38 protein-coding genes (1 of these 38 cut by a window edge) are annotated in these 45,269 nt (G+C 63.3%); 19 read left to right on the forward strand and 19 right to left on the reverse strand.

The genetic code is table 11. The annotated features are described in order from the left end of the window. The 4 genes from AC07XM_RS04435 to pgm all read right to left on the reverse strand — a co-directional run. Window positions 1–1,978: the 5' portion of a TonB-dependent receptor gene (locus AC07XM_RS04435; protein ID WP_102688772.1), read on the reverse strand. The gene continues 428 nt to the left of window position 1, outside the view; the window shows 1,978 of its 2,406 coding nt (coding positions 1–1,978); it begins with the start codon at window positions 1,976–1,978; its stop codon lies beyond the left edge, outside the window. A gap of 65 nt (window positions 1,979–2,043) precedes the next feature. Continuing rightward, the gene (locus AC07XM_RS04440) at window positions 2,044–2,988 is read right to left on the reverse strand and encodes a FecR domain-containing protein (protein ID WP_102667578.1); all 945 of its coding nucleotides are present in this window, start codon (window positions 2,986–2,988) and stop codon (window positions 2,044–2,046) included. Next, window positions 2,985–3,497 carry a sigma-70 family RNA polymerase sigma factor gene (locus tag AC07XM_RS04445; RefSeq protein WP_016487445.1) on the reverse strand — a complete coding sequence of 171 codons (513 nt, stop codon included), beginning with the start codon at window positions 3,495–3,497 and terminating at the stop codon, window positions 2,985–2,987. The genes AC07XM_RS04440 and AC07XM_RS04445 overlap by 4 nt, the downstream gene beginning before the upstream one ends. Window positions 3,498–3,575: 78 nt before the next feature. Then, window positions 3,576–5,213, reverse strand: coding sequence for a phosphoglucomutase (alpha-D-glucose-1,6-bisphosphate-dependent) (pgm, locus tag AC07XM_RS04450; RefSeq protein WP_016487446.1), 1,638 nt, complete (start codon window positions 5,211–5,213; stop codon window positions 3,576–3,578). A gap of 182 nt (window positions 5,214–5,395) precedes the next feature. Between pgm and AC07XM_RS04455 the strand changes: the two genes are divergently transcribed. Both AC07XM_RS04455 and AC07XM_RS04460 read left to right on the forward strand, forming a co-directional pair. After that, window positions 5,396–6,043 (forward strand): DUF1345 domain-containing protein, encoded by a 648-nt coding sequence (locus AC07XM_RS04455; protein WP_016487447.1) that lies wholly within the window; start codon window positions 5,396–5,398, stop codon window positions 6,041–6,043. A 273-nt stretch (window positions 6,044–6,316) separates the two neighbouring features. Further along, complete coding sequence (locus AC07XM_RS04460; RefSeq protein WP_016487448.1) at window positions 6,317–6,577, forward strand: DUF1652 domain-containing protein; 261 nt, start codon at window positions 6,317–6,319, stop codon at window positions 6,575–6,577. On the opposite strand, the gene AC07XM_RS04465 is transcribed toward AC07XM_RS04460, so the two are convergent. From AC07XM_RS04465 to AC07XM_RS04505, 9 genes are all read right to left on the reverse strand, one after another. Beyond that, window positions 6,574–8,661: a putative bifunctional diguanylate cyclase/phosphodiesterase gene (locus AC07XM_RS04465; RefSeq protein WP_016487449.1), complete on the reverse strand. Its 2,088-nt coding sequence runs from the start codon at window positions 8,659–8,661 to the stop codon at window positions 6,574–6,576. The two genes, AC07XM_RS04460 and AC07XM_RS04465, sit on opposite strands and share 4 nt — an antisense overlap. Before the next feature lie 302 nt (window positions 8,662–8,963). Continuing rightward, a complete protein-coding gene (locus tag AC07XM_RS04470) occupies window positions 8,964–10,454 on the reverse strand; it encodes an efflux transporter outer membrane subunit (RefSeq protein ID WP_016487450.1) in 1,491 nt (496 codons plus the stop codon). Next, complete coding sequence (locus AC07XM_RS04475) at window positions 10,451–13,558, reverse strand: efflux RND transporter permease subunit (RefSeq protein ID WP_023047930.1); 3,108 nt, start codon at window positions 13,556–13,558, stop codon at window positions 10,451–10,453. Before AC07XM_RS04475 ends, AC07XM_RS04470 begins: the two co-directional genes overlap by 4 nt. Beyond that, entirely contained in the window at window positions 13,555–16,653 is a 3,099-nt protein-coding gene (locus tag AC07XM_RS04480) for an MdtB/MuxB family multidrug efflux RND transporter permease subunit (protein ID WP_016487452.1), read from the reverse strand. The genes AC07XM_RS04475 and AC07XM_RS04480 overlap by 4 nt, the downstream gene beginning before the upstream one ends. Further along, the gene (locus AC07XM_RS04485; protein ID WP_023047931.1) at window positions 16,650–17,960 is read right to left on the reverse strand and encodes an MdtA/MuxA family multidrug efflux RND transporter periplasmic adaptor subunit; all 1,311 of its coding nucleotides are present in this window, start codon (window positions 17,958–17,960) and stop codon (window positions 16,650–16,652) included. The genes AC07XM_RS04480 and AC07XM_RS04485 overlap by 4 nt, the downstream gene beginning before the upstream one ends. A gap of 341 nt (window positions 17,961–18,301) precedes the next feature. Continuing rightward, entirely contained in the window at window positions 18,302–18,802 is a 501-nt protein-coding gene (gene tpx / locus AC07XM_RS04490) for a thiol peroxidase (RefSeq protein WP_016487454.1), read from the reverse strand. Window positions 18,803–18,969: 167 nt separating this feature from the next. After that, window positions 18,970–20,250 carry a serine/threonine transporter gene (locus AC07XM_RS04495; protein WP_016487456.1) on the reverse strand — a complete coding sequence of 427 codons (1,281 nt, stop codon included), beginning with the start codon at window positions 20,248–20,250 and terminating at the stop codon, window positions 18,970–18,972. A 242-nt stretch (window positions 20,251–20,492) separates the two neighbouring features. Next, window positions 20,493–21,689: an amino acid aminotransferase gene (locus tag AC07XM_RS04500; protein WP_016487457.1), complete on the reverse strand. Its 1,197-nt coding sequence runs from the start codon at window positions 21,687–21,689 to the stop codon at window positions 20,493–20,495. A gap of 160 nt (window positions 21,690–21,849) precedes the next feature. Continuing rightward, on the reverse strand, window positions 21,850–22,875 hold the full coding sequence (locus AC07XM_RS04505; RefSeq protein WP_016487458.1) for an Ldh family oxidoreductase: 1,026 nt from the start codon (window positions 22,873–22,875) through the stop codon (window positions 21,850–21,852). Between the two features lie 143 nt (window positions 22,876–23,018). Here AC07XM_RS04505 and AC07XM_RS04510 point away from each other — a divergent pair, with 143 nt between their 5' ends. From AC07XM_RS04510 to AC07XM_RS04560, 11 genes are all read left to right on the forward strand, one after another. Then, window positions 23,019–23,891 carry a MurR/RpiR family transcriptional regulator gene (locus tag AC07XM_RS04510; protein WP_102689896.1) on the forward strand — a complete coding sequence of 291 codons (873 nt, stop codon included), beginning with the start codon at window positions 23,019–23,021 and terminating at the stop codon, window positions 23,889–23,891. A gap of 22 nt (window positions 23,892–23,913) precedes the next feature. Then, a complete protein-coding gene (locus AC07XM_RS04515) occupies window positions 23,914–24,666 on the forward strand; it encodes a transporter substrate-binding domain-containing protein (RefSeq protein ID WP_016487460.1) in 753 nt (250 codons plus the stop codon). A gap of 144 nt (window positions 24,667–24,810) precedes the next feature. Next, window positions 24,811–25,530, forward strand: a complete 720-nt coding sequence (locus AC07XM_RS04520) for an ABC transporter permease (RefSeq protein WP_016487461.1) — start codon at window positions 24,811–24,813, stop codon at window positions 25,528–25,530. Next, complete coding sequence (locus AC07XM_RS04525) at window positions 25,527–26,237, forward strand: ABC transporter permease (protein WP_016487462.1); 711 nt, start codon at window positions 25,527–25,529, stop codon at window positions 26,235–26,237. Before AC07XM_RS04520 ends, AC07XM_RS04525 begins: the two co-directional genes overlap by 4 nt. A 16-nt stretch (window positions 26,238–26,253) precedes the next feature. Beyond that, window positions 26,254–27,498: an NAD(P)/FAD-dependent oxidoreductase gene (locus AC07XM_RS04530; protein WP_016487463.1), complete on the forward strand. Its 1,245-nt coding sequence runs from the start codon at window positions 26,254–26,256 to the stop codon at window positions 27,496–27,498. 22 nt (window positions 27,499–27,520) lie between these two features. After that, window positions 27,521–28,303 (forward strand): amino acid ABC transporter ATP-binding protein, encoded by a 783-nt coding sequence (locus tag AC07XM_RS04535; protein ID WP_016487464.1) that lies wholly within the window; start codon window positions 27,521–27,523, stop codon window positions 28,301–28,303. Window positions 28,304–28,743: 440 nt separating this feature from the next. Next, a complete protein-coding gene (locus AC07XM_RS04540; RefSeq protein WP_016487465.1) occupies window positions 28,744–29,553 on the forward strand; it encodes a gamma-glutamyl-gamma-aminobutyrate hydrolase family protein in 810 nt (269 codons plus the stop codon). Window positions 29,554–30,004: 451 nt separating this feature from the next. Next, window positions 30,005–30,916, forward strand: a complete 912-nt coding sequence (gene kdgD / locus AC07XM_RS04545; RefSeq protein WP_016487466.1) for a 5-dehydro-4-deoxyglucarate dehydratase — start codon at window positions 30,005–30,007, stop codon at window positions 30,914–30,916. A gap of 104 nt (window positions 30,917–31,020) precedes the next feature. Beyond that, the gene (locus AC07XM_RS04550; protein ID WP_016487467.1) at window positions 31,021–32,385 is read left to right on the forward strand and encodes an MFS transporter; all 1,365 of its coding nucleotides are present in this window, start codon (window positions 31,021–31,023) and stop codon (window positions 32,383–32,385) included. A gap of 79 nt (window positions 32,386–32,464) precedes the next feature. Continuing rightward, window positions 32,465–34,018, forward strand: a complete 1,554-nt coding sequence (garD, locus tag AC07XM_RS04555) for a galactarate dehydratase (RefSeq protein ID WP_070086700.1) — start codon at window positions 32,465–32,467, stop codon at window positions 34,016–34,018. A 159-nt stretch (window positions 34,019–34,177) separates the two neighbouring features. After that, window positions 34,178–35,758 carry an aldehyde dehydrogenase (NADP(+)) gene (locus AC07XM_RS04560; protein WP_060518280.1) on the forward strand — a complete coding sequence of 527 codons (1,581 nt, stop codon included), beginning with the start codon at window positions 34,178–34,180 and terminating at the stop codon, window positions 35,756–35,758. A gap of 141 nt (window positions 35,759–35,899) precedes the next feature. On the opposite strand, the gene AC07XM_RS04565 is transcribed toward AC07XM_RS04560, so the two are convergent. Then, window positions 35,900–36,649: a FadR/GntR family transcriptional regulator gene (locus AC07XM_RS04565; RefSeq protein WP_016487470.1), complete on the reverse strand. Its 750-nt coding sequence runs from the start codon at window positions 36,647–36,649 to the stop codon at window positions 35,900–35,902. Window positions 36,650–36,847: 198 nt separating this feature from the next. On the opposite strand from AC07XM_RS04565, the gene AC07XM_RS04570 reads away from it, so the two are divergent. Next, window positions 36,848–37,498, forward strand: coding sequence for a DUF998 domain-containing protein (locus AC07XM_RS04570; protein ID WP_102689897.1), 651 nt, complete (start codon window positions 36,848–36,850; stop codon window positions 37,496–37,498). A gap of 74 nt (window positions 37,499–37,572) precedes the next feature. Continuing rightward, on the forward strand, window positions 37,573–37,902 hold the full coding sequence (locus AC07XM_RS04575; protein ID WP_102689898.1) for a hypothetical protein: 330 nt from the start codon (window positions 37,573–37,575) through the stop codon (window positions 37,900–37,902). A gap of 166 nt (window positions 37,903–38,068) precedes the next feature. On the opposite strand, the gene AC07XM_RS04580 is transcribed toward AC07XM_RS04575, so the two are convergent. Continuing rightward, entirely contained in the window at window positions 38,069–39,283 is a 1,215-nt protein-coding gene (locus AC07XM_RS04580; protein WP_024717475.1) for a YeeE/YedE family protein, read from the reverse strand. A gap of 168 nt (window positions 39,284–39,451) precedes the next feature. Between AC07XM_RS04580 and AC07XM_RS04585 the strand changes: the two genes are divergently transcribed. Beyond that, window positions 39,452–40,360 (forward strand): LysR family transcriptional regulator, encoded by a 909-nt coding sequence (locus AC07XM_RS04585; RefSeq protein WP_016487474.1) that lies wholly within the window; start codon window positions 39,452–39,454, stop codon window positions 40,358–40,360. Here the strand turns inward: AC07XM_RS04585 and AC07XM_RS04590 are convergent, their stop codons facing one another. Beyond that, window positions 40,361–40,879: a DMT family transporter gene (locus AC07XM_RS04590; protein WP_102689899.1), complete on the reverse strand. Its 519-nt coding sequence runs from the start codon at window positions 40,877–40,879 to the stop codon at window positions 40,361–40,363. A 220-nt stretch (window positions 40,880–41,099) separates the two neighbouring features. On the opposite strand from AC07XM_RS04590, the gene AC07XM_RS04595 reads away from it, so the two are divergent. Beyond that, window positions 41,100–41,864 (forward strand): hypothetical protein, encoded by a 765-nt coding sequence (locus AC07XM_RS04595; RefSeq protein ID WP_102689900.1) that lies wholly within the window; start codon window positions 41,100–41,102, stop codon window positions 41,862–41,864. A gap of 4 nt (window positions 41,865–41,868) precedes the next feature. Here AC07XM_RS04595 and AC07XM_RS04600 read toward each other — a convergent pair whose 3' ends face one another. The 3 genes from AC07XM_RS04600 to AC07XM_RS04610 all read right to left on the reverse strand — a co-directional run bounded on the left by AC07XM_RS04600 (window position 41,869) and on the right by AC07XM_RS04610 (window position 44,319). Continuing rightward, window positions 41,869–42,450 carry a hypothetical protein gene (locus AC07XM_RS04600; protein ID WP_102689901.1) on the reverse strand — a complete coding sequence of 194 codons (582 nt, stop codon included), beginning with the start codon at window positions 42,448–42,450 and terminating at the stop codon, window positions 41,869–41,871. A gap of 151 nt (window positions 42,451–42,601) precedes the next feature. Next, window positions 42,602–43,894: a PQQ-dependent sugar dehydrogenase gene (locus tag AC07XM_RS04605; protein ID WP_016487478.1), complete on the reverse strand. Its 1,293-nt coding sequence runs from the start codon at window positions 43,892–43,894 to the stop codon at window positions 42,602–42,604. Then, window positions 43,891–44,319 (reverse strand): DUF2231 domain-containing protein, encoded by a 429-nt coding sequence (locus AC07XM_RS04610; RefSeq protein ID WP_102689902.1) that lies wholly within the window; start codon window positions 44,317–44,319, stop codon window positions 43,891–43,893. The genes AC07XM_RS04605 and AC07XM_RS04610 overlap by 4 nt, the downstream gene beginning before the upstream one ends. A 166-nt stretch (window positions 44,320–44,485) precedes the next feature. Between AC07XM_RS04610 and AC07XM_RS04615 the strand changes: the two genes are divergently transcribed. Both AC07XM_RS04615 and AC07XM_RS04620 read left to right on the forward strand, forming a co-directional pair. Then, window positions 44,486–44,773, forward strand: a complete 288-nt coding sequence (locus AC07XM_RS04615; protein WP_016487480.1) for a DUF4189 domain-containing protein — start codon at window positions 44,486–44,488, stop codon at window positions 44,771–44,773. Window positions 44,774–45,087: 314 nt separating this feature from the next. After that, window positions 45,088–45,269: hypothetical protein (locus AC07XM_RS04620; protein WP_218279309.1), on the forward strand; the 182-nt coding region annotated here is incomplete at its 3' end.

The following is a 45,269-nucleotide window of genomic DNA, read 5'->3' on the forward strand; positions in this document are numbered from 1 at the left end:
CGAACACGCTCAACTCGATACCGCGGTTGTCACGCTTGCCATTGGGGCCGAACACCCGCGAAGTGGCGTTGGTTTCGTACGCCGGCTGGCGGATGCGGAAGGCACTGGCGGTAAAGGCGACCTGGCCCAGGTCGTACTTGGCCCCTACCTCGACCTGGCGGCTGGTGAAAGGCGGGAAGATCTGGTCTTCGTTGATCGAGGTCGACGGTGCGATCTTGCCTTGGCTCAGGCCTTCCATGTAGTTGGCGTACAGCGACAGCTGATCGGTGACTTTGAGCAACACGCCCCCAGAAGGCGAGACCTTTTCTTCATCGTAGGCGGTGTCGCCTTTGACGCCGTCGCTCCAGTCATCCACTTGCACCCGCTGCCAGCGCGCCCCCAGGGTCAGCAGCAGGCGGTCATCGAAAAACCCGAGGGTGTCGGCCAGCGCCACGCCGGAGAAGCGGTTCTCGGTGTAGACCTCTGGATCGATGCGCGTCGGCGTACCCGGTGTCGGCGTCGCTATCGGGTTGTAGAGGTTACTGGGCGCCGAAGCATAGCGGGCGCCGCCGTTGGTGAAGTCCATGTAGAAGTAGGTGGCGGCCAGGTTCAGCTCGTGGCTGACAGGCCCGGTGTGGAACCAGTTGCGCACACCCGCCATGGCGGTGCGCACCGTTTCATCGCGGGTAAAATCCCGAGGCTGCACGCTGAAGTCGCCGGCATCGTTGGTGATGGACACGTTGTGCCGCAGGAAGTCATGGTTGCTTTTGCGCGCGCCGACTGCACCATACGCCAGCAGCGACTCGCTGACGTCGTACTCGGCATGCAGTGCGCCAAAGGTGTCGTTGGTGCGCGCCTTGCTCCAGGCCTGGGCATAGTTGCGCCGTACATCGTTGGCATCCGGCACTCTGGCATTGGCACCGACCAGCACACGCTCTTGCGGCGCATCGGTGTCACGCTGGGTGTGGCCGAGGTCTGCCGACAACCGCAGGCGCTCGCCACGAAAATCCAGGCCCAGCACCGCCATCTCGCGCTCGACGCGCTGGTGGTCCCATTCGGTATCACCCGACTGCTTCACACCGTTGAAGCGCACGCCAAACTGCTGGCCTTCGCCAAAGCGCCGACCAACGTCCACCGCGCCGCCTGCCTGGCCAGCCGACGCGTAGCTGCCGGTGAACTCGGTGATCGGCTTGTCGCCGGCCCGCTTGGGCTGCACGTTGATACCGCCGCCCACGCTGCCACGCGGCGAAATGCCGTTGATCAACTGGCTGGGGCCTTTGATGATATCGACCCGGTCGGCCATTTCCATGTCGATCGAGTAGGTCGGCAAGATGCCGTACAGGCCGTTGTACGCCACGTCACTGTTGAACAGGCTGAAGCCGCGAATGGTGAACTGCTCGAAACGCCCACCCGCCGGGTTGGTGGCCCGCACCGAGGGGTCGCTGGCGATGAGCTCGCCCAAGGTGCGCGCTTGCTGGTTCTTCACCAGCTCGTGGGTGTAACTGGTGATGCTGAACGGGGTTTCCATGAAGTCGCGCGCGCCAAGCAGCCCCCGGGCGCCCTGGCGTGCCACCTGGCCACCGGCATAAGGCTGAACATCGCCACCCGCCGCCAGGCCGCCAACAATGCTGGTTGGGGCAATTTCCAGCGCCCCACCCGCCTGAGGCGCCGGCGCCAGCGTGAATGCGCCCTCACCCACTGGCAGCAACTGCAGGCCGCTGCCACGCAGCAGCTGCAGGAAGCCTTCTTCAACACTGTAGCTACCAGACAGGCCGTTACTCTGCCGGCCCTGGACCAGTGCCGGGTCCAGCGATAGGCTGACGCCGGCCTGGTCGGCAAACCGGGTAAGCGCGGCGCCCAGGCTGGCGGCCGGTACCTGATAGGCACGTCGCTCCGCCTCATCAGCCCAGGTGGGTGCAGACAACAACAGGCTCATGGCAAACAACGGACGCACTGCGCGCACCAGTGGGCGCAAGCGGCAAGACATTACTGCAGGCATTGACAAGGCTCCCCTTTAGTTTCTCCTACCGGTAATGACCGGCAAGTGAAAAAAAGGGGACAGCCTCAAGCACGATGCTCTCGCGCAGCCAGGGTCACCCAGTAGCGCGTGCGTGCCTGCACTTGCAACGCAAGGCTGGCGGCAAGCAAGTCCAGCACCCGATCGGTATCGTCGAGACGGAAAGTACCGGTCACCCGGAGCTGTTCCAGTTCTGGCGCCCAGCGCAGCACACCAGGCCGATACCGTCGCAGTTCATGCAACAGCTCGCCCAAGGGTCGGTCATCCAGGCGCAGCACGCCTTCGCGCCAGCCCAGCGGCCAGTCGTTCAGGGCTGTAACGGGGCCGATGCCAGCCTTCTGCAAGCTGGCCTGTTGCCCGGCGTGCAGCACCCGGGCCGCGCCACGCAGTGGCTGCAGGCTGGCCAGCCCGTTGACGACTGAAACCCGGCAGCCTTCATCGACCAGGCGCAAACACACTTCACCTGCATTGAGGGCAATCTGACCGTAGGGCACCTGCACGGCCAGGCTCGCGCTGTCGGGTACCCTGAGTGCCATTTCGCCGCGCAACAGCGTCAGCCGGCGCGCGCCCAGGTCGATATCCACCGCACTGTCAGTGTTCAACTGTAAAAAAGTGCCATCGCTCAGCAGCACCTGCCGGCGCTCACCTACCCCTGTGCGCATGTCCGCCGTCCAGGCCTCGAGCGGCAGCTCCCGGCTTGCCAGCCAGGCGGCCGGTAGCAGCGCCGCGACACCCAAGGCTTGCTTGAGCAGCGCGCGGCGGCCGGCGTCCGGGCGGTCAAGGGTGGCCATGGCCAACGCCCCGGGCAACCCGGAAAAACGCTCGCGCAGCAGTGATGCCTTTTGCCAGGCGTGTTCGTGCAGGCTGTTGCTGGCCCGCCACTGTGCCAGGCGCAGCAAATCAGTCTCGCTGGCGTCGCCAGAATCCAGCAACGCCAGCCAGCGGGCGGCAGCACGCACCGCTTCACGGGTTTCGGGGGAGTGGGTGGTCATTGCAACTCGGCCAGCAGGCAATGTTCGTAAGCCTGCGCCATGTAGCGTTTTACGGAGCGCTCGCACACGCCCAGGCGCGTGCCGATCTCGGCATAACCCAGGCCTTCGAGCTGGCTCCAGAGAAAAGCCTTGCGGACCGGCGCCTTCAGGCCATCAAGCAGCTCATCCAGGGCTTGCAGGGTTTCCAGTAACAGCCAGCGCTGCTCGGGCGAGGGCACGTGCTGCTCGGGCAGATGCGCCAAGGCATCAAGGTAGGCCCGCTCCAGGCTGCGCCGCTGGTGGAAGTTGCTCAGCAGCCGCTTGCCCACCGTGAGCAGGTAGGCGCGTGGCTCACGAATGTCTGCCAGTGGCTGTGCACTGGCCAGCACCCGCAGGAAGGTATCCTGGCTGAGGTCGGCGGCATCCCAGGCATTGCCCAGGCGCCGGCGTAGCCAGGTTTCAAGCCAGCTGCGGTGCTCCCGGTACAGGGCAGGCAGGCTAGGCTCCGGTGGCGGCGCAACGTCAATCATGGGGATGGCCCTGCGGCGGCGTAAATAGTATTAATTCTAATTTACGTTACGCCGCAGCACCAAGCGGTTTGTTACCTGTCAGGCAATCGCCGCATCCACCAGCACCTGCGCTTCCTGCACCAGGCGCTGCAGGTGCGCCTCGTCGATGAAGCTTTCGGCGTAGATCTTGTAGATGTCCTCGGTGCCCGACGGCCGCGCGGCGAACCAGCCATTGGCGGTCATCACCTTCAGGCCGCCAATCGCCTGGCCATTGCCCGGTGCGTGGCTGAGGATCTGCACGATCGGCTCACCGGCCAGTTCGGTCGATTGGACCTGCTCCGGCGCCAGCTTGCTCAGCAACGCCTTCTGCCGCGCATCGGCCTTGGCCTCAACGCGGGTGGCGAACGGCTTGCCCAGCGCCTCGGTCAGGTCGGCGTAGGCCTGGCTCGGGTTGCGCCCGGTGCGGGCGGTCATCTCGGCGGCCAGCAAGGCCGGGATCAGCCCGTCCTTGTCGGTCGCCCAGACCGAACCATCACGGCGCAGGAACGACGCACCGGCACTCTCTTCGCCGCCAAAGCCAAGCGAGCCGTCGAACAACCCTTGGGCAAAGTACTTGAAGCCCACCGGCACTTCGTACAGCTCACGGCCCAGGCGCTGGGTAACGCGGTCGATCAGGCCGCTCGATACCACGGTCTTGCCCACGGCAGCGTCGGTGCGCCATTGCGGGCGGTGGCGGAACAGGTAGTCGATGGCCACGGCCAGGTAGTTGTTGGGCTGTAGCAGGCCGTCCGAGGTGACAATGCCGTGGCGGTCGTGGTCCGGATCGCAGGCAAACGCCACGTCGAAGCGCTCGCGCAGGCCGATCAGGCCCTGCATGGCGTACGGCGAGGAAGGGTCCATGCGGATCTGGCCGTCCCAGTCCACGGTCATGAAGCGGAAGGTGGGGTCCACTTCGGTGTTCACCACTTCCAGGTCCAGCTTGTAATGCTCGGCAATGGCCGACCAGTAGCGCACCCCTGCCCCGCCCAACGGGTCGACGCCCAGGCGCAGCTTGGCGCTGCGGATGACGTCGAAGTCGATCACATTTTCCAGGTCCGCCACATAGCTGCTCACGTAGTCGTGGCGCTGGGTAGTCGGCGCCTTCAGCGCCTGGGCATGGTCCATACGCTTGACGCCGGCCAGGTTCGCTGCCAGCAACTCGTTGGCCTTGGCCTCGACCCATTTGGTCACGTCGCTGTCGGCAGGGCCACCATTGGGCGGGTTGTACTTGAAACCACCGCTTTGCGGCGGGTTGTGCGACGGGGTGATGACGATGCCGTCGGCCAGGCCCTGCTGGCGGCCACGGTTGTAGCAAAGAATGGCGTGGGATACGGCCGGGGTGGGCGTGTATTCGTCGTCCTTGGACAGCATCACCTGCACACCATTGGCTGCCAGCACTTCCAGCGCGCTGGCAGTGGCCGGCGCCGACAGTGCGTGGGTGTCGGCGCCGATGAACAGCGGCCCATCGATGCCCTTTTCCTGGCGGTACAGGCAGATGGCCTGGGTGATGGCCAGCACGTGGTATTCGTTGAAACTCAATTCAAGCGAAGTGCCCCGGTGCCCTGAGGTGCCGAAGGCCACTCGCTGGGCCGCCACGGCAGCGTCGGGGCGGCCGGTATAGTAGGCGGTGAGCAGTCGGGGAATATCGACCAGCACACTTGCCGGAGCCGGCTTGCCTGCCAAAGGACTGAGCGTCATGCAAAAACCTCGAGTTCAACGGATGTTGGTGTTGGAGCATGCAGTGTACTGAGAGTTGCAATGCCGCGCGACGGGCGACATCAAAGAATCAGCATGTGCACCGTGCCCTTGTAGGCGCGTGAAGCAGAGACAGCGCGTAAACGGTCTAGAGTAGTAGCCACCCCCCCAGTAAATGAGGCCCCATGGCTTTTCACCGCCTGACCCGAACCCACCCCCGCCTGAGCATCGCCGCCGCAGTCGGCCTTGTTGGCGCCTGGCTGATCCCCGCCGGTGACACCGTCCAGCACATCCTCGCCGGCTGGAACCTCGGCGTATGGCTGTACCTGCTGCTGGTGCTGTACCTCACCTGGGGCGCCAGCCCGGAAAAAGTCCGCAGGGTGGCCCGTGTCGAAGACGAAAACGCTGGCATGGTGCTGCTCACGGTGTGCATCGCTGCCATCGCCAGCCTCGCCGCGGTCACCCTGCAACTGGTGTCCAGCAAAGGCTTGCAGGGCACGGCACTGGCCCTGCACTACCTCTACACCGGCCTGACCGTGGCCGGCTCCTGGCTGCTGATCGGCTGTATTTTCAGCCTGCATTACGCCCGCCTGTTCTATACCGGACGCAACCATGAACCACCGTTACGTTTCGCCGACGGCGAGCGCAACCCGGATTATTGGGACTTTCACTACTTCTCCTTCACCATCAGCGTGGCCGTGCAAACCTCCGACGTAGGCGTTGCCGGCAGGCAACTGCGCAGGGTGGTGCTGGCACATTCGCTGGTGGGTTTCGTGTTCAATACGGCGATCCTAGGGTTCACCATCAACATCGCGGCCGGGCTGCTGGGGTGAGCCTGCCGCTCGTCCGAAAAGTGTTTCGCCGATACCCCGTGAAAACGTACGGCTTGACGCGGATAACCGCTGCTATCGCGCGATGTAAACGTTTGCCTGAACGCAGCTGGCTCATGGGCATGCTCCCACGGATGTGAGCCAAGTCATGGATTGCTACATTTGTCATGTTTGCAGCCGAGAATCACCCGTAGCAACTGCTATGTTTACATTCCCGGCAGCCACATGGGTGTGGCTGGCTGCTCACCACGTCCAGGCACGGACAAGGAGGCTGGCATGAACAAGATGACGTTCCCCAACGCCTGCCAGGTGATGCGCTGGCACTTTCATCCATTGGGCTTCGAAGCCAACATGGATGCGCCCCGCAGCATGGTCGCGCGGCTGTTCGACCGCACCACCGGCGAAACCCTGATGGCCATCGCCGGCATCCCGTGTGCCGCAATCATGGCCGCAGCCGATGTGGAGCGCATCATCGAAGCCGTCGAAGCGGAAATGGACGCGTTCATACCCGCCCTCTCCTTGCGCAGCGCTGGCTAACCTGCGGCGCTCTTGTCCTGGTGCAACGCCTGCAACTTGGCCATGAACTGCTCGGCCGGTACCGGCTGCCCTAGCAGATAACCTTGCAGCGAATCACAACCCAGACGGGTCAGGAAGTCCTGCTGCCTGTCGGTTTCCACCCCTTCGGCAACGATGCGCAGGCCCAGCGCCTGGCCCAACGCGACGATTGCCGAGACAATCGCTGCATCGTCACTGTCCTGCTCCAGGTCTCGCACAAAGCCACGGTCGATCTTCAACTCGTTGGCCGGCAGGCGCTTGAGGTACATCAGGCTGGAGTAGCCGGTGCCAAAATCATCGATGGACAGGTCCACACCCATGTCAGACAGGCGTTGCAGCACGGTCAGGCTGGCATCGGCATCGTGCATGGCGGTGGTCTCGGTAATTTCCAGGGTCAGGCAATTGGCCGGCAGGCCGTTCTCCCGCAGGGCCCGGGCCACACTCTCGACCAACCCTGCATGGCAGAACTGGATGGCCGACAGGTTCACCGCCATGCGCCAGCCCGCGTGCCCCTGGTCCAGCCAATGGCGCATCTGCCGGCAGGCTTCGTCAAGCACCCATTCACCGATCGGGATGATCAGGCCGGTCTTTTCTGCCAAGCCGATGAAGCGGTCGGGCAGCAACAGACCGTGCTGCGGGTGTTCCCAGCGCAACAAAGCCTCGGCACCAATCGGCAGGCAGGCCTGGGCGTCGAACTTGGGCTGGTAATGCAACCGGAACTGGCGTTGTTCCAGCGCCTGACGCAGGTCCTGCAGCAGTTGAAGTTGCTGACGTGCATTGCTGTTCATCGACGCGTCAAAGAAGCTGTAGCCGTTCTTGCCGGCGCTTTTGGCGTGGTACATGGCGGCATCGGCATTGCGCAACAGTTCGTGTTGGTCCTGGCCATTGCCGGGGTACAGGACGATGCCCAGGCTCGCCGACAGTTGCAGGTCGTGCTCGGCCACGCGAAATGGCCGCGACACCAGATTCACCTGCTTGACCGCCACGTCCATGGCATCGTCAGGCTCGTGCAGCTCTACCAGCAGCACGAATTCGTCTCCGCCGATGCGCGCCAGGGTGTCCTGGCTGTGCAGGTGGCCGCGCAGGCGTGCCGCTACGGCCTTGAGCAGCAGGTCACCTATATGGTGGCCAAAGGCATCGTTGACCGGCTTGAAGCCGTCCAGGTCGATGAACATCAGGGCAAAACAGCCGCCCTGCTCCGCCACCTTGGCGATGGCTTGCTCGATGCGGTCGGCCAGCAGGGTACGGTTGGGCAGATCTGTAAGGGTGTCGTGCAGGGCCAGCTGGGTCAGTTCCTGGTTGGCCAGTGTCAGCGAACGGGCCAACTCGGCTGTGCGCGCCTCCAGGCGGGCATCCAGCACCGAGGTCAGCAAGGCCACCGCCAGCACCGCCAGGGTAGTGATCAGCACCAGATAGACGAGGCCGTCGCCCTGCAGCCCGCCGCCCAGCGCACCACAGAAGCTGCCTACGGGGAAATTCGCCGCCGCCATGCCGGTGTAATGCATGCCCACGATCGCAATGCCCATCACCACCGCCGCCAGGCCACGGATCTGCCGCACATAAGGGGTGTGCCTGCGCAGACGGAAGGCGATCCACAACGCCGCCGCCGAGGCCCCCACGGCAATCAGCAGCGAGGCGCCGAACAATGTGGGGTCGTAATCGATGCCCGGTAGCATGCGCATCGCCGCCATGCCGGTGTAGTGCATGCAAGCGATACCGGCCCCCATGATCAGTGCGCCGAACCCCAGTTGCAGCCCCGGCAGGCTCGGCTGGCTCACCAGCCACAAGGCAAACCCCGAGGACAGCACGGCGATCAACAGCGAGAACGCGGTCAAGGCAAGGTCGTAACCCAGATCGATGGGCAGGCTGAACGCAAGCATGCCAATGAAGTGCATCGACCACACGCCGATGCCCATGGCCAGCCCGCCGCCGCCCATCCAAAGGTAGGCAGCCCGGCCCTTGGCGGTGGCGATGCGGCCAGTCAGGTCAAGGGCGGTATAGGACGCCAGAATCGCCACGCACAGCGAAATCAACACCAGTGAAGAGGAGTAGCTACCGGTCAGCATTGGGAATTCCAGCGACGGGACAGGGGGCCCGGCAAAAGCTGACGATTGTACTCAAGCTTAAGCGAAACGCACGGGGTTTTTGCGAATGGGAATGGATCCAATAAGGCCCATGGCCATTGTGGGAGCGGGCTTGTCCCGCGAAGGGGTTTACGCGGTGCATGGCACCGGCTGTGCCGGTGTTCGCGGGGCAAGCCCGCTACCACAGAGGTTGCAAAACCAGGTGCGCACACAGAGATCGCCGGGGCCGCCTTGCGGCCCGACCCCGACACAAGGCCGCTCCTCCAAGGGCCTGTACGTGCCGGTCAGTCCTGCTCGGCGAACGCCTGCTCGGCATCCCAGCCGCCACCCAATGCGGCCACTAATTGCACACTGGCCACCAGGCGCCCTTGCAGCAGGTTCAACACGCTGCGCTCGTTGCTCAGTGCCGTGGTCTGCACGTTGACTACGTCCAGGTAGCCGATCAACCCGGCGCGGTACTGGTTCTCGGTCAGGCGCAGCGACTCGCGTGCGGCATCCAGCGCCTCTTGACGCACCCCCGCTTCATCGCCGTACACCTTCAACTGCACCAGCAGGTTTTCCACTTCCTTGAAGCCGTCCAGCACCGTCTGACGATACTGGGCCACGGTCTGGTCATACACCGCCACCGTGCGGTCCACCTCGGCGCTGCGCTTGCCGGCGTCGAACAGGGTCAGCGCCAGCTGCGGGCCTACCGACCAGTACCGGTTGGGCAACTCGATCCAGTTGCTGAAACTGCTGCTGGAATAGCCACCACTCATGCTCAGGCTGAGGTCCGGGAAGTACGCCGCCCGCGACACCCCGATATTGGCGTTGGCCGCCATTACGTTGCGTTCGGCAGCAGCGATGTCCGGGCGACGCTCCAGCAGTTGCGACGGCAGCGAAACCGGAATTTGCGGCAATGCCGGAATGGCCTTGCTGTCGGCCAGAGCGAAGTCGGCCGGGGTCTTGCCCAGCAGCACAGCGATGGCGTTCTCGAACTGCGCACGCTGCCAGATCAGGTCGATCAGGTCAGCCTGGGTGCTTTTGAGCTGGGTGCGGGCCTGGGCCACGGCATCCGGCCCGGAGACACCAGCCCGGTACTGGTTTTCGGTCATTCGAAGCGAGCGCTCATAGGCTGCCACGGTGGCTTCCAGCAAGCGTTTCTGCTCATCGATAACCCGCAACTGCAGGTAGTTCTGCACCAGCTCTGATTGCTGGCTCAAGCGGATCGAGGCGAGGTCGGCAAAGCTGGCTTCGGCACTGGCCTCGTTGGCATTCATGGTTTCGCGCAGCTTGCCCCACAGGTCGATTTCCCAGCTGACACCGAGCTGGGCGTTGTAGGTATTGCGAATACCACTGCTGTTGTTGGAAAGGCTGGAACTGGAGCTGCCGGTACCTTGGGCGGAGCGGTTTTTGCTTGCGCTCAGGTCCAGGCTTGGGAACAACGCTGCACGGCTGCTGCGCACCAGCGCCTGGGCCTGGCGGTATTGCGCCTCCGATTGCGCCACGGTCTGGTTGCTGCGGTTAAGCTCTTCAACCAGCGCATTGAGCCCTGCATCGCCGTAGATTTCCCACCAGGCGCCGCGGGCGATGGCATCGGACGGCGTGGCCTGGGTCCAGCCTTCGGCGTGTTTGAACTGCGCCGCCGTGCTGTTCAGCTCGGGGCGGTGGTAGTCCGGGCTCAAGGTACAGGCACTGAGCAAGGCCACGCACAGCCCGGCGCCTAGCAGGCGCGAGCCTCGCCCTTTGGTCAACGCTTGCAGCGCACGGTGAAGTGGGGTCTGGGCGAAAGTCATAGCGGGGTTTCCAGGGCGACGTCGGTGCGCACGCCGCGCCAACGGTTGAAACGGTGGCGCAGGCGGTCCAGGTACAAGTAGACCACCGGCGTCGTATAAAGGGTGAGGACCTGGCTGAAGACCAGGCCACCGATAATGGTCAGGCCCAGCGGCTGGCGCATTTCCGCGCCTTCCGCGTGGCTCAGCAGCAGCGGCAAGGCGCCAAGGATGGCTGCAAGGGTGGTCATCAGGATCGGTCGAAGGCGCAGCAGGCAGGCCCGACGGATCGACTCTTCCGGCGACAGACCTTGGTGACGCTCCAGCTGCAAGGCCAGGTCGATCATCAAGATGGCGTTCTTCTTCACCACACCGATCAGCAGGAACAGCCCCAGCAGCGAGATCAGGCTGAATTCGCCACCGGTGACATACAGCGTCAGCAAGGCACCGACGCCTGCCGAAGGCAGTGTCGACAGAATGGTCAGCGGGTGGATGTAGCTTTCATAAAGAATGCCCAGCACCAGGTACACCAGCAGCAGTGCGCCAAGGATCATGAAGGGCTGGCCCTGCTGGGTCTTGGCAAAGGCATCGGCCGTACCACCAAGCTTGGCGATCACCTCTTCGGGCAGGCCGAGCTTGGCCACTGCACGCTCCACCGCCGCCATGGCCTGGTCGGGGCTGTAGCCCTCGGCGACGTCGAAGGCGATGTCTTCCGAGGCGAACTGGCCTTCGTGGCTGACCCGGTCATTGGCCAGGCTGTTCTCGTAGCGGGCGATGGTCGACAGCGGCACGCGGGCGCCGTCCGCAGTAATCACCTGCACTTGCTCAAGGGTGCTCGGGTCCCAGGCGTATTTCGGGTTGATTTCCAGCACCACCTGGTACTGGTTGAGGCTGTCGTAGATGGTGGAGATCTGCCGCTGGCTGTAGGCGTTGTTCAGTACCGTGGTCACCATGTCCATGTCGATGCCCAGGCGCTTGGCCTGGTCACGGTCGACCACCAGCGTCACCTGCTGGGTACCGGAGCCGTCACGCGCGTCGATGGCGGTCAGCTCCGGCAGTGCACGCAGCGCCGCAACCACCTTGGGGAACCACTGGCGCAAAGCCGCCAGGTCGCCGCTTTGCAGGGTATACAGGTACTGTGACGAGGTCTGGTCACGCCCGCCGCCACCCAGCTGCAGGTCCTGGTCGGCCATCAGGAACAGCCGACCACCGGGCACTTTGGGCATTTCCTTGCGCAGCCGCTCGATCACCTTCTGCGCATCGATCTTGCGCTCGCTGATCGGCTTGAGGCGCACCAACACCATGGCATTGTTGGTACCGCTGTTGCCACCGATGAAACCGGCCACACTCTGCACTGCCGGGTCAGCCAGCAAGGCGCGGCGGTAGATTTCCATCTTCGGCTGCATCACGGTGAACGACAGGCCGTCGTCACCGCGGATAAAGCCCATCAGCTGGCCGGTGTCCTGCTGTGGCATCAGGGTCTTGGGTATTACCACGTACAGGGCGATGTTGATACCAATGGTCGCCAGCAGGCTGAGCAGGGTCAGGCGCTTGTGGCGCAAGACCCAACCCAGGCTCCGGTCGTAGGCGTTGACCATGCGCTGGTGGACGTTGTCGCTCCAGCGCTGCAGGCGGGTCTGCTCGGCCTGGTGTGGTTTGAGCCAGCGGGCGCACAGCATTGGCGTGAGGGTCAGCGATACCACCAGCGACACGATGATCGCCGCCGCCAGTGTGATCGAGAACTCCTGGAACAGGTTGCGCACGATGCCGCCCATGAACAGGATGGAGACGAACACCGCCACCAGCGACACGTTCATCGACAGCAAGGTGAAGCCCACTTCCTTGGCCCCCAGGAAGGCCGCCTTCATCGGCGGCTGGCCGTCCTCGATGTGCCGCGAGATGTTCTCCAGCACCACGATGGCGTCGTCCACCACCAGGCCAGTGGCGAGGATCAACGCCATCAGCGACAGGTTGTTGAGCGAGAACCCGCACAGGTACATGACCGCGAAAGTGCCCACCAGCGATACGGGCACTGCCAGGCTGGGTATCAGTGAGGCGCGCAAGCTGCCGAGGAACAGGTACACCACCAGGATCACCAGCACCACAGCGATCAGCAGGGTGTGTTCGGCTTCCTTCAGGGTGGCCTTGATCACCGGCGAGCGGTCCATCGCCACGTTCAGTTGCACACTGGCCGGCAGCAACGACTGCAGGGCGGGCAACTGCGCCTTGATCTGGTCGACCGTCTCGATGATGTTGGCACCGCTCTGGCGGTTGACCACCAGCAACACCGCACTCTGGTCATTGAAGAAACCGCTGTTGTAGCGGTTCTCCACGCCATCGGTAATGCTCGCCACGTCGGACAGGCGCAGGATGGTGCCGTTCTGCTGGCGGATCACCACCGGCTCGTAATCCTTGGCGCTTTCCAGCTGGTCGTTGGCCCTTACCTGCCAGTTGCGCTCGGCATCCTCGACAAAGCCCATGGGCCGACGCTGGTTGGCGTTGGCCACGGCCGTGCGCACATCGTCCAGTGACACACCATACTGGTTGAGCAATTGCGGCTCGACGGCAATGCGCACCGCCGGCAGCGAACTGCCGCCGATCTGCACCTCCCCTACCCCCGATACCTGGGCCAGGCTCTGCGACAGGATGGTGTCGGCCAGGTCGTACAGCTGGCCTTTCTGCAGCACGTCCGACGTCAGCGACAGCACCATGATCGGTGCTTGCGACGGGTTGATCTTCTTGTAGGTGGGCATGCTGCGCATGCCGCTGGGCAACAGGTTGCGGGTGGCGTTGATCGCTGCCTGCACCTCGCGCGCCGCGCCGTCGATGTCGCGGCCCATCTCGAAACCGATGATGACCCGCGTGGAGCCCTGGTTGGAGCTGCTGGTCAAGGTGGTCACGCCGGCGATGCTGCCCAGCTTGCGCTCCAGTGGCGTGGCCACGGTGGAGGCCATGACCTCCGGGCTGGCGCCGGACAAATTGGCCGACACCACGATTACCGGGAAGTCCATCTGCGGCAGCGGTGACACAGGCAACAGGCCGAAGCTGACCCCGCCCAGCAGCATGATCGCCAGGCTCAGCAGCATGGTCGCTACCGGGCGACGGATGAAAGGACCGGACAGGTTCATGCCTCGGCCTGCTTCACGTCTGTGCCCGGGCGCCAGCGGCGGGCCAGGCGGTCGAAATACAGGTAGATGACCGGGGTGGTGAACAGCGTCAGCACCTGGCTGACCAGCAACCCGCCGACCATGACCAGGCCCAGCGGCTGGCGCAGCTCGGCGCCGGAACCGGTGGCGAGCATCAGCGGCACCGCCCCGAACAGCGCGGCCAGGGTGGTCATCAGGATCGGCCGGAAGCGCAGCAGCGCCGCCTGGTAAATCGCATCGCGCGGGCTCATGCCCTGGTGGCGCTCGGCCTCAAGGGCAAAGTCGATCATCATGATCGCGTTCTTCTTGACGATGCCGATGAGCAGAATGATGCCGATGATGGCGATCATGCCCAGGTCGTTGCCGCTGATGAGCAAGGCCAGCAAGGCCCCCACCGCCGCCGACGGCAGGGTCGAGAGGATGGTCACCGGGTGGATGTAGCTTTCGTACAGCACGCCCAGCACGATGTACATGGTCACCACCGCCGCCAGAATCAGCAGCAAGGTGCTCGACAGCGACGCCTGGAAGGCCTCCGCAGCCCCCTGGAAGCGGGTTTGCACCCCCAGCGGCATGCCGATGTCCTTCTGCACCTGCTCGATCACCTGCACGGCTTCACCTAGCGAGGCGCCATGGGCCAGGTTGAACGACAGGGTCACTGCAGGGAACTGGCCAATGTGGGAAATGGCCAGCTGGGCCTGACGCTGCTCGATGCGCGCCAGCGCCGACAGCCGCACCTGGCCGCCATCGGTGGCCTTGACGTGGATCGACTCCAGCGCCTGCGGGCCGATCACTGAAGCGTCCTTCGACTGCAGCACCACGCGGTACTGGCTGGCTTGGGTGTAGATGGTAGAAATCTGCCGCTGGCCGAAGGCGTCGTACAGGGCATTGGTGATCTGCGACACGCTGATGCCCAAGCGGCTGGCCATATCGCGGTCAATCACCAGGTACACCTGCAGGCCCTTGTCCTGGAGGTCACTGGCGACGTCGGCCAGCTCCGCGCGTTGCTGCAGCGCCTGCACCAGCTTGCCGCTCCATTGCGCCAGCAGGTCGGCGTCCGGCGATGACAGGCTGAACTGGTACTGGGTTCGGCTGACCCGGTCCTCGATGCTCAGGTCCTGCACCGGCTGCATGAACAGGCGGATGCCCACCAGCCGGTCAAGTTGCGGCTGCAGGCGGCTGATCACTTCGCTGGCGGTGGCGTCGCGCTCGCCGTGAGGCTTGAGGTTGATCAGCAGGCGGCCGCTGTTGAGGGTGGCGTTGTCGCCATCGACGCCGATGTAGGACGACAGGCTTTGCACGGCAGGGTCCTGCAGGATCACCTTGCTCAGGGCCTGCTGACGCTCGCTCATGGCGGCGAACGAGGTAGACTGCGGTGCTTCGGAGATACCCTGGATCACGCCGGTGTCCTGCACCGGGAAGAAGCCCTTCGGCACTACCATGTACAGGAACACGGTCAGCACCAGGCTGGCCACCGCCACCAACAAGGTCAGCGGCTGGTGCTTGAGTACCCACTGCAGGGCGTTGCCGTAGTGTTTGATCAGCCAGTCGATCCAGGCGCCGCTGGCGCGGTAGAAGCGGCCTTGTTCCTCTTCCTTGGGCTCACGCTTGAGCAGGCGCGCGCACATCATGGGCGTCAGGGTCAGCGACACCACCAGGGAAATCAGGATGGCCACTGCCAGGGTGATGGCGAACTCGCGGAACAGGCGGCCGACCACGTCAGCCATGAACAGCAGCGGGATCAGTACCGCAATCAGTGAGAAGGTGAGCGAGATCAGGGTAAAGCCGATCTGCCGGGCGCCCTTGAGCGCCGCCTGCATGGGCGTCTCGCCCTCCTCGATGTGCCGGGAGATGTTCTCCAGCATGACAATGGCGTCGTCGACCACAAAGCCGGTGGCAATGGTCAGGGCCATCAGCGTCAGGTTGTTCACCGAGAAACCGGCCAGGTACATCACGCCGAAGGTGCCGATCAGTGACAGTGGCACGGCAATCGACGGAATAAGAGTAGCGCTGAAACGGCGCAGGAAGACGAAGGTAACCATCACCACCAGGACAATGGCAATCAGCAGTTCATGCTGTACGTCCTTGACCGCGGCGCGGATGGTCTGGGTGCGGTCAGTCAGCACCGACACATCGAGGCCGGCCGGCAGGTTGTCGGTGATCGACGGCAACAGTTCCTTGATACGGTCGACCACTTCAATGACGTTGGCGCCAGGCTGGCGCTGGATGTTCAGCAGCACCGCATGGTTTTCGTTGGCCCAGGCGGCCAGCCGCTCGTTTTCGGCGCCATCGACAATTTCCGCCACATCCTTCAGACGCAGTGGGGCACCGTTGTTGTAAGCCAGGATCAGGTTGGCGTATTCCTCGGGGGAACGCAGCTGGTCATTGGCATCGAGCATCGACACCCGGGTGGGGCCATCGAAATTGCCCTTGGGCTGGTTCACGTTCGAGGCGCCGATCAGCGTGCGCACGTCATCCAGGTTCAGGCCGTTGGCCGCCAGGGCGTCGACGTTGACCTTGATGCGTACCGCCTGACGCTGGCCGCCGGCAATGCTGACCATGCCTACGCCGCTGATCTGTGCAAGCTTTTGTGCCACGCGCGTATCGACCAGGTCATTGAGTTTGGGCAGCGGCATGGTCTTGGACGAAATGGCCAAGGTCAGCACCGGGGTGTCAGCCGGGTTGACCTTGTTGTACACCGGCGGCGCAGGCAGGTCGCTGGGCAGCAGATTGCTGGCAGCGTTGATCGCAGCCTGCACCTGTTGCTCGGCAACGTCCATGTTCATGTCGAGGTTGAAGCGCAGGGTAAGCACCGATGCACCACCGGAACTGGTCGAAGCCATTTGCTCCAGGCCGGGCATCTGGCCGAACTGGCGCTCCAGGGGTGCGGTGACGGCGCTGGTCATGACCTGCGGACTGGCGCCGGGGTACAGGGTCATGACGCGGATGGTCGGGTAATCCACCTGCGGCAAAGCGGAGACCGGCAGCAGCTTGTAGGCGATCAGGCCGGCCAGGACAATGGCCAGCATGCTCAGCGTGGTGGCGACCGGCCGCAGGATGAACAGACGCGAGAGGTTCATGCGCCCGCCTTGCCTGCTGCTTTGCCTGGCTGTGCTTCACCGGTGTGCGCCGCGCCCTTGGTGTCCTGCCCTTGGAGATGCTGGCCCGGGGTGGTCGGCACTTGCGAGCTGTCTTCGACCACTTCCACTTTGGTGCCTTCACGCAGGCGGTCGGTGCCTTCCAGCACCAGACGGTCGCCGGCCTTCAGGCCTTCGAGGATGACGCTGTTCTCGCCATCGCTGGCGCCGACCTTGAGCTTGCGAACATTCACAGTGTTTTCGGCGTTGACCACATAGGCAAACGTGCCGTCATTGCCAAACTGGATGGCCGCTGCCGGGGCCAACACCACCTGCTTGAGGGTATCGGCCAGCAGGCGCACGTTGACGAACTGATTGGGGAACAGGGCCAGGTCCTTGTTCTCGAAGCGCCCCTTGAACTTGAGGGTACCGGTGGTGGTGTCGATCTGGTTGTCGATACTGCCCAGCACGCCGGTGGACTGCAACTTGCTGTCACTGCGGTCCCAGGCCTCGACCGGCAGGCTGGCGCCGCTGCGGTAGCGTTCCAGCACGGTGCTCAGCTCGGTCTCCGGCAGGGTGAAGGCGACATTGATCGGCTCGGTCTGGGTAATCACCACCAATGCAGTGGTGTCGTTGGCCGCAACGAGGTTGCCCAGGTCGAGCTGGCGCAGGCCCACGCGGCCGTTGATCGGGGCACGGATCTGGGTGAAGTCGAGGTTCAGGCGAGCGTCGTTGACCTGTGCCTGGTTGGTCTTGACCAGCCCCTGGAACTGCGCCACCTGCGCTTCGGCGGTGTCGAGGGTTTGCTTGGCAATACTGTCTTCGGCGTACAGGCCTTTGTAGCGGGCTACATCCACCTGGGCGTTTTTCAGCTGCGCCTGGTTTTGCGCCAGCGTACCTTCGGCCTGCTGCAGGGCGATGCGGTACGAGCGCGGGTCGATTTCGGCGAGCAGGTCGCCGGCCTTGACCTGCTGGCCTTCCTTGAAGTGGATCTTCACCAGTTCGCCAGCCACGCGGCTGCGCACATTCACCGTATTGGTGGCGGTGACGGTGCCCAGGGCTTTGTAATACAGGGGGAAGTCGCCTACGCGTACCGGTTCGACGCGTACCGGCACCGCTTCGCTGGAGCCGCCGAACCCTGGGCGGCCACCCATCATGCCCATGCCCTTGCCACCGCGCCCGCCGCCGCCGGCTTCTTTATGCGCAGGCGTTGCTGCAGGCCACAGCCACCAGGCCAGTGCAGCCACCAGCAGCAGGATCAGCAGGCCGACGAGCCAGCGACGGGGGGAACGGGAATTGGACACTTGCATGGGTTGAACGAACCTTGTTCGGAATGGCGGCTTGGGGAGGATGAACGATAAGCAATGGTATCGTTTTAGCAAAGGGCCTTTACCAGAGGTTTACCTTTGGCTGACGTTGCCAAGACGCTGAACTTTAAATGAAAACGGCCCGGAAAGCGTTCCGGGCCGTTACAGGGTGTTGCTTGGAGGAGTGGCGGGCTGAAAGGTTTCGGTTGCCTGGGCTGGCCCTTTCGCGGGTGAACCCGCTCCTACAGGTACCGCACAGATTTCAAAAGCTGTGCTTTACCTGTGGGAGCGGGTTCACCCGCGAAGAGGCCACCACAGGACTCAGCCGCCCTGCCCCGCAACCCTTACTTCAGTACTGCCAGCGCTGCATCGTAGTTCGGCTCGTCAGCAATTTCGCCAACCAGTTCACTGTGCAGCACGTTGTCGTTTTCATCCAGCACCACCACGGCGCGGGCAGCCAGGCCGGCCAGCGGGCCGTCGGCAATGGCGACGCCGTAGTTCTCGAGGAACTCGCGGCCACGCAGGGTCGACAGGTTCTTAACATTTTCCAGGCCTTCGGCACCGCAGAAACGCGCCTGGGCGAACGGCAGGTCGGCGGAGATGCACAGCACCACGGTGTTGGCCACATCATTGGCCTGAGCGTTGAACTTGCGCACGGAGGTGGCGCAGGTTGGGGTGTCGACGCTCGGGAAGATGTTCAGCACTTTGCGCTTGCCGGCGTAGTCCTTCAGCGACTTGTCAGCCAGGCCTTCACCGACCAGGGAGAATGCCGGAGCCTGGGCGCCGATTTTCGGCAGTTCGCCGTTGACTTGAACCGGGCCGCCTTTGAGAGTCACTTGAGCCATGACGAAATCCTTATGCTGGGTTTGAAAAGGACAGTGAGTTAAGCATGAAGGCGGCCGGGTGCCTATGGGGGCAGATGAAATTGTTCTATTGCCGGACAATTTTTGTGGACAAAAAAATGCCCAGGTTGCGACAAGCGACCTGGGCATTCTTCATCTAAAGCAGCGAATCAGCCCAGCAGGCCGTATACCACCGAGGTCAGCGCAACCAGGCCGACCACTACAACGAACACGTTGGAGGCTGCACCGCTGTATTTGCGCATCGACGGTACACGGCGGATGGCGTACATCGGCATCAGGAACAGCAGCACCGCGAGGATCGGGCCGCCGAGCGATTCGATCATGCCGAGGATGCTCGGGTTAAGGGTGGCAACGATCCAGCACACCACCAGCATCAACGCGGCCACTACGCGGTCCAGTGCCTTGGCGCCCGGCCGCGCGCCGGTCTTGGTGATAATGCCCTTCAGGCCCTCGCTGGCACCGATGTAATGGCCCAGGAACGACTTGGCGATGGCCACGAAGGCGATCAGCGGCGCAGCGAACGCGATGGTCGGGTTGCTGAAGTGGTTGGCCAGGTACGACAGAATCGACAGGTTCTGTGCCTTGGCTTCGGCCAGCTGGGCGCTGCTCAGGGTGAGCACGCAACTGAACACGAAGAACAGCACCATCACCACCATCAGCAGGTGGGCACGGCGCAGGATCTGGCCGCTACGCTCGTCGGCATGCTCGCCGTAGCGGCGCTTCTGGTCGACCGCGAAGGCCGAAATGATCGGCGAGTGGTTGAACGAGAACACCATTACCGGAATGGCCAGCCACAGGGTGTGCAGGAAGGCCGAGGCCGGCGGCACCTGGGTGGCGCTGTCGAGGATGCCACCGGTCCAGTGCGGTACCAGGTACAGGCCCAGCAGCGCCAGGGCGACGATGAACGGGTACACCAGCAGGCTCATGACCTTGACCGTGGCCTGCTCGCCACAGCGCACGATGGCCAACAGGCCGAGGATCAGCACAAACGACAGGATGGCCCGCGGTGGCGGCGCCATGTGCAGCTGGTGCTCCATGAAGCTGGACACGGTGTTGGTCAGCGCCACGCTGTAGATAAGCAGGATGGGGAAGATCGCAAAGAAGTACAGCACGGTGATCGCGGCACCGGCGTTGCTGCCGAAGTGCTCTTTGACCACTTCGGTGATGTCGCCACCATTGCGCCCGGAGAGCACGAAGCGGGTCAACCCGCGGTGGGCGAAGTAGGTCATTGGGAAGGCCAGTACAGCCAGGATCAGCAGCGGCCAGAAACCGCCAAGGCCGGCGTTGATCGGCAGGAACAGGGTTCCGGCGCCAATGGCTGTGCCGAACAGGCCCAGCATCCAGGTGGTGTCGTGACGCGCCCAGCTGCCGAGGGTGGCGGGGGTCGATTCTACAAAGCGTTGTTCAACGCTTGGGGCCTGCTCATTCATTCCGGGTGAAGCTCCACTCGCAAGACTGTAACAGGCTGAGAATGGCGAAACAGTGCCTTCGCCCAACTCAACCGGAAAAGAGGGGCGCGATTGTGCACCGAAAGGTTGCACTTGCGAAGCCCTTTTCCGAGGGGCGGTTGCACTTGTCTTTACAAGCAGGCTACACCGGTGGGTAAAGAAGATAATTGTGGGAGCGGCAAGGCCGCTCCCACAGGCAGGGCCGCGCAGGGCCCCTTGAGCGATTACTTCTGAACAGCAGCGAACGCTTCGGCAACCCGTTGCAGGTTGGCCGGGCGCAAGCCGGACATGCACACACGGCCGCTGTCGATCAGGTACACGCCGAACTCGTCACGCAGGCGCCGCACTTGCTCGACGCTGAAGCCGGTGTAGCTGAACATGCCACGCTGGCGAAGGAAGAACTGGAAGTCCTGGCCTGGCAGCAACACGGCCAGGGCATCGACCAGCGCCTGACGCATGTCGAGGATACGCTTGCGCATCACTTCGACTTCATCGGCCCACTGGGCATTGAGCGCTGCATCGCTCAATACGCCTGCCACCAGCTGGGCGCCAAAATTGGGCGGGCTGGAGTAGTTGCGGCGCACGGTTGCCTTGAGCTGCCCAAGCACGCTTTGGGCCGTGGCGTCGTCGTCGCAGACCACCGACAGGCCACCTACCCGCTCGCCGTACAGCGAGAAGATTTTCGAGAACGAGTTGCTGACCAGGCACGGCACGCCGGCGCGGGCCATTTCACGGATGGCGTAGGCGTCTTCCACCAGGCCTTCGGCAAAGCCCTGGTAGGCAATGTCGAGGAACGGGATCAGCTGGCGTGCCTTGACCACTTCGACCACGTGTTGCCACTGGTTTTGCGTAAGGTCGGCACCGGTGGGGTTGTGGCAGCAAGGGTGCAGCAATACCACGCTGTTGGCCGGCAGGGTCTGCAGGGTGGCCAGCATGCCGTCGAAGTCCACGCCACGGGAGGCCTGGTCGAAGTACGGGTAGGTGTGCACCTTGAAGCCGGCGCCTTCGAAGATGGCGCGGTGGTTGTCCCAGGTCGGGTTGCTGACCCAGACTTCGGACTGCGGGAAGTAGCGCTTGAGGAAGTCGGCACCGACTTTCAGGGCGCCGGAGCCACCCACAGTCTGTACGGTGGCCACGCGACCGCCGGTCACGGCCGGGTGATCGGCACCGAACAACAACGCCTGAATAGCCTGGCGGTAGCTGGCCAGGCCTTCCATTGGCAAGTAAAGGGACGCTTCATGGTCCTGGCCAGCAATGCGTTTTTCCACCGCATCCACAGCCGCCAGTTGCGGCACCACGCCGGCCTCATCGTAGTACAGGCCGATACTCAGGTTGACCTTGTCGGCGCGCGGGTCGGCCTTGAAGGTTTCCATCAGCGAGAGGATCGGGTCGCCGGCATAGGCATCGACATGTTTGAACACAGCGTGCAGCTCCTTGAATCAGGACAGTTCGAAAAGGCAGACCTGAGCATACCCGGAGTGTGTGCTCAGGAACATCCACTATTGTGCAAGGTTGTCTATGCAACATTGCATGGCCGGAGATTGGCGCTGACAGTGATGCCCTCATCGCCGGCAGGCCGGGTCAGGCAAGCAGCGCCTTCAGGCCCTGCAACTCCTGCTCGGTTACCGCCACCCCCTCCTCCTCGGCCACCTCGCGCTCACGATAGCGCCGCTCACCCGGCATGCGCGTCAGGCCCACCGCCTGCATCTGCTCCACCAGTTCGCGACTGCGCTGGGCAAAGCGCTCGCCCTCGCTCTTGCTAGGGTCGATGACGATGATCAGTTGCCCGGTCCAGGGTGTTTTCGCCCCCGGGTGCTCCGACCAGTCGAATTCCCAGGAGAAATTACCCCCGGTCAGCGCCGCCGCCAGCAACTCGACCATCATCGACAGCGCCGAGCCCTTGTGCCCGCCAAACGGCAGCAACGCGCCGCCCTCCAGAATCGCCTTGGGCTCGGTGGTCGGTTCGCCATTGGCATCCACCCCCATGCCTTCGGGCAGTTGCTGGCCGGCACGCGCGGCAATCTGCACGTCGCCGTGGGCCATGGCACTGGTGGCCATGTCGAAGACGATAGGGTCGTGTTCGGCACAAGGCGCTGCAAAAGCGATGGGGTTGGTACCAAACAGTGGCTTGCGCGCGCCATGCGGCACTACGCAGGTCATGCTGTTGACCACGCTCAGGGCCACCAGGCCCTCTTCGGCGAACGGTTCTACATCCGGCCACAACGCGGCAAAGTGGTGCGAATTGTGAATCGCCAGCACCGCAATGCCAGCGTTGCGCGCCTTGGCCACCAGTAGCTCACGGGCTGCCGCCAGTGCCGGCTGGGCAAAACCGCCAGCAGCATCGACACGCACGTAGCCGGCGGCCACGTCGCTGACCTTTGGGGTGGCATTGCCATCGACCCAACCACTGGTCAGGGTCGAAACATAGCCGGGGATGCGGAACACCCCATGGCTATGGGCGCCATCACGCTGGGCGCTGGCGCAGTTGTGGGCCAGCACCCGGGCCACGGCCTCGCTGCACCCATGGCGCTGGAAGATGGCCTGCAACAGGCTCTGGAGCTCGGTAAAAGGCACGCGCACGACGGTGCTGGTGGAAGGTGCGGACATCTGAAGCTCCTTGTTGGTATTGGAATGGCTACAGCGTTGCAACGACAAAAACTTTCCTGCATGTGACAGCAATCTGTCAAATGTTGACTTGATGACAGAAAACATTCATTTTCTTCCCAAGCCTTACCCCCTGGAGCCGCAGCATGAGCCAACCGATCAAGCAACGCCTGGAACACAGCCTCGAAGGGGCCGCTGCCTCGGGTCGCAAGATCGCCACCTACATGCTTGCCAACCTGCACGAACTGCCTTTCCAGACCTCGGCCAGCATCGCCGCCAAGCTGCAGGTAAGCGAATCCAGCGTCGGGCGCTTCTGCCGCTCACTGGGTTATGCCCACCTCAAGGCACTTAAGCAAGACCTGCAGAACGACCTGGGCGATGGCCCATGGCTGGTGGGCGACCGATTGCAGGATTACCGCCAGAACCAGGACGCTGGTGACAACGCCGGCAGCCTGGAGCTGGAAATCGCGGCCTTGATGCGCGTCCACGAGTACCGCCAGAGCACGACCTGGCACAGCGTAGCGCAACGCCTGGCGAGCAAGCCGCGGGTGTTCATCGCCGGCTTCCAGACCGAGCGCGGCATCGCCATGTGCATGAGCCACCTGCTGCAGTACCTGCGCGATGGGGTGCAACTGGTCGATCTCAGTGCCGGGCACTTCGGTGACGTGCTGCTGGGCCGCGCCGAAGACAGCGCTTTGGTGGTGTTCGAGGCGCGCCGTTACTCCCGTCACGCCCTGCTGCTGTGCCAAAAGGCACGTGAGGCAGGCATTGCGGTCACCCTGGTGACCGACACCTTCTGCGACTGGGCTGATGCCAACGCCGACGAGGTGTTCCGCATCCCCACCGAGTTCAATCTGTTCTGGGAATCCACCTCGACGATGTTGTCGTGGGTGCACCTGATGGTCAACGAGGTCTGCAAGAAGCTCGGGCCTGATGTTGAAAAACGCTTGGAAGCGACTGCCGCTCTACATAACGAGTTCGTCGGCTACACCTCGTGGCCGACGGGAAAACAACAATAGCAAGAGTGCAATGAGGTGCGAGATGAACAAGACCATGGCCTTGGTGGGAGCGTGTGCCCTGCTGCTGACGGGCGCCGCCAGTGCCGAAACCCTGCGCTTCGCCACCGAGGGTGCCTACCCGCCCTTCAACTATGTAGACGCCGATAACAAGCTGCATGGCTTCGATATCGACATCACCCATGCCCTGTGCGAACAGATGAAAGTCGAGTGCACGCTGGTGGCCCAGGACTGGGAAGGCATCATCCCTGCCCTGATGGCGCGCAAGTACGACGCCATCGTCGCATCGATGATCAACACCGAAGAGCGGCGCAAGAAAATTGCTTTCACCGACCACTACTACCGCACCCCGCTGACCGTGGCGGTAGCCAAGGACAGCAAGATCGACAGCGCACAGACCGACTTTGTCGGCTACACCGTCGGGGCTCAGTCGTCGTCCACCCAGGCTATCTACGCCGAAGACGTGTATGGCAAGGCCGGGGCCGATGTGAAGCTGTACCCGACCATGGACGAAGCCAACGCCGACCTGGCCGCCGGGCGCCTGGACGGGGTGATTGCCGATAAATTCCCGCTGCACGAGTGGATGAACAAGAACGGCGGGGACTGCTGCAAGATCCTCGGCGACGTGGCCGATACCAAGGCCGACGCCGCCATTGCCGTGCGCAAGGATGACGAAGCCCTGCGCCAGCGCCTGAACACCGCGCTGCAACAGATCGTGGCCAACGGCACATACCAGAAAATCGCCAGCAAGTACTTTGCTTTCGATATCTACAACTGATCCTAGAGCCCGTCTCGCCTGATCCGGCCCTATCGCCGGCAAGCCAGCTCCCACAGGACGCACAAGGCCTGACAGATGTGCAGTCTCTTGTGAAAGCTGGCTTGCCGGCGATGAGGCCGGTGAGGTCAACACAAGGTGTTCGTCATGCTCGATCAATTGTCGTTGCTGTCCTTCGCCAGCGGAGGCTGGGGCCAGGCGTTGCTGGCCGGCGCCCTGGTGACTGTTTCTCTGGCACTGGCCTGCCTGCCCATCGGTCTGCCGCTGGGCCTGCTGGTAGCGCTGGCGGCGCGTTCGCGCAAGCGCCTGCCACGGGCCTGGGCCACCACCTTCTCTACGGTGTTCCGCGGCCTGCCCGAACTGCTGACACTGCTGATCATCTATTACGGCTGCCAGATCGCCGCGCAGAAAATCCTCGCGGCCATGGGCTATCAGGGTGAATTCCTGATCAACACCTTCCTCGCCGCAATGATCGCCTTCAGCCTGGTGTTCGCCGCGTTCTCAAGCGAGATCTGGCTCGCCGCCTTCAAGACCCTGCCCAAGGGCCAGTTGGAGGCCTGCTCGGCATTGGGCCTGAGCAAGCGCACCGCTTTTTTCAAGGTGTTGCTGCCACAACTGACCCGCATCGCCCTGCCCGGCCTGTCGAACAACTGGCTGTCGCTGCTCAAGGACACCTCGCTGGTGTCGACCATCTCACTGGTCGACCTGATGCGTCAGACCAACCTGGCCGTCAGCGTGACCAAGGAGCCAATGTTCTTCTATGGCGTCGCCTGCCTGGGTTACCTGCTGTTCGCAGCGCTTTCCGGGCGCGTCTTCGCTTTCATCGAACGGCGCAGTAACCGCCACCTGCAAGGAGCACGGGCATGAGCTTCGAACAACTGTTGGCACTGGTGCTCGACCCCGACCTGCTGGAACGCTATGGGCCACGCTTTCTTGATGGCCTGCTGGTCACCGCCAAACTGGTAGCCATTTCCTTCAGCCTGGGCGCCGTCCTCGGGCTGTTACTGGCCCTGGCACGCATGTCGCGCAGCCTGCTGCTGCAACGCATGGCCGCCGGCTATGTGTACTTCTTCCGCGGCTCGCCGCTGCTGGCCCAGCTGTTTCTGCTGTATTACGGCCTGGGTTCGCTCAAGGGCTTCTGGCAGGACGTCGGCCTGTGGTGGTTTTTCCGCGAGGCGTGGTTCTGCACCTTGCTGGCCTTCACCCTGAACACCGCCGCCTACCAGGCGGAGATCTTCCGCGGCAGCCTGATGGCCGTCGCGCCGGGGCAGCATGAAGCGGCGCGGGCGCTGAACCTGAAGCGTTCTACCACCTTTTTCAAGGTGATTCTGCCGCAGTCGTTGCTGGTGGCCATCGGCCCGCTGGGCAACGAACTGATCCTGATGATCAAGGCCAGCGCGATTGCCTCGCTGGTGACCATCTACGACCTGATGGGCGTGACCAAACTGGCCTTCTCGCGCAGTTTCGACTTCCAGATCTACCTGTGGGCCGCCGTGCTCTACCTGGTGATCGTCGAACTGGTGCGGCGCCTGCTGAAACACCTGGAAGGCCGACTGGGCCGCCACCTGAACTGACCGAAGGATACGCTCCATGCATTGCCAGACCCTTGTCCTCGGCGCCGGCATCGTCGGCGTCAGCACCGCCCTGCACTTGCAGGCCCGCGGGCGCCAGGTAGTCCTGATCGACCGCGACGAACCCGGCAGCGGTACCAGCCACGGCAACGCCGGGCTGATCGAGCGCTCCAGCGTCATCCCCTATGCCTTCCCCCGGCAGGTGGGTGCCTTGCTGCGCTACGGCCTGAACCGCCAGCCCGACGTGCGCTACAGCCTGGCGCACCTGCCAAAGGCGGCGCCGTGGCTATGGCGCTACTGGCGCCAGTCGGCCCCGGCGCGCCTGGCCGGGGCCGCCGCCGATATGCTGCCGCTGGTGCAGCGCTGCGTCGAAGAACACGACGCATTGATCGAAGCCGCTGGCCTGGAAGGGCTGGTGCAGGCCAAAGGCTGGATCGAAGTGTTCCGTGACCCTGCCCTGTTCGAGCAGGCCAAGGCCGACGCCAAGGGCCTGAGCCGCTATGGCCTGCAATTCGAAATCCTGGAATGCGGGCAGTTGCAGGCTCGCGAGCATCAACTGGATGCCACCGTGGTCGGCGGCATCCACTGGCTCGACCCCAAGACCGTGAACAACCCCGGCGCCCTCACACGCGGCTACGCGGCGCTGTTCCTGCAGCGCGGCGGGCAGTTCCTGCACGGTGATGCGCGCAGCCTGCGCCAGGCCGACGGCCAATGGCGGGTAGAGAGCCGCCGTGGCCCGATTACCGCCGACGAGGTGGTGGCCTGCCTCGGCCCGCAATCGGCCGAGCTGTTCAGCGGCCTGGGCTACCAGATTCCGCTGGCGATCAAGCGGGGCTATCACATGCACTACAGCACCCGTGACGGCGCAACGCTTGAGCATTCAATCTGCGACACCCAGGGCGGCTACGTGCTGGCACCGATGGCGCGCGGCGTGCGCCTGACCACCGGCATCGAATTCGACGCCAGCAGCGCACCAGGGAACCAGATCCAGCTGGGCCGCTGCGAGGCGCTGGCGCGCAAGCTGTTCCCGGCTTTGGGTGAGCGCCTGGACGATACCCCTTGGCTCGGCCGCCGCCCGTGCCTGCCCGACATGCGCCCGGTCATCGGCCCCGCAGCGCGCCACCCCGGGCTGTGGTTCAACTTTGGCCACGCCCACCACGGCCTTACCCTGGGCCCGGTCAGCGGCCGACTGGTGGCCGAGCTGATCACCGGCGAGCCCCCTTTCACCGACCCTGCGCCCTACAGCGCGACTCGTTTCGACTGAACCCACGCGGGAGAAAAACAACATGACCGCCCCCCTGAGCCTTGCAAGCCTTGCCCCCGAGCCCGACCCACGCCCGGTGCTGATCCGCATCGAAGGCCTGAACAAGCACTACGGCGCGTTCCACGTGCTGCACAACATCAACCTGCAGGTGCGCGAAGGCGAACGCATCGTGCTGTGTGGGCCGTCCGGCTCGGGCAAGTCGACCCTCATCCGCTGCATCAACCGCCTGGAAGTGGCCCAGCAGGGCACCATCCAGGTGGATGGCATCGACCTGGCCGCCACCACCCGGGAAGCGGCGCAGGTACGCAGCGACATCGGCATGGTGTTCCAGCATTTCAACCTGTTCCCGCACATGAGCGTGCTCGACAACTGCCTGCTGGCCCCCACCAGCGTGCGCGGGCTGTCGCGCAAGGACGCCGAAGAGCGGGCGCGCATGTACCTGAGCAAGGTGGGTATCGAGAGCCAGGCGCACAAGTACCCCAGCCAGCTATCAGGCGGCCAGCAGCAGCGCGTCGCGATTGCCAGGGCACTGTGCATGAAGCCGCGGATCATGCTGTTTGACGAGCCCACCTCGGCGCTGGACCCGGAAATGGTCGCTGAAGTGCTGGATGTGCTGGTACAACTGGCCGGCACGGGCATGACCATGCTCTGCGTCACCCATGAAATGGGCTTTGCCCGGCAGGTAGCCGAGCGGGTGCTGTTCCTTGAGGGTGGGCACATCATCGAAGACAGCCCGCCGCAGGTGTTCTTCAACCAGCCGCGTACCGAGCGGGCCAAGGCGTTCCTGGCGCAGATACTGCACTGAGCAAAATGTTTGATGCTTGTGCTGACCCTATCGCCGGCAAGCCAGCTCCCCAGGATATCTGCAGCTTTCAAGGCCGATGCAGTACCTGTGGGAGCTGGCTTGCCGGCGATAGGGCCAGTAGCACAAACTCCAGGCCCCCTTCATTGCACCGCTGCAAAGACCCAACTGCGTCGTTAAATATTATTGACCAACACCCCCGCCAAACCCACGCCGCCACAGGCCCGCATCGGTTTCATCCCCCAAAAACCGGTGCATTCCCCGCACTAAAGCCCGCTTCCGTCGTTTGACATATCGAACGGCTCTGGCAAGCTATCTACAAGCCCCGACCGGAATCGTCGCCTCTGACGAGCCGGCAGTGCTCGGAGCTTCAGGCTGCACCCAGGGCCCCGCGCCGTGCACCTGCACAACAACGACAGGCTGAACCTGTCCCAAGGTGACATATGTCCAACAGCAACATTGGCAACAAGCAACCTTCCCTGCGCAAACCCGTCGTCCTGATGACCATGGGCAGCCAAGAGCGCAAAGGCCATGACTATCAGGTCATGACCCACAAATACATCACCCCGCTGGTCGAATTCTCCGATTGCGTCCCGGTACTGGTGCCCACCTGCTGCGGCACTGAAGACCTCGACACCTACCTGGACATGGCCGACGGCGTGTACCTGACCGGCGCTGGCAGCAACATCGACCCGGCCCTTTACGGCCAGGAGAATGAAACCCCAGGCAAGGGCCAGGACCAGAACCGCGACCTGTTCGACATCCCGCTGGTGAAAGCGGCGATCAAGCGTGGCCTGCCGATTTTCGGCATCTGCCGTGGCATGCAGGAAATCAACGTGGCCCTGGGTGGCGACATCTACCAGAAGGTGTACGCCGAGCCTGGCTTCAACGACCACCGGGAAAACCCTGAAGACCCGGTTGAAGTGCAGTACGCCCAGGTACATGGTGTGAAGATCAAGCCGGGCAGCTGGCTGCGTGACACCCTGGGTACCGACGAAATTCGCGTCAACTCGCTGCATGGCCAAGGGCTGCGCACGCTCGGCGCCGGCATCGAAGCCATCGCACTGGCCGAAGACGGCCTGGTCGAGGCCATTCACGCCCCGAGCATTTCGCCCTTCCTGTTCGCTGTGCAGTGGCACCCGGAGTGGCAAGCTGCGAAGAACCCGGATTCGATCAAGATGTTCCAGGCCTTCGGCGATGCTTGCCGTGCCCAGGTACGCAAAGCGCAAATCAAGCGCCAGCACGCGGCCTGACCTTCAGTTTCCTCTGCTTTGATCGCGGGGCGGCGCAAGGCCGCCCCCGTATCCCCGGTCACCCTCTGCTGGTCCCAGAACACTTCCCGTGGAATCGGGCGGCGGCCTTGTGCCTGTCTCCGCGATCGTTTTTTTCCTTCCCCATAAAGAGATACGATGACTGATAGCGGATAGTCTGCCATCGGTGTCTTGCCTTGCGCCATGGTTCGCCTGCATTGGCCTCTTCGCGGGTAAACCCGCTCCCACAGGGATCTGCACAGGGGTCAAAGGGGGCGCCGTCCCTGTGGGAGCGGGTTTACCCGCGAAGAGGCCAGTACAGGTAATCCCCCTTCCTCCTTGCCTCACTGCAAAAAATCTCGCAAAGGGGACTAGTCACCGCTCAAGTTGTACGATAACTTACCTCCAGCACAGAACAACACCTTCACCCAAGCGCCACAGGATGCCTACAACAATGAATCCACAAGAACTTAAATCCATCCTCTCCCACGGCCTGCTGTCTTTCCCGGTCACCGACTTCAACGCCCAGGGCGATTTCCACCAGGCTGGCTACATCAAGCGCCTGGAATGGCTGGCCCCGTATGGCGCCAGCGCCCTGTTCGCCGCGGGTGGTACCGGTGAGTTCTTCTCCCTGGCCGCCAGCGAATACAGCCAGGTGATCAAGACCGCCGTCGACACCTGCGCCACTTCTGTCCCTATCCTCGCTGGCGTGGGCGGCTCCACCCGCCAGGCCATCGAATACGCACAGGAAGCCGAGCGCCTGGGTGCCAAAGGCCTGCTGCTGCTGCCGCACTACCTGACCGAAGCCAGCCAGGACGGCGTCGCCGCCCACGTCGAAGCAGTGTGCAAATCGGTGAAGATCGGGGTGGTGGTGTACAACCGCAACGTCTGCCGCCTGAATGCCGACCTGCTGGAAAAACTGGCCGAGCGCTGCCCGAACCTGATCGGCTACAAGGATGGCCTGGGTGATATCGAGCTGATGGTGTCGATCCGTCGCCGCCTGGGCGAGCGTTTCAGCTATCTGGGCGGCCTGCCGACCGCCGAAGTGTATGCTGCCGCCTACAAGGCCCTGGGCGTACCGGTGTACTCCTCCGCCGTGTTCAACTTCGTGCCGAAGACCGCCATGGACTTCTACAACGCCATCGCCCGTGACGACCACGCTGCCGTGGCCAAACTGATCGACGATTTCTTCCTGCCGTACCTGGACATCCGCAACCGCAAGGCCGGCTACGCCGTGAGCATCGTCAAGGCCGGTGCCAAAATTGCCGGTTACGACGCTGGCCCGGTGCGCACGCCGCTGACCGACCTCACCGCAGAAGAGTACGAGATGCTCGCCGCGCTGATGGACAAGATGGGCCCGCAGTAAGCGTTGCCCGCGGCCTGCCACATGCCGCGCCCGGAGTGGGCCAGCCCCGCTCCGGTTACAATTCGTGAGCCCGCACAAAAATAACTAGTGGGAGTATTGCCAGCATGCAAGCGACTAAGAAGACGCATGTGCGCTACCTGATCCTGTTCATGCTGTTTCTGGTGACCACGATCAACTATGCCGACCGCGCTACCATTGCTATCGCAGGTTCCAGCCTGCAGAAAGATCTCGGCATTGACGCCGTAACCCTCGGTTATATCTTTTCCGCCTTTGGATGGGCTTACGTGGCTGGCCAGATTCCTGGTGGCTGGCTGCTCGATCGCTTCGGTTCCAAAAACGTTTACGCTTTCAGCATCTTCACCTGGTCGCTGTTTACCCTGCTGCAGGGGTTTGTCGGTGGCCTGCCGGTTGCCTGGGCTGTCGTCACCCTCTTCACCCTGCGCTTTCTGGTCGGTTTCGCCGAAGCCCCGTCGTTCCCGGGCAACGCGCGCATCGTCGCCGCCTGGTTCCCGACGCAGGAGCGCGGCACTGCCTCAGCCATTTTCAACTCGGCGCAGTACTTTGCCACTGCGCTGTTCGCCCCGATCATGGGCTGGATCGTGTTCAGCTTCGGCTGGGAGCACGTGTTCGTGGTCATGGGTGTGCTGGGCATCATCTTCTCGATGGTGTGGCTGAAAACCATTTACAACCCTCGCCAACACCCACGCATCAGCCAAAGCGAGCTCGAACACATCGAGCAGAACGGTGGCCTGGTGGACATGGACCAGAAGCGCGGCAACGCCGGCCCGAAATGGGGCTACATCAAGCAACTGCTGACCAGCCGCATGCTGCTGGGCGTGTACCTGGGTCAGTACTGCATCAACGCCATCACCTACTTCTTCCTCACCTGGTTCCCCGTGTACCTTGTGCAGGAACGTGGCATGACCATCCTCAAGGCCGGCTTCATCGCCTCCCTGCCGGCGGTCTGCGGTTTCATTGGTGGCGTGCTGGGGGGCGTGATCTCCGACTGGCTGCTGCGCCGGGGCAACTCGCTGACCTTCTCGCGCAAACTGCCCATCGTGTGCGGCCTGCTGCTGTCGACCACCATGGTGTTCTGCAACTATGTGGATGCCGAGTGGATGGTGGTTGGTTTCATGACCCTGGCGTTCTTCGGTAAAGGCATTGGCGCGCTGGGCTGGGCGGTGGTGGCAGATACCTCGCCGAAGCAGATCGCCGGGCTGTCCGGTGGCCTGTTCAATACGTTCGGCAACATCGCCTCAATCACCACCCCTATCGTGATCGGCTACATCATCAGCGCCACCGGCTCGTTCAAGTGGGCACTGGTGTACGTGGGCGCCAACGCCCTGGTAGCGGTGTTCAGCTACCTGGTAATCGTCGGCCCGATCAAGCGTATCGAGCTGCGCGACGATGCCCCAAAGCCACAGGCTGAGCCTGCCGCCAACGGCGAACTGGCCAGCTCGCGTCACTGAGTGAACACGCCCGCACCGATGCAACCGGTGCGGGCGGATGTACAAAAAAGCCTGAGAACCTGACAAGTAGGGCCCAAACATGCAGTTGATCGAACATTCCGACTCGCCCCGCTACGTCCGCCTGCACGACGACGATAACGTCGTGGTGGTGGTCAACGACGGCGGCCTGGGCGAAGGTGCCCGCTTTGCCGACGGCCTGACCCTGGTCGAAGGGGTGCCACAAAGCCACAAGGTGGCCACCGTGGCCATCGCCAAAGGTGAGCCGGTGCGCCGCTATGGGCAAATCATTGGCTACGCGCTGGAAGACCTGCACCAGGGCAGCTGGGTGCAGGAAAGCCAACTGGCCATGCCGTCCGCCCCGGAGCTGGACAGCCTGCCGCGCTGCGATGCCGTCCCACACCCGCTGCCGCCGCTCGAAGGCTTCACGTTCGAAGGCTACCGCAACGCCGACGGCACCGTCGGCACCCGCAACATCCTCGGTATCACCACCACCGTGCAGTGCGTGACCGGCGTGCTCGAGCATGCGGTCAAGCGTATTCGCAGTGAACTGCTGCCCAAGTACCCCAATGTCGATGACGTGGTAGCCATCACCCACAGCTACGGCTGCGGGGTGGCCATCAACGCGCGCGACGCCTACATCCCGATCCGCACCGTGCGCAACCTGGCGCGCAACCCCAACCTGGGTGGCGAGGCGCTGGTCATCAGCCTGGGCTGCGAAAAGCTGCAGGCCGGCCAGGTGATGCACGAAAACGACCCTTCGGTAGACCTCAGCGACCCGTGGCTGTACCGCCTGCAGGACGCCAGCCTGGGCTTTGTGGAAATGATCGAGCAGATCATGGCGCTGGCCGAAACCCGACTGAAGAAACTTGACCAGCGCCGCCGCGAAACCGTACCGGCCAGCGAGTTGATCCTTGGCATGCAGTGCGGTGGCAGCGACGCCTTCTCGGGCATCACCGCCAACCCCGCGCTGGGCTACGCCGCCGACTTGCTGGTACGCGCCGGCGCCACCGTGCTGTTCTCCGAAGTGACCGAGGTGCGCGACGCCATCTACATGCTGACCTCACGTGCCGAAAACCAGGAGGTCGCCGGCGCCCTGATCCGCGAAATGGACTGGTACGACCGCTACCTGCAACAAGGCGCCGCCGACCGCAGCGCCAACACGACGCCGGGCAACAAAAAAGGTGGCCTGTCCAATATCGTCGAGAAGTCGCTGGGGTCCATCGTCAAGTCCGGCAGTGGCGCTATTCAGGGCGTGCTCGGCCCAGGCGAGCGGGTAACGCGCAAGGGCCTGATTTTCTGCGCCACCCCGGCCAGCGACTTTGTCTGCGGCACCCTGCAACTGGCCGCCGGCATGAACCTGCATGTGTTCACCACTGGCCGAGGCACGCCCTACGGGTTGGCCATGGCGCCAGTGGTCAAGGTGTGCACGCGCAGCGAACTGGCCCAGCGTTGGCCCGACCTGATCGATATTGACGCCGGGCGCATCGCCACAGGGCGTTCGAGCATCGAAGAGCTGGGCTGGGAACTGTTCCATTACTACCTGGACGTAGCCAGCGGCCGCAAGCAGACCTGGGCCGAGCAGCACCGCCTGCACAACGACATCACCCTGTTCAACCCGGCACCGATTACCTGATGCCCCAGGGGTTGCTGGACCATAGAACCAACCCCTTCCCTGTGGGAGCGGGCATGCCCGCGAACACCGGCAAAGCCGGTGCCATACACCGGGTTGCCTGCTTCGCGGGCACGCCCGCTCCCACAGTCCAATTCCCCGTCAGCCAACAGGAGCACCCCAATGCCTGAAATCCTCGGCCACAACTTCATCGCCGGCCAGCGCAGCGCCGCTGGCACTCAGCGCCTGCAGAGCCTGGACGCCAGCACTGGCGAAGCCCTGCCCTACAGCTTCGCTCAAGCCAGCGAAGCTGAAGTAGACCAGGCCGCCAAGGCCGCCGCTGCCGCCTTCGCTGAGTTCCGCCAACTGGCCCCGGCCCGCCGCGCCGAATTCCTCGACGCCATCGCCGCCGAACTGGACGAGCTGGACGACGCCTTCGTCGCCATCGTCTGCCGCGAGACCGCCCTGCCCGCCGCCCGTATTCAAGGCGAGCGTGGGCGCACCAGTGGCCAGATGCGCCTGTTCGCCCAGGTATTGCGCCGTGGCGATTTCCTCGGTGCACGTATCGACCTGGCCTTGCCAGAGCGCCAGCCGATGCCGCGCGTGGACCTGCGCCAGATGCGCATTGGCGTCGGCCCGGTCGCCGTGTTCGGTGCCAGTAACTTCCCGCTAGCCTTCTCTACCGCCGGCGGCGATACCGCTGCGGCGCTGGCCGCCGGTTGCCCGGTGGTGTTCAAGGCGCACAGCGGCCATATGGCCACTGCCGACCTTGTCGGGTGCGCCATCGTGCGCGCCGCCGAGCGCACCGGCATGCCCAAGGGTGTGTTCAACATGGTATTCGGTGGCGGTGTAGGCGAGTGGCTGGTCAAGCACCCGGCCATCCAGGCCGTCGGCTTCACCGGCTCGCTCAAGGGCGGCGACGCCTTGTGCCGCATGGCCGCCGAGCGCCCACAGCCGATACCTGTGTTTGCCGAGATGTCCAGCATCAACCCGGTCATCATCCTGCCAGCCGCCCTGGCCAAACGTGGCGAGGCCATCGCCCGCGAACTGGCAGGCTCGGTGTGCATGGGTGCCGGCCAGTTCTGCACCAACCCTGGGTTGGTGATCGGCCTGCAATCGCCACAGTACAGCCAGCTACTGGCCGACCTTGGCCAGCATCTGGACCAGCAGGCTGGGCAAACCATGCTCAACGCAGGGGGCTTGCGCAGCTACGTGGGAGGGCTTGAGCACCTGCAGGCCCATGCCGGTATCGAGCACCTGGCCGGCCAGCCGCAAGAAGGCAACCAGGCCCGCGCCCAGCTGTTCAAGGCCGATGCCCGCCTGCTGGTCGAGTCTGATCCGCTGCTGCAGGAGGAAGTGTTCGGCCCAACCACCGTGGCCGTAGAAGTGCAGGACAACGACCAACTGCGCAACGCCCTGCTGGGCCTGCGTGGCCAGCTGACCGCTACCCTGATCGGCGAAGCGGAAGATTTCGAGGCCTACGCCTGGCTGGTGCCGCTGCTGGAGGAGAAAGTCGGACGCATCCTGATCAATGGCTACCCGACCGGTGTCGAAGTAAGTGATGCCATGGTCCACGGTGGGCCTTACCCTGCGACCTCGGATGCCCGCGGTACCTCGGTGGGTACCTTGGCCATCGACCGCTTCCTGCGCCCGGTGTGTTACCAGAACTACCCGCAGGCCCTGCTGCCTGAAGCCTTGCGCGACGGAAACCCATTGGGGCTGCGCCGCCTGGTGAATGGGCAATGGAGTGACCAGGCGATCTGACCGAACGCCTGAAACAACAAAGCCCCGCATATGGCGGGGCTTTTCTTTGGGCTTTAGCGCCCTGCTACACCCTCAAGGATATGCAGATCCCAGTGGGAGCGGCCGTGCCCGCGAAGAGGCCAGTACCGGCGACCAAAGGTCTCAGACCCCCTGCGCCTCAGCCTCTTCATGCACCTGACGCAAGCGCTCACGGCTATTGCTCAGGTGCATGCGCATGGCCATTTTTGCCCCTTCACTGTCACGCCGGGCGATTGCTTCATAAATGGCCTCGTGCTCATGCATCAAGCGGCTCATGTAGTGCGCCTGGTCATCATGCGCCAACCGCGCAGAGTTGACCCGGGTACGCGGGATGATGCTGGTACCCAAGTGGTTGATGATATCGGCAAAGTAGTGGTTGCCGCTGGCCTGGGCAATGCGCAGGTGGAACTGGAAGTCCGCCGAAACCGCATCATTGGCATGGGCCGCCCCTTCATTGAGTTCGTCCAGCGCCGCGCGCATGCCCGCCAGCTCTTCATCACTGCGCCGCTGCGCCGCCAGGCCCGCCGATTCGATCTCCAGCGCAATACGCAATTCCAGCACCGCCAGCACTTCACGCAGGGTGACCACAGTCGCCGGGTCGATGCGAAAGCCCCCCGAAGCGGGCGCGTCCAGCACGAACGTACCGATCCCATGGCGTGTCTCGACCTGCCCGGCCGCCTGCAGCCGCGAGATCGCCTCACGCACCACGGTGCGGCTCACGCCCTCTTCAACCATGATCTGCGATTCGGTCGGCAGCTTGTCGCCACGCTTGAGCTGGCCACTGCGAATGCGTTCGGTCAGCACTGTGACCAGTTCCTGGGCCAGACTACGCGGCTTGCGCCGGGTCCTTGCCTGTACCTGCTGCTCTGTCATTGCCCTGTATTTCACCTTGGAAGACAGCGCTCATCATAGCGCAAGCAGTTGTACGATCACATACACCCGGTGCGGTATTTATTGCTCCTGCTTGCACCCCTCGCCCATGGAAAAACCGGTACAAGCGCTGGCCCAGAGCCCGCACAAGCCTGTACTGTGCGCCTTTGCGCTCACTCATCCATGGAAGGAAAATGCAGCATGAAACCTCTCGACCGTCTGTTGCTCGCCAGCGGCCTGCTGATACCCCTGTGGTTGCTGGCAGGTGTGTGGCTCACCGCCCAGGCTTACCCCGGCTATGACCACCTGCAACAGGCCATGAGCCAGCTCGGCGCCGTAGGCGCGCCCACCCACAGCTGGTCACCACTGGCCAACAACTTCCCCCTGGCGGCCCTGTTCGCGCTGTTTGCCTGGGGCCTGGCGCGGCGCTGGCGTGGATCGAAACTGGCACTGTTGAGTGCGGCCCTGGTGTTGCTGCATGGTGTTGGCAGCCTGGGCACCGGCTGGTTCCCCTGTGACCAGGGTTGCGCACCGGCGCAGCCGTCCATCTCGCAGCAACTGCATAACCTGTTTGGCTTGCTGATGTTCCTCTCGCTGACCCTGGCCAGTGCCCTGTGGGCGTGGCTGGGTAATCGCATTGCAGGCTCGCGGGCCCTGGCGCTGTGCTCGCTGGCCTGCGTGGTGCTGGCGATCATTACCGTCGCACTGATGGGCCAGGCAGCACAAAACGGCCAGCTGTTCGGCCTGTATCAACGGCTGAACTATGGTGTGTCGGTGATTTGGGCGGCCAGCTTGGCCTGGGCAAGCCTGCGCACGCCAGCCGCCAGCCCGCTGCGCATGGCGGTGATCTGACGGCAAATTGCTGGCCCCCTGCATCGCAAAGCGAAGGCAAACTTCGTTCTCCTTCAGATGCTTAGGACAGCAACATGCGAGTAATTCTAGCAACCATGGCCGGGTGCCTGCTGGCCACGCTGGCTTTTGGCGCCCAGGCCCGGGCGCTGAGCCAGAACGATCGCCACACCTGCGGCTGGGGTGCGCAGATCGCCGCCGACGCCCAGCAGGCCAAGCTTTCCGGGGTGACCCTGTATGCCACGCGCAAGAAGCTGCAGGTACGCAAATTCCCCAAACCCTGGATGCGCATGACCGCCTTCGGTATTACCGAGCAGACCTACAACAGCCGCTCGCGGCTCAAGCCTGCCGCGATCAGGCAGACTTACTATGAGCAGTGTATCCAGCACGCTCTTGCCAAAAGATAAATTGCTATTTATCAATAGGTTATCGACGAAATATAAAGTGGTTTTCGAGCACCCTCGATCGCGACCAGTGTGACGCTGCCCAGCCACACGACTGGGCAGCAGACGTTGGATACTCAGGCGAAGTGCAGATGATTTCTGCACCGCTTGCAGCAATTCACGCAGTGCCTCAGCAGCCCGTCAGCACCGCCGGGCGCCGCTCACCCGCGAAAAACAACGGGCGAAGACGCACGCCGATCAGATTACCGGCGTAAGCCGCCACCAGCCACAGCCAGCCATGCACGCTGCCCGAGGCTATGCCACTGAAATACGCACCGATATTACAGCCATAGGCCAGCCGCGAACCGTAGCCCAACAGCAGGCCGCCGATGACTGCGGCAAGCAGCGACGGCAACGGGATTTTCAGGCTTGGCGCAAAGCGCCCCGCCAGGCCAGCCGCCAGCAGCGCACCCAGCACGATGCCCAGGTCCATCACCGTGGTGATGTCTTGCCACAACGGTGAGGCCAACGCCTTGGCATTGGCCGGCGCCTGCCAGAACACCCAGCTGCCGACATCCACGCCCAGGCCGTTGAGGGTTTTGGCCCCCCACAAGGCGAAGGCCGAAGTAATGCCCCACGGCCGCCCCGCCAGCGCCAGGGTCGCGTAGTTGAGCAGTGCCAGGGCAATGGCGCCCCACAGCAACGGCCAGGGGCCACGCAGGAAGCGCCGCAGGCCCTGGTGCTCGCTGGCAACTGGCGCTTCCAGCGCGCCGTGCCGGCGCTTTTCCAGCAGCACGGTGACCCAGGCAATCAGCCCGAACACTGCCAGGCTCACCAGCAGCGCCGGCCCCATACCCCAAACCTGCACGAGCGAGGTTGCCGGGAAAGACGGCAAGGCAAACCACCAGTCGGCATGATGGGTGGCGGTTACAGAACCCATGATGAAGAACAGCAAGGTCACAAGCATGCGCGCATTACCACCGCCCACGGTGAACAATGTGCCCGATGCGCAACCACCACCCAGTTGCATGCCGATGCCGAAGATGAACGCCCCGAACACTACCGAAACACCCGCCGGGGCCACCAGGCCGGTGACCGGGTTACCGAGCAGGCTGCCAGCTGACAATGCGGGAAAGAACAGCAGCACGGCCAGGGCCAGCATGACCATCTGTGCCCGCAGGCCTGCTCCGCGACGCTCGGTGATGAACACCCGCCAGGCCGAGGTGAAGCCGAAGGCGGCGTGATACAAGGTCAGCCCGAGCGCTGCGCCGACCAGCAGGAGCAATACCTGCTTGAAGCCGGCATTCAAATTGAGGAACCAGGCGCCAGCCAACAGTAAGGCCAAGGCGATCATAGGCGCGCCCTGGCGACGCGGTTCAGGTGTGGCAGTTGCGCAAAGACCCATCGGAGTACTCGGATAACAGTAAAACGGGCGAGGAGTATAACCCTAACGGTTAACGCAATCCTTGCAAGAGCGGCCTTGTGTCGCGATGGGCCGCAACGCGACCCCGGCGATATGCAAGGCTTGTTAAGCTAATAAAGACCCCTGGAATGCACCAAGGCCATTTACCCCATGGATGAACTGCGCAAGATCGACCTCAACCTGCTGCTCGCCCTGCATGCCCTGCTCAGCGAAAAGCACGTGACCCGTGCCGCCCTGCGGCTGCACCGCAGCCAACCGGCGGTCAGCCACGCGTTGGCGCAGCTGCGCAAACACTTCGACGACCCCTTGCTGGTACGCCAAGGCGGCGGCATGGCCCTCACCGCCCGTGCCCAGTCGCTGGTAAAACCGCTGCAGGATGCGTTGACCCATCTCAACGGCCTGCTGGCCACCCCCCAGTTCGACCCAGCCAGAGCCCAGCGCCGTTTCCGGCTGTCACTGTCCGACTACTCCTCACGCATCATCCTGCCACCCCTATTGCGCCACCTGCGTCAGATCGCACCTGGGGTGGACCTGGCCATCAGCCAGGCCAGCCGTGAAACCATGCTGGCCCAACTGCTCGATGGCGAACTGGACCTGGCACTGGGCCTGTTCCCGGAGCTGCCTCAGGACATCACCGCCCAGCCCCTGTTTGCCGACCATTTCATCAGTGTTGCCGATCGCCAGGTGTTGCCCGCCAGCGGCAGCCTGGCCCTGACAGACTGGCTGGCACGCCCGCATGTGCTGATGGCCATGCGCCCGGATGCCTTCGACGAAATAGAGCGCGCTCTGGCAGCATCAGGCCTGCGCCGCCGTATCGCCTTGGCCTTGCCACACTGGAGCGCGGCAGTAGAGGTACTCGCTGGCACCGACCTGATCCTCACAGTGGCCAGCCGCGCGGTAGGGTCGTTGCGCCAGCACAAGACGCTGCGCCAGTTCACGCCGCCACTGACCATTCCCTCGTTCGACTACCAGCAGGCCTGGCACAGCCGCAAGGACAGCGACCCCGGGCACCGCTGGCTGCGCGAAACCGTGTGGGCCTGCAGCCAGCCTGGACGCTGATCAGCCTTCTGGCTGCTTTACCGTGGTGATTGCACTGGTCGCTGGCGCCGTCGCCCAGGTGCCTTGAACCAACAGCACGCCACACAGGATCAGCACTACACCTACCACCCTGGCCAGGCTCAGCGGCTTGCCACCCAGCCCCATCACCCCGTAGTGGTCGGCGAGCACTGCCGTGATGATCTGCCCAGCCACCACCAGCACCAAAAAACCCGCTGCGCCCAGCTTGGGCGTAAGCGCCGCAGCGCCCGCCACATACATGGCCCCCAGCACACCCCCGATCCATAGCCACCACGGCCCCTGCAGGGCCTTGCCCAGCTCTGGTACGGGAACCCTGAGGATCAACAGCGCGGCGATTACCACTAGCGAACTCACGGTCAACGATGTGAATGCCCCCCACAACCAATGCCCCAGGGCACGGCCCACGGCAGCATTACCTGCGGCCTGAAACGGCAATACCGCCCCGGCAAGCAACGCCAAGGCAAAGGGAAGCAGCAGTAGGCACAGGGTTTTACTGAACATGGCAGTCCTCATTGCTGAAACATATTGAAGCCATGATCGAAAATTCCCTCCATCTATGGAAATCGAAACCCTGCACACACCTTATTCGCCAGGCGCATATGCGAGTCCGTTTTTTGCCCATGAGCTAGGATACTGTGCTGTCGCGAAACCCCAGGGGCCATACGGGCACGGGTCACAGCAGCAAGAAAAAACAAACACCTGATGTGATGGAACACATTCGATGACTGATGAACGCAAAAACCTGATTGATCACGGGCAGTTGCCAACCCGCAACCTCGCCGAATGCCTGGCAGTAAATCAGGCCACCCTGGTCGGCTCATTGGCCAGCCTGCTACCCGACACACTGGTCGAACAGTTGCTCGCCTGTGCTGAAGCAGCAGCGACGCTCGGCCTTTCCAAGAAAATCGCAGCCATTGGCCTTGAGCTGGGGCGCTGGCTGGAACAAGCTTCCTCGCCAATCCGCCAGCACGTATTCGAACAATGCAGCTCGCATGTTTCCGATACCGTGCGCAGCTGGGCCGCTGTTGCCCAAGTGCATCTGTCGCGCACGCAGGCGCTGGAGCCAGCGCTACTGGCTCAGTTGCGGTTTGCCCGCGATGAGCATTTTGGCGTGCGCGAGTGGGCCTGGATCGCCCTGCGTCCGCGCCTGGTCCAGGAGTTGGGGACTGCGCTCACCCTGCTCGGCCAGCATGCCGGCGATGCGGACCCGCTGGTAAGGCGCTTCTGCATTGAGGTGCTGCGCCCCCGTGGGGTCTGGTGCGAGCACATCACCGCACTCAAGCAGACGCCTGAAGCGGCCGAGCCAATGCTGGTACCGCGCCTGGCAGAAACCGACAAGTACGCCCAGGACTCAGTCGCCAACTGGCTCAATGACGCCAGCAAGACCCGCCCGGACTGGGTGATTCAGCTGTTCGTACAGCATCCGCCGTCATGCAAGGCATCACGACGGATCCATTTACGGGCAACCCGTAGCCTGTCTCGGTAAATAGTCAGCGCGACGTTTCGACGCGCAGCACTTCGGTAAAGATCGCATCGACCGTCTGGCCGACCTCGAGATTACTCATGCGCGCCTGTAATTCCGGGTTTTCGACCTTGACCACCTGCAGCTTGCCCTCAGGTGGCAGCAGGCTCACTTCGTGCGTCTTGAGGTCGATCTTCTTGATCTGCGAGGTGACCCGGACCTGGCGGAATGCCTCGCCACCCGGGTTGGGGTTCTGCGCTGTGGCGCGAATGGTGCCGGACTCCTCGGTGGCCTTCGGCGCCCCACCCACATCGGTGTTGAGCACATAGGCCACGGCGCGGGTAACAAAGATATCGACCTTGTCCCCGACCTTGAGGTTAGGCAGGGCCTTGGCCTGATCCGTGAGCTGGAACGTCACATCCGCTTTGTTATCAGGGCCTTTCACCGTGACCTGGCGGTTGGCCTGGTCGATAGCTGTAACCTGCGTGGTGACATGGCTTTCCAGTGCCTCACTGGCAATCGGAATATCGGCAGCGTACGCCGTAAAGCTGGCAGCGGATGCCAGCGTGGCCAAGGCAACAGCACGAGCGAGAGAGCGAATCGGGTTCATAGACCTGCTTCCATGTGATCAAGCAAAAAAGGGCGCGAATTGTTCACGCGCCAACAAGCATAGACGGTGCCCGCCACCCTGCCGGCGCCAGTTACCTCACCGGCTCCTGGGTGAACCCACCCCACGGGGGTGGATCCGGTCACACCGCTGCTCAACGGTTACGCGTCACCCGCCATACCGTATTGGCCAGGTCATCGGCAATGATCAACGCCCCACGCGGGTCCACAGTAACGCCCACCGGCCGCCCACGCGTCTTGCCATCCTCGCCGCGGAAGCCCGTGGCAAAGTCGATGGGCGCCCCTGCCGGCCTGCCATTGCTGAACGGCACGAATATCACCTTGTAGCCCACCGGATCGGGCCGGTTCCAGCTGCCGTGCTCGCCCACGAACACCCCGTCGGCAAACTCCTTGCCCATGGCCGGGATCGAGAAGTCGACACCCAATGCAGCCACATGCGAGCCCAGGCTGTAGTCCGGCTTGATCGCCGCAGCCACCTTGGCCGGGTTTTGCGGCCGCACCCGATCATCTACATTCTGCCCCCAGTAGCTGTAAGGCCAACCATAGAAGCCACCTTCGCGCACCGAAGTGAGGTAGTCCGGTACCAAGTCGGGGCCCAGCTCATCGCGCTCGTTAACCACCGTCCACAACTGCCCGGTCTGCGGCTGAATGGTCAATGCCGTCGGGTTGCGCAAGCCGGTGGCGTAAGGCCGGTGCGCCCCGGTTTCGGCATCGACCTGCCAGACCATCGCCCGATCGATCTCCACCTCCAGGCCGCGCTCGGTGATGTTGCTGTTCGAGCCGATCCCCACATACAGGTAGCGACCATCAGGGCTGATCGTCAGCGCCTTGGTCCAGTGATGGTTGATCTCGGCCGGCAGGTCGGTGACCTTGGATGGCGGGCCGTCTGCCTGGGTCTGGCCATCCTTGTAGTCGAAACGCACCAGCGCATCCTGGTTGGCCACATACAGCTTGCCGTTGGCAAAGGCCAGGCCATACGGTGCGTTGAGGTTTTCCGCGAACACGGTCTGCACCTCATAGGTGCCATCGCCGTCGGCATCGCGCAACAGGGTCAGGCGGTTGCCACCTTTGACCTGCGTATTGCCCTTGGCCTTGATCTGGCTGGCGATCACATCCTTGGGCTTGAGCTTGGCCGCGCTGCCGCCCCTGCCCTCGGCCACCAGGATGTCGCCATTGGGCAGCACCAGGCTCTGCCGCGGAATCTTCAGGTCAGTGGCAATGGCTGTGACGTTGAAACCCTCCGGCACGGTCGGTTTCTGCTCGCCCCAGGCCACCGGCTGGGCAATCTTCATGCTCGGCAACAAGCCGCGCTGCGGCTCGGGCAACTTGGGGTCCGGACCATGGGCCTGGGTACGCTCGCCGTCACCACCACAGGCACTCAGCAACACCGCCATGCTCAACAGGCTCAATGCATGCAAAGGCTTCATGCAGCACCTCCCGAGCGCAGGTTGCTCAATCCGGTCCAGGCAGCCACTACCGAGAGCACGGTCACGATCACCGACAACACCAGCCCCGACGGCATCACCGCCCAGGCGTCCTTGGCGTGCTCGAACGCATTGATCAAGCCGAGCACCCAGGTCACCAGCAGCAGCACGAAGTACAGCATGGCGCGCCCGCCCTTGCGTTCGGCGCGGACCAGGTTTGCCAGCGCGAACAACAGTGCCAGCCCGCAGAACACCAAGGCACCGGCAATCAGCCAGGCGGCGAAGTTGCTCCACTGGATCTGGTAGCTGTTGAAGTAGGCGATATCGCTCAGCAGTGCGCCAAGGAACAACGGCACACTGCCTGCCAGCAGCAGGGCGTGCAGCGGGCTGGGCGTACAGCGGTAGAGGGTTTGGTCAGTAGCGGTCACAGTGCCTCCTTTTCATTCAGTGACCCAGGGGGCTGATGGGCTTGCGCCATCAGGTGAGCGCAAGGTGCGCTTAGCAAAGGAGCCCCTTCGCGACGCGATAGTTCACCGCTTCGCTACAATGAAATATCCTGCAAGGCATTTGCTGCCAAGCGCAGAAGGGGAACACGTGAGCAGACCAAACGCATACTGGGCCCTGACCACCCTGCTCGCCCTCAGCCTGGCGCTCACCGCTGGTTGCTCCAGCAAAGGCAGCAAGGCGCGCTACGCCACGCCTGCAGTAGGCTCCAACTGCTTCGCCAAAGCCGTACCCACGACTGGCGAAGGCGGCCTGGCCTGGGGCAATACCCTGAGCATTGCGCGGCAAAAATCCATGAACAATTGCATACGCTATGCCGGCCGCTCGGGGGGCGCACCTCGAACTTGCCAAGTAGTGATGGCCAAGTGCAAGAACTGAAAGTTTAACGACCGCCTAATATGTAAGACAACTCCTACAGAAAAGGTCAAACTTTCCACTTATAAAACCACACTCGCGGAACACAAAAACATTCAAATAAAATATTACACTTTCAGCCTCGACCAAGAAGCAGAAATCGAGGCATTGTCTGTCGCCTGAGCCTTAACAAGCCGATCGTTTTTTCATCTCCTGAAACAAGGAAGATATTTCCTACAGCTTTAGCCTCAGCCAACTCTTCCAGTCGTTATTTGCACTGGAACAGGCCGTTCTACGCGTTTGGTCTGAAAAGACTGCTCTCTGAGCAAGGAACTCGCATGAGCAATTCTCCCGTTAGCAGCGCCACTTCCGGTCCCGCCTGTACTGCACGCATCCCCATCCTGCCAGTGCGCTATGCCATCGTGCCACGCACCGGCGACACGCCCGCCTGCCGCTATGCCAGTGCGGGTTTCAATTTGGAACAAAGCTTCCCCCCGCTGCAACACTCTGCCTACACCCT

The sequence above is a fragment of the Pseudomonas sp. GW460-LB5 genome (assembly GCF_059423245.1).

Bases quoted from the DNA above. Each gene is read 5' to 3' on its own strand.
- AC07XM_RS04440 (WP_102667578.1), bottom strand. From the start codon at position 2,988: ATGACCACCCACTCCCCCGAAACCCGTGAAGCGGTGCGTGCTGCCGCC.
- AC07XM_RS04445 (WP_016487445.1), bottom strand. From the start codon at position 3,497: ATGATTGACGTTGCGCCGCCACCGGAGCCTAGCCTGCCTGCCCTGTAC.
- pgm (WP_016487446.1), bottom strand. From the start codon at position 5,213: ATGACGCTCAGTCCTTTGGCAGGCAAGCCGGCTCCGGCAAGTGTGCTG.
- AC07XM_RS04455 (WP_016487447.1), top strand. From the start codon at position 5,396: ATGGCTTTTCACCGCCTGACCCGAACCCACCCCCGCCTGAGCATCGCC.
- AC07XM_RS04460 (WP_016487448.1), top strand. From the start codon at position 6,317: ATGAACAAGATGACGTTCCCCAACGCCTGCCAGGTGATGCGCTGGCAC.
- AC07XM_RS04465 (WP_016487449.1), bottom strand. From the start codon at position 8,661: ATGCTGACCGGTAGCTACTCCTCTTCACTGGTGTTGATTTCGCTGTGC.
- AC07XM_RS04470 (WP_016487450.1), bottom strand. From the start codon at position 10,454: ATGACTTTCGCCCAGACCCCACTTCACCGTGCGCTGCAAGCGTTGACC.
- AC07XM_RS04475 (WP_023047930.1), bottom strand. From the start codon at position 13,558: ATGAACCTGTCCGGTCCTTTCATCCGTCGCCCGGTAGCGACCATGCTG.
- AC07XM_RS04480 (WP_016487452.1), bottom strand. From the start codon at position 16,653: ATGAACCTCTCGCGTCTGTTCATCCTGCGGCCGGTCGCCACCACGCTG.
- AC07XM_RS04485 (WP_023047931.1), bottom strand. From the start codon at position 17,960: ATGCAAGTGTCCAATTCCCGTTCCCCCCGTCGCTGGCTCGTCGGCCTG.
- tpx (WP_016487454.1), bottom strand. From the start codon at position 18,802: ATGGCTCAAGTGACTCTCAAAGGCGGCCCGGTTCAAGTCAACGGCGAA.
- AC07XM_RS04495 (WP_016487456.1), bottom strand. From the start codon at position 20,250: ATGAATGAGCAGGCCCCAAGCGTTGAACAACGCTTTGTAGAATCGACC.
- AC07XM_RS04505 (WP_016487458.1), bottom strand. From the start codon at position 22,875: ATGTCCGCACCTTCCACCAGCACCGTCGTGCGCGTGCCTTTTACCGAG.
- AC07XM_RS04510 (WP_102689896.1), top strand. From the start codon at position 23,019: ATGAGCCAACCGATCAAGCAACGCCTGGAACACAGCCTCGAAGGGGCC.
- AC07XM_RS04515 (WP_016487460.1), top strand. From the start codon at position 23,914: ATGAACAAGACCATGGCCTTGGTGGGAGCGTGTGCCCTGCTGCTGACG.
- AC07XM_RS04520 (WP_016487461.1), top strand. From the start codon at position 24,811: ATGCTCGATCAATTGTCGTTGCTGTCCTTCGCCAGCGGAGGCTGGGGC.
- AC07XM_RS04525 (WP_016487462.1), top strand. From the start codon at position 25,527: ATGAGCTTCGAACAACTGTTGGCACTGGTGCTCGACCCCGACCTGCTG.
- AC07XM_RS04530 (WP_016487463.1), top strand. From the start codon at position 26,254: ATGCATTGCCAGACCCTTGTCCTCGGCGCCGGCATCGTCGGCGTCAGC.
- AC07XM_RS04535 (WP_016487464.1), top strand. From the start codon at position 27,521: ATGACCGCCCCCCTGAGCCTTGCAAGCCTTGCCCCCGAGCCCGACCCA.
- AC07XM_RS04540 (WP_016487465.1), top strand. From the start codon at position 28,744: ATGTCCAACAGCAACATTGGCAACAAGCAACCTTCCCTGCGCAAACCC.
- kdgD (WP_016487466.1), top strand. From the start codon at position 30,005: ATGAATCCACAAGAACTTAAATCCATCCTCTCCCACGGCCTGCTGTCT.
- AC07XM_RS04550 (WP_016487467.1), top strand. From the start codon at position 31,021: ATGCAAGCGACTAAGAAGACGCATGTGCGCTACCTGATCCTGTTCATG.
- garD (WP_070086700.1), top strand. From the start codon at position 32,465: ATGCAGTTGATCGAACATTCCGACTCGCCCCGCTACGTCCGCCTGCAC.
- AC07XM_RS04560 (WP_060518280.1), top strand. From the start codon at position 34,178: ATGCCTGAAATCCTCGGCCACAACTTCATCGCCGGCCAGCGCAGCGCC.
- AC07XM_RS04565 (WP_016487470.1), bottom strand. From the start codon at position 36,649: ATGACAGAGCAGCAGGTACAGGCAAGGACCCGGCGCAAGCCGCGTAGT.
- AC07XM_RS04570 (WP_102689897.1), top strand. From the start codon at position 36,848: ATGAAACCTCTCGACCGTCTGTTGCTCGCCAGCGGCCTGCTGATACCC.
- AC07XM_RS04575 (WP_102689898.1), top strand. From the start codon at position 37,573: ATGCGAGTAATTCTAGCAACCATGGCCGGGTGCCTGCTGGCCACGCTG.
- AC07XM_RS04580 (WP_024717475.1), bottom strand. From the start codon at position 39,283: ATGGGTCTTTGCGCAACTGCCACACCTGAACCGCGTCGCCAGGGCGCG.
- AC07XM_RS04585 (WP_016487474.1), top strand. From the start codon at position 39,452: ATGGATGAACTGCGCAAGATCGACCTCAACCTGCTGCTCGCCCTGCAT.
- AC07XM_RS04590 (WP_102689899.1), bottom strand. From the start codon at position 40,879: ATGTTCAGTAAAACCCTGTGCCTACTGCTGCTTCCCTTTGCCTTGGCG.
- AC07XM_RS04595 (WP_102689900.1), top strand. From the start codon at position 41,100: ATGACTGATGAACGCAAAAACCTGATTGATCACGGGCAGTTGCCAACC.
- AC07XM_RS04600 (WP_102689901.1), bottom strand. From the start codon at position 42,450: ATGAACCCGATTCGCTCTCTCGCTCGTGCTGTTGCCTTGGCCACGCTG.
- AC07XM_RS04605 (WP_016487478.1), bottom strand. From the start codon at position 43,894: ATGAAGCCTTTGCATGCATTGAGCCTGTTGAGCATGGCGGTGTTGCTG.